The sequence below is a fragment of the Pseudomonas pharyngis genome (assembly GCF_021602345.1).
Taxonomy (GTDB): Bacteria; Pseudomonadota; Gammaproteobacteria; order Pseudomonadales; family Pseudomonadaceae; genus Aquipseudomonas; species Aquipseudomonas pharyngis.
The window spans coordinates 113,966-169,589 of sequence record NZ_BQID01000009.1 but is presented as its reverse complement, the minus strand read 5'-3'; the positions used below and the strand labels follow the sequence as shown (position 1 = coordinate 169,589).

At 61.3% G+C, this 55,624-nt stretch carries 55 protein-coding genes (2 of these 55 cut by a window edge); 31 read left to right on the top strand and 24 right to left on the bottom strand.

The features are described from left to right. Positions 1-295, bottom strand: partial view of an Lrp/AsnC family transcriptional regulator gene (locus L6D74_RS19490; RefSeq protein ID WP_007909658.1) — the 5' portion only. Its footprint begins 185 nt before the window's first position; the window shows 295 of its 480 coding nt (coding positions 1-295); the start codon lies at positions 293-295; the stop codon falls past the left edge of the window. Between the two features lie 455 nt (positions 296-750). Between L6D74_RS19490 and L6D74_RS19485 the strand changes: the two genes are divergently transcribed. Further along, on the top strand, positions 751-1,800 hold the full coding sequence (locus L6D74_RS19485) for a DUF6515 family protein (RefSeq protein ID WP_236190094.1): 1,050 nt from the start codon (positions 751-753) through the stop codon (positions 1,798-1,800). On the opposite strand, the gene L6D74_RS19480 is transcribed toward L6D74_RS19485, so the two are convergent. Then, entirely contained in the window at positions 1,794-2,690 is an 897-nt protein-coding gene (locus L6D74_RS19480) for a cation diffusion facilitator family transporter (RefSeq protein ID WP_134333476.1), read from the bottom strand. The genes L6D74_RS19485 and L6D74_RS19480 overlap by 7 nt on opposite strands. Positions 2,691-2,705: 15 nt before the next feature. Continuing rightward, the gene (locus tag L6D74_RS19475; RefSeq protein ID WP_039771823.1) at positions 2,706-3,125 is read right to left on the bottom strand and encodes a hypothetical protein; all 420 of its coding nucleotides are present in this window, start codon (positions 3,123-3,125) and stop codon (positions 2,706-2,708) included. 108 nt (positions 3,126-3,233) lie between these two features. Here L6D74_RS19475 and hrpB point away from each other — a divergent pair, with 108 nt between their 5' ends. Next, on the top strand, positions 3,234-5,753 hold the full coding sequence (gene hrpB, locus L6D74_RS19470; RefSeq protein ID WP_236190093.1) for an ATP-dependent helicase HrpB: 2,520 nt from the start codon (positions 3,234-3,236) through the stop codon (positions 5,751-5,753). A gap of 92 nt (positions 5,754-5,845) precedes the next feature. After that, positions 5,846-6,994 (top strand): ATP-binding protein, encoded by a 1,149-nt coding sequence (locus L6D74_RS19465; protein ID WP_236190092.1) that lies wholly within the window; start codon positions 5,846-5,848, stop codon positions 6,992-6,994. 93 nt (positions 6,995-7,087) lie between these two features. Here L6D74_RS19465 and L6D74_RS19460 read toward each other — a convergent pair whose 3' ends face one another. Then, a complete protein-coding gene (locus tag L6D74_RS19460; RefSeq protein ID WP_007958716.1) occupies positions 7,088-8,002 on the bottom strand; it encodes a LysR family transcriptional regulator in 915 nt (304 codons plus the stop codon). A gap of 239 nt (positions 8,003-8,241) precedes the next feature. Here L6D74_RS19460 and L6D74_RS19455 point away from each other — a divergent pair, with 239 nt between their 5' ends. The 5 genes from L6D74_RS19455 to L6D74_RS19435 all read left to right on the top strand — a co-directional run bounded on the left by L6D74_RS19455 (position 8,242) and on the right by L6D74_RS19435 (position 14,143). Further along, positions 8,242-9,735 (top strand): aldehyde dehydrogenase, encoded by a 1,494-nt coding sequence (locus L6D74_RS19455; protein ID WP_236190091.1) that lies wholly within the window; start codon positions 8,242-8,244, stop codon positions 9,733-9,735. A 32-nt stretch (positions 9,736-9,767) separates the two neighbouring features. Continuing rightward, positions 9,768-11,138 (top strand): aspartate aminotransferase family protein, encoded by a 1,371-nt coding sequence (locus L6D74_RS19450; RefSeq protein WP_039771816.1) that lies wholly within the window; start codon positions 9,768-9,770, stop codon positions 11,136-11,138. Between the two features lie 389 nt (positions 11,139-11,527). Then, positions 11,528-12,505, top strand: a complete 978-nt coding sequence (locus L6D74_RS19445; protein WP_236190090.1) for an ABC transporter substrate-binding protein — start codon at positions 11,528-11,530, stop codon at positions 12,503-12,505. Between the two features lie 10 nt (positions 12,506-12,515). Continuing rightward, a complete protein-coding gene (locus tag L6D74_RS19440; protein ID WP_007958721.1) occupies positions 12,516-13,319 on the top strand; it encodes an ABC transporter permease in 804 nt (267 codons plus the stop codon). Next, entirely contained in the window at positions 13,307-14,143 is an 837-nt protein-coding gene (locus tag L6D74_RS19435) for an ABC transporter ATP-binding protein (RefSeq protein WP_236190088.1), read from the top strand. Before L6D74_RS19440 ends, L6D74_RS19435 begins: the two co-directional genes overlap by 13 nt. 2 nt (positions 14,144-14,145) lie before the next feature. Here the strand turns inward: L6D74_RS19435 and L6D74_RS19430 are convergent, their stop codons facing one another. Beyond that, positions 14,146-15,222: an endonuclease/exonuclease/phosphatase family protein gene (locus L6D74_RS19430; protein WP_236190086.1), complete on the bottom strand. Its 1,077-nt coding sequence runs from the start codon at positions 15,220-15,222 to the stop codon at positions 14,146-14,148. A gap of 74 nt (positions 15,223-15,296) precedes the next feature. Next, positions 15,297-15,971 (bottom strand): YciC family protein, encoded by a 675-nt coding sequence (locus L6D74_RS19425; protein WP_218190803.1) that lies wholly within the window; start codon positions 15,969-15,971, stop codon positions 15,297-15,299. A 178-nt stretch (positions 15,972-16,149) separates the two neighbouring features. Here L6D74_RS19425 and L6D74_RS19420 point away from each other — a divergent pair, with 178 nt between their 5' ends. The 3 genes from L6D74_RS19420 to L6D74_RS19410 all read left to right on the top strand — a co-directional run bounded on the left by L6D74_RS19420 (position 16,150) and on the right by L6D74_RS19410 (position 18,172). Next, positions 16,150-16,908, top strand: coding sequence for a DUF2076 domain-containing protein (locus L6D74_RS19420; protein ID WP_236190084.1), 759 nt, complete (start codon positions 16,150-16,152; stop codon positions 16,906-16,908). Positions 16,909-17,045: 137 nt separating this feature from the next. Beyond that, positions 17,046-17,525, top strand: a complete 480-nt coding sequence (locus tag L6D74_RS19415; protein ID WP_007958730.1) for an NYN domain-containing protein — start codon at positions 17,046-17,048, stop codon at positions 17,523-17,525. A gap of 41 nt (positions 17,526-17,566) precedes the next feature. After that, positions 17,567-18,172 carry a 3'-5' exonuclease gene (locus L6D74_RS19410; RefSeq protein ID WP_236190083.1) on the top strand — a complete coding sequence of 202 codons (606 nt, stop codon included), beginning with the start codon at positions 17,567-17,569 and terminating at the stop codon, positions 18,170-18,172. Between the two features lie 88 nt (positions 18,173-18,260). Here the strand turns inward: L6D74_RS19410 and L6D74_RS19405 are convergent, their stop codons facing one another. Next, complete coding sequence (locus L6D74_RS19405; RefSeq protein WP_309295711.1) at positions 18,261-19,154, bottom strand: hypothetical protein; 894 nt, start codon at positions 19,152-19,154, stop codon at positions 18,261-18,263. A 564-nt stretch (positions 19,155-19,718) separates the two neighbouring features. Between L6D74_RS19405 and L6D74_RS19400 the strand changes: the two genes are divergently transcribed. Continuing rightward, on the top strand, positions 19,719-20,231 hold the full coding sequence (locus tag L6D74_RS19400) for a BRO-N domain-containing protein (RefSeq protein ID WP_236190081.1): 513 nt from the start codon (positions 19,719-19,721) through the stop codon (positions 20,229-20,231). Between the two features lie 104 nt (positions 20,232-20,335). On the opposite strand, the gene L6D74_RS19395 is transcribed toward L6D74_RS19400, so the two are convergent. After that, entirely contained in the window at positions 20,336-20,788 is a 453-nt protein-coding gene (locus L6D74_RS19395; protein ID WP_179693647.1) for an Lrp/AsnC family transcriptional regulator, read from the bottom strand. A 163-nt stretch (positions 20,789-20,951) separates the two neighbouring features. On the opposite strand from L6D74_RS19395, the gene yedA reads away from it, so the two are divergent. Beyond that, positions 20,952-21,902, top strand: a complete 951-nt coding sequence (gene yedA, locus L6D74_RS19390; RefSeq protein ID WP_039771798.1) for a drug/metabolite exporter YedA — start codon at positions 20,952-20,954, stop codon at positions 21,900-21,902. 52 nt (positions 21,903-21,954) lie between these two features. Then, the gene (locus L6D74_RS19385; RefSeq protein ID WP_236190080.1) at positions 21,955-23,295 is read left to right on the top strand and encodes an RNA helicase RhlE1; all 1,341 of its coding nucleotides are present in this window, start codon (positions 21,955-21,957) and stop codon (positions 23,293-23,295) included. A 257-nt stretch (positions 23,296-23,552) separates the two neighbouring features. Here the strand turns inward: L6D74_RS19385 and L6D74_RS19380 are convergent, their stop codons facing one another. Together L6D74_RS19380 and L6D74_RS19375 are read right to left on the bottom strand one after the other, a co-directional pair. Further along, a complete protein-coding gene (locus L6D74_RS19380; protein WP_236190079.1) occupies positions 23,553-24,794 on the bottom strand; it encodes a TIGR03862 family flavoprotein in 1,242 nt (413 codons plus the stop codon). 175 nt (positions 24,795-24,969) lie between these two features. Further along, positions 24,970-25,890: a histone deacetylase family protein gene (locus tag L6D74_RS19375; RefSeq protein WP_011336057.1), complete on the bottom strand. Its 921-nt coding sequence runs from the start codon at positions 25,888-25,890 to the stop codon at positions 24,970-24,972. 82 nt (positions 25,891-25,972) lie between these two features. Between L6D74_RS19375 and L6D74_RS19370 the strand changes: the two genes are divergently transcribed. From L6D74_RS19370 to L6D74_RS19360, 3 genes are all read left to right on the top strand, one after another. Further along, positions 25,973-26,542 (top strand): GNAT family N-acetyltransferase, encoded by a 570-nt coding sequence (locus tag L6D74_RS19370; protein WP_064599611.1) that lies wholly within the window; start codon positions 25,973-25,975, stop codon positions 26,540-26,542. 106 nt (positions 26,543-26,648) lie between these two features. After that, entirely contained in the window at positions 26,649-27,518 is an 870-nt protein-coding gene (gene tesB / locus L6D74_RS19365) for an acyl-CoA thioesterase II (RefSeq protein ID WP_039771793.1), read from the top strand. After that, positions 27,515-28,108, top strand: coding sequence for an HAD family hydrolase (locus tag L6D74_RS19360; protein WP_236190078.1), 594 nt, complete (start codon positions 27,515-27,517; stop codon positions 28,106-28,108). The genes tesB and L6D74_RS19360 overlap by 4 nt, the downstream gene beginning before the upstream one ends. A 115-nt stretch (positions 28,109-28,223) precedes the next feature. Here the strand turns inward: L6D74_RS19360 and L6D74_RS19355 are convergent, their stop codons facing one another. The 4 genes from L6D74_RS19355 to L6D74_RS19340 form a co-directional block, all read right to left on the bottom strand. Then, positions 28,224-29,174, bottom strand: coding sequence for an alpha/beta fold hydrolase (locus L6D74_RS19355; protein ID WP_236190077.1), 951 nt, complete (start codon positions 29,172-29,174; stop codon positions 28,224-28,226). Next, a complete protein-coding gene (gene ypfJ / locus L6D74_RS19350) occupies positions 29,175-30,062 on the bottom strand; it encodes a KPN_02809 family neutral zinc metallopeptidase (RefSeq protein WP_039771788.1) in 888 nt (295 codons plus the stop codon). Positions 30,063-30,252: 190 nt separating this feature from the next. After that, a complete protein-coding gene (locus tag L6D74_RS19345) occupies positions 30,253-31,086 on the bottom strand; it encodes an aldo/keto reductase (RefSeq protein WP_236190076.1) in 834 nt (277 codons plus the stop codon). After that, on the bottom strand, positions 31,070-32,806 hold the full coding sequence (locus L6D74_RS19340; protein WP_236190075.1) for an FAD-dependent oxidoreductase: 1,737 nt from the start codon (positions 32,804-32,806) through the stop codon (positions 31,070-31,072). Before L6D74_RS19340 ends, L6D74_RS19345 begins: the two co-directional genes overlap by 17 nt. A 177-nt stretch (positions 32,807-32,983) precedes the next feature. Here L6D74_RS19340 and L6D74_RS19335 point away from each other — a divergent pair, with 177 nt between their 5' ends. The 4 genes from L6D74_RS19335 to L6D74_RS19320 all read left to right on the top strand — a co-directional run bounded on the left by L6D74_RS19335 (position 32,984) and on the right by L6D74_RS19320 (position 36,701). Beyond that, complete coding sequence (locus L6D74_RS19335; RefSeq protein WP_039771781.1) at positions 32,984-33,760, top strand: IclR family transcriptional regulator; 777 nt, start codon at positions 32,984-32,986, stop codon at positions 33,758-33,760. A 116-nt stretch (positions 33,761-33,876) separates the two neighbouring features. Beyond that, complete coding sequence (locus L6D74_RS19330; protein ID WP_236190074.1) at positions 33,877-34,938, top strand: Gfo/Idh/MocA family protein; 1,062 nt, start codon at positions 33,877-33,879, stop codon at positions 34,936-34,938. Between the two features lie 2 nt (positions 34,939-34,940). Then, the gene (locus L6D74_RS19325) at positions 34,941-35,756 is read left to right on the top strand and encodes a sugar phosphate isomerase/epimerase family protein (protein ID WP_236190073.1); all 816 of its coding nucleotides are present in this window, start codon (positions 34,941-34,943) and stop codon (positions 35,754-35,756) included. A 66-nt stretch (positions 35,757-35,822) separates the two neighbouring features. Next, the gene (locus tag L6D74_RS19320; protein ID WP_039771776.1) at positions 35,823-36,701 is read left to right on the top strand and encodes a DMT family transporter; all 879 of its coding nucleotides are present in this window, start codon (positions 35,823-35,825) and stop codon (positions 36,699-36,701) included. 59 nt (positions 36,702-36,760) lie between these two features. Here the strand turns inward: L6D74_RS19320 and L6D74_RS19315 are convergent, their stop codons facing one another. Continuing rightward, the gene (locus L6D74_RS19315) at positions 36,761-38,098 is read right to left on the bottom strand and encodes an MFS transporter (protein ID WP_064599596.1); all 1,338 of its coding nucleotides are present in this window, start codon (positions 38,096-38,098) and stop codon (positions 36,761-36,763) included. A gap of 273 nt (positions 38,099-38,371) precedes the next feature. Here L6D74_RS19315 and quiC point away from each other — a divergent pair, with 273 nt between their 5' ends. Both quiC and L6D74_RS19305 read left to right on the top strand, forming a co-directional pair. Further along, positions 38,372-40,273, top strand: a complete 1,902-nt coding sequence (gene quiC, locus L6D74_RS19310; protein ID WP_236190072.1) for a 3-dehydroshikimate dehydratase QuiC — start codon at positions 38,372-38,374, stop codon at positions 40,271-40,273. A 102-nt stretch (positions 40,274-40,375) separates the two neighbouring features. Further along, positions 40,376-41,053 (top strand): TetR/AcrR family transcriptional regulator, encoded by a 678-nt coding sequence (locus L6D74_RS19305; RefSeq protein WP_236190071.1) that lies wholly within the window; start codon positions 40,376-40,378, stop codon positions 41,051-41,053. Between the two features lie 33 nt (positions 41,054-41,086). Here L6D74_RS19305 and L6D74_RS19300 read toward each other — a convergent pair whose 3' ends face one another. The 3 genes from L6D74_RS19300 to L6D74_RS19290 form a co-directional block, all read right to left on the bottom strand. Next, positions 41,087-41,941, bottom strand: a complete 855-nt coding sequence (locus tag L6D74_RS19300; protein WP_236190070.1) for a shikimate dehydrogenase — start codon at positions 41,939-41,941, stop codon at positions 41,087-41,089. After that, the gene (aroQ, locus tag L6D74_RS19295) at positions 41,938-42,387 is read right to left on the bottom strand and encodes a type II 3-dehydroquinate dehydratase (protein ID WP_039771771.1); all 450 of its coding nucleotides are present in this window, start codon (positions 42,385-42,387) and stop codon (positions 41,938-41,940) included. The genes L6D74_RS19300 and aroQ overlap by 4 nt, the downstream gene beginning before the upstream one ends. A gap of 140 nt (positions 42,388-42,527) precedes the next feature. Continuing rightward, positions 42,528-43,439 (bottom strand): LysR family transcriptional regulator, encoded by a 912-nt coding sequence (locus L6D74_RS19290; protein ID WP_085612592.1) that lies wholly within the window; start codon positions 43,437-43,439, stop codon positions 42,528-42,530. Positions 43,440-43,643: 204 nt separating this feature from the next. Here L6D74_RS19290 and L6D74_RS19285 point away from each other — a divergent pair, with 204 nt between their 5' ends. After that, complete coding sequence (locus L6D74_RS19285; protein ID WP_039771768.1) at positions 43,644-44,072, top strand: hypothetical protein; 429 nt, start codon at positions 43,644-43,646, stop codon at positions 44,070-44,072. Further along, positions 44,069-44,515, top strand: a complete 447-nt coding sequence (locus tag L6D74_RS19280) for a hypothetical protein (protein WP_221398142.1) — start codon at positions 44,069-44,071, stop codon at positions 44,513-44,515. Before L6D74_RS19285 ends, L6D74_RS19280 begins: the two co-directional genes overlap by 4 nt. Positions 44,516-44,569: 54 nt before the next feature. Here L6D74_RS19280 and trmA read toward each other — a convergent pair whose 3' ends face one another. Together trmA and L6D74_RS19270 are read right to left on the bottom strand one after the other, a co-directional pair. Further along, positions 44,570-45,649 (bottom strand): tRNA (uridine(54)-C5)-methyltransferase TrmA, encoded by a 1,080-nt coding sequence (gene trmA / locus L6D74_RS19275; RefSeq protein ID WP_236190069.1) that lies wholly within the window; start codon positions 45,647-45,649, stop codon positions 44,570-44,572. Further along, positions 45,646-46,941: an NCS2 family permease gene (locus tag L6D74_RS19270; protein ID WP_064599583.1), complete on the bottom strand. Its 1,296-nt coding sequence runs from the start codon at positions 46,939-46,941 to the stop codon at positions 45,646-45,648. Before L6D74_RS19270 ends, trmA begins: the two co-directional genes overlap by 4 nt. 220 nt (positions 46,942-47,161) lie before the next feature. On the opposite strand from L6D74_RS19270, the gene L6D74_RS19265 reads away from it, so the two are divergent. Next, entirely contained in the window at positions 47,162-47,611 is a 450-nt protein-coding gene (locus L6D74_RS19265) for a DUF4879 domain-containing protein (protein WP_236190068.1), read from the top strand. Positions 47,612-47,678: 67 nt separating this feature from the next. Beyond that, positions 47,679-48,230 carry a DJ-1 family glyoxalase III gene (locus L6D74_RS19260; protein ID WP_236190067.1) on the top strand — a complete coding sequence of 184 codons (552 nt, stop codon included), beginning with the start codon at positions 47,679-47,681 and terminating at the stop codon, positions 48,228-48,230. Between the two features lie 5 nt (positions 48,231-48,235). Here the strand turns inward: L6D74_RS19260 and L6D74_RS19255 are convergent, their stop codons facing one another. Then, positions 48,236-48,523 (bottom strand): HigA family addiction module antitoxin, encoded by a 288-nt coding sequence (locus L6D74_RS19255; protein ID WP_045121630.1) that lies wholly within the window; start codon positions 48,521-48,523, stop codon positions 48,236-48,238. 120 nt (positions 48,524-48,643) lie between these two features. Then, a complete protein-coding gene (locus L6D74_RS19250; RefSeq protein WP_085648722.1) occupies positions 48,644-49,882 on the bottom strand; it encodes an MFS transporter in 1,239 nt (412 codons plus the stop codon). A gap of 400 nt (positions 49,883-50,282) precedes the next feature. Between L6D74_RS19250 and L6D74_RS19245 the strand changes: the two genes are divergently transcribed. The 3 genes from L6D74_RS19245 to L6D74_RS19235 are packed head-to-tail and all read left to right on the top strand — an operon-like array spanning position 50,283 to position 52,955. Further along, positions 50,283-51,719, top strand: a complete 1,437-nt coding sequence (locus L6D74_RS19245; protein WP_236190065.1) for a cytochrome ubiquinol oxidase subunit I — start codon at positions 50,283-50,285, stop codon at positions 51,717-51,719. A 3-nt stretch (positions 51,720-51,722) separates the two neighbouring features. Beyond that, entirely contained in the window at positions 51,723-52,730 is a 1,008-nt protein-coding gene (gene cydB / locus L6D74_RS19240) for a cytochrome d ubiquinol oxidase subunit II (RefSeq protein WP_039771762.1), read from the top strand. 57 nt (positions 52,731-52,787) lie between these two features. Further along, the gene (locus L6D74_RS19235) at positions 52,788-52,955 is read left to right on the top strand and encodes a DUF2474 domain-containing protein (protein ID WP_007950992.1); all 168 of its coding nucleotides are present in this window, start codon (positions 52,788-52,790) and stop codon (positions 52,953-52,955) included. A 69-nt stretch (positions 52,956-53,024) separates the two neighbouring features. On the opposite strand, the gene L6D74_RS19230 is transcribed toward L6D74_RS19235, so the two are convergent. Together L6D74_RS19230 and L6D74_RS19225 are read right to left on the bottom strand one after the other, a co-directional pair. Beyond that, positions 53,025-54,149, bottom strand: a complete 1,125-nt coding sequence (locus tag L6D74_RS19230; protein ID WP_236190064.1) for a methyltransferase — start codon at positions 54,147-54,149, stop codon at positions 53,025-53,027. A 151-nt stretch (positions 54,150-54,300) separates the two neighbouring features. Continuing rightward, positions 54,301-55,023: a LuxR C-terminal-related transcriptional regulator gene (locus L6D74_RS19225; protein WP_085648724.1), complete on the bottom strand. Its 723-nt coding sequence runs from the start codon at positions 55,021-55,023 to the stop codon at positions 54,301-54,303. Between the two features lie 306 nt (positions 55,024-55,329). Between L6D74_RS19225 and L6D74_RS19220 the strand changes: the two genes are divergently transcribed. Then, positions 55,330-55,624: the 5' portion of a ferredoxin--NADP reductase gene (locus L6D74_RS19220; protein ID WP_064599565.1), read on the top strand. It continues 482 nt past the right edge of the window; only the first 295 of its 777 coding nucleotides appear in the window; the start codon lies at positions 55,330-55,332; its stop codon lies off the right edge, out of view.

Sequence of the window (55,624 nt, the reverse complement as noted above, 5' to 3'; positions counted from 1 at the left end):
TGCATTCCAGCACTTGCGGCAAAGTGCGGATTGCGGCTTCGAAGTTCTCGAAACGCTCCGGCGTGTGCCGGTCCATGCCGATCAGCACGTAGGCGGTCAGGCTCAGGCCGAGCATCTTGCGATCGAGCAGGGCAACCTGACGGGAGATGTAGCCGTCATCCTCCAGTTGCTTGACCCGGCGCGAGCACGGGGAGGGCGACAGACCGATGCGCTCGGCCAGTTCCTGGTTGGAGATGCGGGCGTCGCGCTGCAATTCCGCCAAAATACTCAGGTCGTAACGGTCGAGTTTGCTCATCAAACGGTCCCTTGTCTTAACTATTGCGGCGGATTATCTATCCAGGGTTAAAAATTGCGCAAGTGATGTTTATTTGAGCAATCTTCGCAATCATCTGTCGCGGCTCCGGGCCTATTCTTATCACCAGAATCACTGCTCGGTAACACAGTCCACTGCGGCCCGCCCAATCCGGCCCGCCGCGGCCGCCACCCCCACAGGGGTTGTGCCGGCCCCCGAGCTGCACACTGTCCAGAAGACGGCGTGAGGTGAGCCGACGTCAAAAGCGTCGAGCCAGGACGAAGTTCTCTAGAAGGGAGGCCGACGGGTCTCCCTTTTTTCTTGCCCGCGATTTGGCCCATCTCGCTCAATAAATAAATGACGTGACTGATAACCTGTAGCAGAACCCGGTGTGTCTATTCCCGGTCTTAACTACACGCCCTCTTAATTTCAGGCCCTGGTCCGCAGTGAGGAATTCCATGAAGTCGCGCATCTGGCGTCTGGCCAGTGTTGGTTTGCTGTGTGTGAGTGTCGGTGCGCAAGCGCTGGCGGATGAGCCGCAGAATCGCGGCCCCGACGGCGGCGGACGCGGGCCGGAGCATCAGGGTAACAATCAGGGCCATGGCGGCGGCAATCAGCAGCGCGGCCAAGACAATCCGCAGCGGCAGAACAACGACATCATCCGTGGCGACAACAGCCGCCAGTTCGAGCACAACGGCCAGCAGAACCGCGGCCAACCGAACAATGGCCAGTGGCAGAACCAGAACCAGTCACGTCCGGCCTACAACCCCAACCCGGTGCGCCAGCCGCCACCGCCGCCGCAACTGCCGGCCAATGACCTGCCGATCCAGCCGCGCCCCGACACCGTGCGCCAGACCCAGGAACCTCGTCAGGGTTACTACCGCGACGAGCGCCCGCAGAACGGTTATCACCAGAACTGGCAGACCGGCAACCGCCCCAACGACAACCGCTGGCCGGGTCGCCCCGACGGGCATGGCAACGGCTGGGGCCCCGGTCCGCAATACCGGCCGGGTCATGTAATCGATCGTTTCCCGGATCGCGACTACCGTGTGCCGTATCGCGGCCAGGACTATTTCTACTCCGGCGGCTATTGGTATCGCCCGCAAGGCCCGCGCTACATCGTGGTTCAGCCGCCGCGCGGGATTCGCATCCAGTACTTGCCGGATTACGCTCGTGAGGTGTGGATCGGCGGTTCGTTGCTGTTCCTCGCCGCCGGTTCGTACTACGCCTATCAGGAAGCGACGCAGGATTACGTGGTGGTCGAACCGCCGGTGCAGCAGCCACCGCAGCCGACCGGCAATGGCTATGACGTGGAGGCCTATCCGGCCAACGGCCAGTCACCGGAGCAGGTTCAGCGCGACGGCTACGAGTGTTATCAGTACGCGGTGCAGCAGAGCGGCTTCAATCCGCGCACCGCGACTTACCAGCCGGCGCCCGAAGTGGTGCAGGCCTACCGTCAGGCCCAGGGCAATTGCCTGAGCAGTCGCGGTTATCAGGTCAACTACTGAGCCCGAGCGGCTTTGACCACTTCCTGCGGGTCGGCGTGCACCAGCACTTCGGCCCGTGGGTAGGCTTTGTGAATGGCATCTGCTGCCTGATCGCTGATGCCGTGAGCCACTGACAGCGTCAGTTCCCCCGGCAGTTCCAAGTGCAACTGCACGAACCAGTGATTGCCGGAAATCCGTGTGCGTAAATCATGCGCGCCCAACACGCCCGGTACGCTGCAGGCCAGTTCGAGCATGTGCTGACTGACATCCGCCGGCAGCTCTTCATCCATCAGCACCGAAAAACTTTCCCGGGCGATCTGGATCGCGCTCCACAGAATGTAGGCCGCGATCCCCAGACCGAACCACGCATCCAGCTGATCGAAACCCAAACCGGCCAACACCAGCGCAATCAGAATGCTGCCGTTAAGCAACAGGTCCGAACGGTAATGCAGCGAGTCCGCCCGCACGGCGTTGGAGCCGGTCTGCTTGATGACCCGATGCTGCAGCATCAACAGTGCGACAGTCAGCAGCAGGGAAAATACGATCACACCAATGCTCAGCCACGGCGCGCCGAGTGGCTCGGGATGTTTCAGGCGCTCATAAGCCTGAAACGCGATCAGCACCGCACTGCCGCCAATGAACAGCGCCTGCGCCATGCCCGCCAGGGATTCGGCCTTGCCGTGCCCATAACGATGATCGTCATCCGCCGGGCGCAGTGCGTAATGCACCGCCAGCAGATTGAGCAGCGAGGTGACGCCATCGAGGGCCGAGTCGGTGAGGCCGGCGAGCATGCTCACCGAACCGCTCAGCCACCAGGCGATGGCTTTGGCGATGATCAGCGTACAGGCCACCGCCACCGAGGCGCGGGTCGCCAGCCGCAGCAGGCGGGCGTGTTCGGTGCTTGTGGTCATGGGTGCGTCAATTCCTTATGCGGCAGGTTGCAGGCCGAACATCGCCAGTTGCTGGGTGCTGCCCTTGTGCTGGATCAGGCGCGGGTCGTCCAGCGGCAGGTTGCGGCCCAGTTCCGTTTCGAGAATAGCCTGCAACTTCAGGTTATCGACCTGGCCGTCCGGGCCGATGGCTTGCTTGAGCTTGGCCGGATCGACTTGCGCCGTGTGGCCCGGTTCGAAGTAGATCGCGCCAGTGGCGAAGTCCACGGCAAACGCGATTACGCCAGGAAGGATATAGAACAGCAGGCCCACGGCATCGAGCACGGCGATCGCCGGGTCGATCTTGCCGTCGATCTGGCCGCGCCGGTCTGGGTAGAAAATCGAACCGCACGCGGTGATCTGAGTGAGCAGGGTGGCAACCAGTACACCGCCGATCAGGCGAAAAGGTAAGCGCATGGGAATCTCCTGAGTCATCTGTTAACGAAGCGTCATCGTGTGAAGTTAAGACCCTGACGAACGCCTGGCAGTTCGCCGTTATACTCGGCCCTCTGTTTTGGAGCCAGCATGAATTCGTTGCCGATCGATGACGTTTTACCCGCCCTGCGTGAAGCCCTCGCGACACGCCACGAAGCCGTGCTCGAAGCACCGCCCGGCGCCGGTAAAACCACCCGCGTGCCCTTGGCCCTGCTCAATGAAGCGTGGCTGAACGGGCAGACCATTCTGATGCTCGAACCGCGTCGGCTGGCCGCCCGCGCAGCGGCGGAACGGCTGGCGAGCGAGCTGGGCGAGAAGGTCGGTGAAACCGTCGGTTATCGCATCCGCCTCGACAGCAAGGTCGGCCCCAACACCCGCATCGAGGTGGTCACCGAAGGCATTCTCACCCGGCGCTTGCAGGACGACCCGGCGCTGGAAGGCGTGGGTCTGCTGATCTTCGACGAATTTCACGAACGCAGCCTCGACGCCGATCTGGCGCTGGCGCTCAGTCTGAACGGTCGCGAGCTGTTTCGAGCTGAACAACCGCTGAAGATTCTGCTGATGTCCGCCACCCTTGAAGGTGAACGTCTGGCCGGGCTGCTCGACGACGCACCGATCCTGCGCAGCGAAGGCCGGATGTTCCCGGTGACGATGCGCTGGGGCCGGCCGTTCCAGCCCGGCGAATACATCGATCAACGCGTCACGCAAACGGTGCTCGAAGCCCTGCATGATGAAACCGGCAGCCTGTTGGTGTTTCTGCCGGGGCAGGCGGAAATCCGCCGGGTTCATCAGCAGTTGGCGGACGCCATCGGTGAGCGCAGCGATGTGTTGCTCTGCCCGTTGCACGGCGAACTCGACCTGAACGCGCAACGTGCCGCCATCGACCCGGCCCCGCCGGGCCAGCGCAAAGTGGTGCTGGCCACCAACATCGCCGAGACCAGCCTGACCATTAACGGTGTGCGCGTGGTGATCGACGCCGGGCTGGCGCGGGTGCCGCGTTTCGATCCGGGCAGCGGCATGACCCGCCTCGACACTCAGCGCATCTCGAAGGCCAGTGCCACCCAGCGTGCCGGCCGGGCCGGGCGTCTGGAACCGGGCGTGTGTTATCGCCTGTGGTCGCAGGATCAGCATGAACAACTGGCGGCTTATGGCAGCGCGGAAATCCTCTCGGCGGATCTTGCGGGCCTCGCCTTGCAACTCGGGCGCTGGGGTGTGGCGCCGAGTGATCTGATCTGGCTGGACGTGCCGCCGGCCGCCGCTTATGCACAGGCTCAAGACCTGTTGCAGCGCCTCGGTGCGCTGGACGGCGAAAGCCTCAACCGCCACGGTCAGGCCATGGCTGAATTGCCGGCACATCCGCGCATCGCCCATTTGCTGTTGCGCGGTCAGGCACTGGGATTGGCAAACATGGCGTGCGACGTCGCCGCGTTGCTCGGCGAGCGCGACATTTTGCGTGGCGCCGGGGCCGATCTGCACAGTCGTCTGGCGCTGCTGTCCGGCGAAGAGCGCGCGGCTCGTGGTGCCCAGGGCGGCGTGCAGCGTGCCCGGCAACTGGCGCGGCAATATCGCGGTTACCTGCGCGACAAGGCGAGCGAACCGGTCGCCGACCCGGATCACCCACGCTGGCTCGGCGCCTTGCTGGCGCTGGCCTACCCGGATCGCGTCGCCCAGCAGCGACGGGCCGGTGGTGCCGAATATCGTCTGGCCAACGGTCGCGCGGCGCTGTTCGCCGAAGCCGACAGCCTGATGAAGGAACCGTGGATCGTCATCGCCGACCTCGGCAGCCGCCAAGGCCAGCGTGAAGAGCGGATTTATCTGGCGGCGGATTTTGATCCGGCGCTGTTCGATTCGGTGCTCGCCGAACAGGTGCACAACGTCGATCAACTGGACTGGGACGAACGCGAAGGCGTATTGCGCGCCGAGCGTCAGCGCAAGGTGGGCGAACTGATCCTCAGCCGCGAACCACTGACCGGTCTCGACGAAAACGCCCGCAGTCAGGCACTGGTCAATCTGGTGCGGCGCAAAGGTCTGGAGCTGCTGCCGTGGACTCCGGAACTGCGCCAGTGGCAGGCGCGAGTCGCGTTGCTGCGCCAGCTCGATCTGGACGCCAAGGGCGACAGCCAATGGCCGGATGTCAGCGACGCCACACTGCTGAAAACCCTCGAAGACTGGCTGATGCCTTACCTGGGCAAGGTTTCGCGCCTCAGCCATTTCGCCAACCTCGACCTGTCGAGCATCGTCCGTAATCTGCTGCCGTGGCCGCTGCCGCAACAGCTCGACGAGCAGGCGCCGCATCACCTGAGCGTGCCTTCGGGCTCGTCGATTCGCCTCGACTACAGCGAGCAGCCACCGATTCTCGCCGTGCGCTTGCAGGAGTTGTTCGGCCTCGCCGACACACCGCGCATCGCCGGCGGCCGGCAAGTGGTCAAGTTGCACCTGCTGTCGCCCGCACGGCGCCCGGTGCAGGTGACGCAGGATCTGGCCAACTTCTGGCGCAGCACTTATGCCGAGGTTAAGAAGGATTTGAAGGGACGGTATCCGAAGCATTACTGGCCGGATGATCCCCTGGTGGCTGAAGCCACTGCTCGGGCAAAACCACGGGGCACGTAACAGACGGCATTCAGGTAGGCCTTCCATCTTCCTCAATTATGCGTAATTATTTCTTTATTCATAAATTATGTATTTTGACATAAAGGCTCATAATGACCCCGGAAACCAAGGACTCGCTGCTCTTCCCTCGCACCAACCTGGCTGAAGGAATCCTGGTCACTTTCGAGTCACGCCTGCAGAACGCCGCGACGATATTCGCACCTCGGCGCAAGGGCAAAACCACCTTTCTGATCAACGATCTGATACCGATTGCCAAGGCACACGGCTTTATTGTTGCAACAGCAGACCTGTGGTTTGACAAGGCGCATCCTGAGCGGGTGATCGCGGGTGCGTTGTATGAGGCCATCCACGGCGCAGGTTTTTTGCGACGCAACTGGCTGAAGCTCATGCGACCGGGGTCTCTGGTCCAGTCGGTGGAGGCCGGTGCCAGTACCGACGGCGTAACAGTGAAGGCCGAGCTGGCGAAGGAAGGCGGACTGAACCTGATCGAGCTCTTCGAGCGCTTCCGGATACTCGGTAACGGCAAGGCGCTGCTGATCATCGACGAGGTCCAGCATCTGGCGAGCCGGAAAGAATTCGAAGACTTGACTGCTACGCTCCGTTCGCTATTGCAGCAGGCGCACGGTGAAGTCTTTGCAGTATTTACAGGGTCCTCCCAGGATGGCCTGCATCGAATGTTTCGACGTACCAAAGCTCCGTTCTATCAGTTCAGCCACGAGATCCAGTTTCCTAACCTTGGCCTGGAATTTGTCCAGCATCTGGGCCAGCGGTTCCAGGAAATCACCGGAAGGGAGTGGGAGGTAAACGCCGCTTTCGAGCGTTTCGCTGCCCGGGGATATATGCCCAAGTACATTCGCGACGTATTCCTGCTGTGCCTCACTGAGGGACTCAGCGTGCGAGATGCAGACCATCGAGCCTGGAGCACCATGACGGACGAAGGCAACTTCGAGAACCTGATCCTGGAGATGGCACCTTTGGATTTCACAGTACTTATCGGGCTGGTGAGGGGCCTTCCCATTTTTTCTACCGAAGGACGCGAGTGGATTGGCAGCGAGATGCCTGGTGGCCACGTGCCCAGCGCGGCGACGGTTCAGACTGCCTTGAAGCGCCTGCAACGCCGCGACCTGGTCGGCAACCTCGGGCATGGTGAGTGGGCGATTGAAGACATTGCCATGGAAGGTTACTTGCGTCGGAACTTCGTTGAAATTGACCCTCAACTCGGTACGGAAAACGATCAATAGGTTTTTTGGGGACTGGTGTAAGCCTTCTGGCGACAGCCTGAGGCCTATAAAAAACTGGGTACCAAAAGATCGCAGTCTGCGATCTTTTGGTTTTCATCGGCTGGCCTTCGCGGTCAGCTGCTCCCGACAATAATCGGCAAACAACTGCGCCGGTTTGGTCAACTGTCCGCGTTTGAGCCACGCGGCCACCAGACCTGACCCGGTGACGTCTTCGACGATGTCGACACACACGACTTTCTTGCCATCGTAGGTGCATTCCGAATGCGGGCGGGTGACCAGGATCGAGAAGCCGAAACCCTGGCCGACCATGCCGCGCACCATTTCGATCGACGGCGAGCTGAACTCGATGCGCGGCGACAGGCCGAGTTCTTCGAACAGGCTGACGAAGTAGGTGCGGCTCGGTTGCACGTCGAGCAGGATCATCGGCTCCAGGCACAGGTCTCGCAGCGAAACCTGTTTGAGCTGGGCGAAGCGGTGATCCGCCGGCAGCAAGGCGTAAGGCCGCTGGGCCGGCATCAGCGGTTCGGTTTCGATGGTGGCGTCGAGGTCGTGCTTGTACAGGATTGCCAGGTCGAAGGTGCCCGAGGTCAGGCCTTGCACCAGTTCCTGTTGTTCGCCGTCGCGGATGCGGATCTTCACCCCGGGATACAGCGCCGAGAAGCCGGCAATCAGTTGTGGCAAGTACAGCGGCGCGACGGTTTCGAAACAGCCGATATCGATCTGCCCGGCCACCACGTCGTTGTCGGCGAGGGCATTCTGTTCGAACTCCTTGGCCATGCGCAGCAGTTCCTGAGCCTTGCGGAAGAACCGCGCACCGCTGGGTGTCAGGGACACGCCCTGGGCGTGATGGCGGATCAGCAGTTGCACGCCGAAGCTGTCTTCCAGCCCCTTGATCGCCGTGGAAATCGCCGGTTGCGCGATGTACAGCTTGCGCGAAGCCTCGGCGACGCTGCCGCATTCGACGGTGGTGATGAAGTATTTCAACTGACGCAGGTTGTAAGCGGCCACGGTGAACCTCAAAGCGAACGGATTCCACATCCAAGCAATTTGTACGCCGCCGGCCTCCGTTCTGTCGGCGGTTTTTTTGTCCCTGAACAATAGCCCCATACGCGCGCGAAGGGGCCATCGGCTGGTTACCTTTTTTATTGTCTGCGAAGACATTTTTACTGGTTTTAGCTCGCACGGGCCTGAGCGACTATCGACTGCGCAGTGTTCGCAAAAGAATAAAAGTCCAAGGAGCAACCACCGTGTTCGAGCTTGCAGACTGGCAGCGCAAGGCCGCTGAATTGAGCTATCCGTACCAGGCCGTGATCGACGGCAAATTGCGTGCGGCGCAGTCGGGGCAGACCTTTGCCGCGATCAACCCGGCCACTGGCCAGCTGCTGGCAAACGTCGCCGCGTGTGGTGAAGAGGATGTCGACGCGGCGGTGCAGAATGCGCGGCAGGTATTCGAAGCAGGCACCTGGGCCGGGCGTTCACCGACCGAGCGCAAGCAAGTGCTACTGCGGCTGGCGGATCTGATTCTGGCCAATCGCGAAGAACTGGCGCTGCTCGATTCGCTGAACATGGGCAAACCGGTGATGGACGCTTACAACATCGACGTGCCGGGCGCCGCCGGGGTGTTCCGCTGGTACGCCGAAAGTCTCGACAAGCTCTACGATCAGGTCGCGCCAAGCGCATCGAACGTACTGGCGACCATCACCCGCGAAGCGCTGGGCGTGGTCGCGGCTGTGGTGCCGTGGAACTTCCCGCTGGACATGGCCGCGTGGAAGCTCGCCCCGGCGCTGGCGGCGGGCAACTCGGTGATTCTCAAACCCGCCGAACAATCGCCGTTCTCCGCGTTGCGTCTGGCCGAGCTGGCGCTGGAAGCCGGGCTGCCGGCCGGTGTGCTGAACGTGCTGCCGGGGCTCGGCGAACAGGCCGGCAAAGCCTTGGGCTTGCACCCGGATGTCGATTGCCTGGTGTTCACCGGCTCGACCCAGGTCGGCAAATATTTCATGCAGTACTCCGCGCAGTCGAACCTCAAACAAGTGTGGCTGGAGTGTGGCGGCAAGAGCGCCAATCTGGTGTTCGCCGACTGCAAGGATCTGGATCTGGCAGCGCAGAAAGCCGCGTTCGGGATCTTCTTCAATCAGGGCGAAGTCTGCTCGGCCAACTCGCGATTGCTGGTAGAGCGCTCGATTCATGACGAGTTCGTCGAGCGGCTGAAGGCTCAGGCCGAGCGCTGGCAACCGGGCGATCCGCTGGACCCGGCGAGTGCGGCCGGGGCAATCGTCGATACTCGTCAGACCGAAAGCATTCTGCGCTTCATCAACCAGGCCGAACGCGAAGGCGCGACCCGCGTCTGCGGCGGGCGGCAGCTGAGTTTCAACGGTTCGGACAACTTCATTCAGCCGACGATTTTCACCGGCGTGCAGCCGCACATGACCCTGTTTCGTGAAGAAGTGTTCGGCCCGGTGCTGGCGGTGATTCCGTTCGATGACGAGGCCCATGCCGTGCAACTGGCCAACGACAGCGTCTACGGTCTGGCGGCGTCGCTGTGGACCGATGATCTGCACCGCGCGCACCGGGTGGCGCGGCAATTGCGAGCCGGTACGGTGTCGGTCAACAGCGTCGATGCGCTGGACGTGACCGTGCCGTTCGGCGGCGGCAGGCAATCGGGTTTCGGCCGCGATCTGTCGCTGCACTCGTTCGACAAATACACCCAGTTGAAAACCACCTGGTTTCAACTGCGCTCATGACAGCCGCTCACAACAAGAAAGGAGATCCGGCGATGACCACCTCACGTGAAACCCGCGACTACCAGGCCGCCGATGCAGCGCACCACATTCATGCGTTCGTCGACCAGAAGGCCCTCAACGACGAAGGCCCACGGGTGATGGTGCGCGGGGAACGCCTGCACCTGTGGGACAACGACGGTCGGCGCTACCTCGACGGCATGTCCGGGCTGTGGTGCACCAACCTCGGTTACGGGCGCAAGGATCTGAACGCCGCCGCGAGCCGGCAACTGGAGCAGTTGCCGTACTACAACATGTTTTTCCACACCACCCACCCGCAGGTGATCGAGCTCTCCGAGCTGCTGTTCAGCCTGCTGCCGGGGCACTACAGCCACGCGATCTACACCAACTCCGGCTCCGAGGCCAACGAGGTGCTGATCCGCACCGTGCGCCGTTACTGGCAGGTGCTGGGCAAGCCCGAGAAGAAAATCATGATCGGCCGCTGGAACGGCTATCACGGTTCGACCCTGGCGGCGACGGCCCTCGGCGGCATGAAGTTCATGCACGAAATGGGCGGCATGATTCCCGACATCGCACACATCGACGAGCCGTACTTCTTCGCCCACGAAGGCAACCTGACCCCGGCGGAATTCGGCCTGCGGGCGGCGCAGCAACTGGAAGCGAAGATCCTCGAACTGGGCGCCGACAAGGTCGCCGGGTTCATCGCCGAACCGTTCCAGGGCGCGGGCGGGATGATCTTTCCGCCGGAAAGCTACTGGCCGGAAATCCAGCGCATCTGCCGCCAATACGACGTGCTGTTGTGCGCCGATGAAGTGATCGGCGGCTTTGGTCGCACCGGCGAATGGTTCGCCCACGAATACTTCGGTTTCGAGCCGGACACCCTGTCCATCGCCAAGGGTTTGACCTCCGGTTACATCCCGATGGGAGGCCTGATCCTGTCGAAAAAAATGGCCGACGTGCTGGTGGAACAGGGCGGTGTGTTCGCCCACGGCCTGACCTATTCCGGGCACCCGGTGGCGGCGGCGGTGGCGATTGCCAACCTCAAGGCCCTGCGCGATGAAGGCGTGGTGACGCGGGTCAAGGATGACATCGGCCCGTACCTGCAACAGTGCCTGCGCGAGGTGTTCGGCAATCACCCGTTGGTGGGCGATATCCAGGGCACCGGCATGGTCGCGGCGTTGCAACTGGCCGAAGACAAGGCCACGCGCAAGCGCTTTGCCAATGAGAACGACATCGCCTGGCGCTGCCGCACGATTGGTTTTGAGGAGGGGGTGATCATTCGCTCGACACTGGGGCGGATGATCATGGCGCCGGCGTTGATTGCCAGTCGTGAAGAGATCGATGAGCTGGTGGGCAAGACCCTGAAAGCGCTGGATCGTACGGCGCAGGAGTACGGTCGGCTCTGAGGTATTCGTAGGGCTCAAGGGCCCCATCGCGAGCAGCCTCGCTCCCACAGTGGACCAGCGTCGTACACAAAATTTGTGAGCGATACCGTCCCCGTGGGAGCGAGCCTGCTCGCGATTGCGTCAGTCGACTCACCACTGTTTTAGCTGTCTTGCACCCCCTCCGTGCACCCCCGTCCGACGCGCCCTTTCGCGGTGCGCACTACCCAGTTTTTTCATCGTTCGCGTCTAACTATTTCCTCGTTTTCCTGAGGCCAAGCCTGGGTCAACATCGATTTCGCCAGCCAAGGCATTGCCCGCCAGAGTCCAGCAGAGACCGCAGCGTGCATCCGCGCCGACGAGGCTGGCCGTACTGCCCATGACAACTAAATCAACAGCGTTGGGAGTGCTCCATGAACAAGTCCTTGTTTACCCGTCTTGCAGGTCCTCTGGCGTTTTCCGCCCTTTCCGTCACCGCCGCTCAGGCTGGCACCTTGTCGATCGGCCACACCACGTGGGTCGGTTACGGCACCCTGTACCTGGCCCAGGATCTGGGCTACTTCAAGGAGAACGGCCTGACCGTCGAATTGCCGGTGGTCGAAGAGGCTTCGATGTACATGGCCGCCCAGGCGTCCGGGCAATTGTCCGGCTCGGCGTCGACCATCGACGAAGTGCTGAAGTACCGCCCGCAGTTCTGCTTCAAGGCCGTGGCCGCGCTGGATGACAGCCATGGCGGCGATGGTGTGCTGGTCGGTAAAAACGTGAAGAGCCTGCAAGAACTCAAGGGCCAGGCCGTGGCCGTCAACGAAGGGTCGACCTCGCAGTTCTGGCTGTCGTACCTGCTGAAAAAGAACGGCATGAGCATGAGCGACATCACCGTGCAGAACATGACCGCCGATGATGCCGCCACCGCGTTCATCGCCGGTCGCGTGCCGGCCGCCGTGACCTGGGAGCCGCACCTGTCGATGGTGCGCGACAAGCAGCAGGGCAAGGTGCTGATCGACAGTAGCAGTACGCCGGGGGTGATCGTCGATGTGGTGGCGCTCAATTGCACGGTGATCGAGAAGCAGCCGGAAGACGTCAAGGCGCTGGTCGCCGGTCTCTACAAAGCGGTGCAGTTCACCAAGGACCATCCACAGAAAGCCTACGAAATCATGGCCAAGGGTGTCGGCGGTTACCTGTCCGATCCAAAGGAACTGGCCGCCGCTGCGCAAGGCGTGCGCTTCTACGATCAGGCCATGAGCGAAAAACTGCTCGGCTCGCCGGGCAAGCCGGGTGACAGCGCACCGCTGATCAAGCTGGCCAACGAAACCGCCAGCGAATTGCAGGGCAAGCCCTACAACGTCAGCAACGACGATCTGGTGGATAACCGTTTCGTCAGCCCGCTCTAGGAGACTGCTCATGTTCAAGCGCAATTCATGGCTGAGCCGTTGCATTACGCCGAAGACCGGCTTGCCGGTGCCGGTGGTGTGGAGCGCCAGCGGGCTGGCCTGGGTGTTGCTGGTCGGCCTGTGGGCCGGGTTGTCCTACGGCGGCATCGTGCCGGGGATGTTCCTGCCGACGCCCGGCGCGGTGGTGGAAGCCGCCGTGCGCCTGAGCCGTGACGGCACCTTGGGCCAGCATGTCTGGGCCAGTGTCGAAGTGGTGATGGTCGGTTTCATCGTGTCGTCGCTGGTGGCGGTGCCGCTGGGTTTGTTGATGGGCAGCTTCCGCATCGTCCAGGCGTTCCTCGAACCGCTGGTGAATTTCATCCGCTACCTGCCGGTGACCTCGTTCGTGCCGCTGTTCATCCTGTGGATCGGCATCGGTCTGGAGCAGCGGGTGTCGGTGATCATTTTCGGTGTGTTCTTCCAGCAACTGGTGATGATCGCCGACGTGTCCAAAGGCATTTCCAAGGACTTGATCAACGCCTCCTACACCCTCGGCTCGAACCGGCGTGACGCGGTGCTGCATGTGATCGCCCCGGCGTCGTTGCCCGGCGTGCTCGACACCTTGCGGGTGACCATGGGCTGGGCCTGGACCTATCTGGTGGTCGCCGAACTGGTCGCCGCTTCCAGCGGTCTCGGTTACTTGAGCCTCAAGGCCATGCGCGGCTTTCAGGTCGATGTGATTTTTCTCGCCATCGCGATCATCGGCCTGCTCGGCCTGGTCACCGATCAACTGTTCCGCTTCTTGCGTTTGAGGATTGCCGCATGGGCTCAGTAACCGCTGCCAACCGTCGTTTCATCGAGCCGGTCGCTGCACCGGCCCACGCCGCGCCAAGGTTGCAGGTGGACAATGTCAGCCTGCGTTACAGCAAACCCGGCGGCGGTACATTCACCGCGTTGGAAGAAGTGTCGTTCGAGGTGCCGGATCAGCAGTTCGCGGTACTGGTCGGGCCGTCGGGCTGCGGCAAGTCGAGCCTGCTGTACCTAACCGCCGGCCTGGCCGAGCCGACCTCCGGCGAAATCTACGTCGGCGGCCAGCAAGTGCAGGGCCCCGGCGCGGATCGCGGGATGGTGTTCCAGAGCTACACGCTGTTTCCGTGGCTGACGGTGCGGCAGAACGTCGAGTTCGGCCTCAAGCGACGGGGCATGCCGGCGGCGCGGCGCAAGGAAATCGTCGATCACTATGTGCATGAAGTCGGCTTGTCAGGATTCGCCGACAACTACGCCAAGCAGTTGTCCGGCGGCATGATGCAACGGGTGGCGATTGCCCGGGCATTGGCCAACGATCCGCAGATCCTGCTGATGGACGAACCCTTCGGCGCCCTCGACAGCCAGACCCGCCTGCAAATGCAGCAGCTGTTATTGCGGGTGTGGGGCAACAGCAAGAAAACCGTGCTGTTCGTCACTCACGACATCGACGAAGCAATTCTGCTCGGCGACCGGGTGTATGTGATGGGCGCCAGACCGGGGCGGATCAAGCAGATTCTCGATGTGCCGATCGAGCGCCCACGCACTCTGGACATGGTGATGGAGCGCTCGTTCATCGACATGAAACGGCAGATCTTCGGGCTGTTGCACGATGATCTCGAAGAGACTCATTGAGGTCAGTTGGGCGGCAGGAGGAACTTGGCAATCACCGGCAAATGATCGGAAATGCGCAAGGTATCGTCCTGCCGCACCGTGGCTTCGACCCGTTTGATCTTCGGGCTGTAGAACAGGTAATCGACCGTGCGGTCCGGGCCGTTGAGGCCGGGGTCGTTGGGGTAATGGGTCAGCCACTTGGCGCGGTCGATGCCGCTGGCTTCGTTGTTGGTCGGGATCATCGGGTACTTGTCCCACAGCACATGCAGCGCACTGTCGGCGGAGTACGGCGTGCGCTGCTCGGTGGGCAGGCGCCGGTACTGGCCGAGCGGCAACAGGTTGAAGTCACCGCCGATCAGCCACGGCGTGCCGTGGCTTTCGTGTTTGTCGAGAACCTTGGCCACCGCGGTCACCTGCGCCTGCAAGGTGTCGTCCGGCTGTACGGCGCGATCCAGATGGGTGTTGAACACCACCAGTTGCCCGCCATCGCTGAGCGGCAAAGTGGTGGCGAGCAGCGCATCTTTCGGCTGGAACTGACGGCTGATGAGGTTCGCCGGCTGCACCGGCAATTGCAGGCGCTCGGCGTGTTCGATGCGGTAGCGGCTGAGGGTCGCGAGTTGCCGGCCGACGCTGCCGAAGATGTGCGGTTCCGGGACGAAATCGGCCTTCCAGTCAAAGGCGTGGGCGCTGCACGGGTAGAGGTCGGTCAGGCGTTCCTGCAACAGTTTGAGCTGGTTCTGATAGTCGCTGGCCTTGGCGCCGTCATCCAGTTCCTGCAACAGCACCACGTCGGGCTGTTCGTCGCGGATCACCCGCGCCACTTCATCGAGGCTGAACGCCATGTCTTCCGGGGTCGGGGCTTCGTCGTCGCCTTGCGCCAGGTCATTCCAGAACACGTAGCGCTTGCCGGCCAGGTATTGCACGTTCCAGGTCATGACCTTCAGGGCCTGGCCGGGCACCAGCGTTGGCGGTTGCCCGGAGCAGCTGACCGACAGGGTTTCCCGGGCGTCGGGGCGCCAGGTCAGGCTGTAGATCAGCGTGCCGATCAGGGCGAGGGCGAGCAGTACGGGCAACAGGATGTAGCGCAGTAGACGGGTCATGGCTCGGCTTATAGCGATACGGAAGTGGTCCCGAGCATACCCGAGACCCATCGATCAGCCCAAGCTCGGTGCAGTCAGACTAATCCGTCACGTTTGTCGGGCAATTCGCTGATCAGCATGAACAGGCGGAACAGCACCACGCTGGTGAACAGTTGCAGGAAGCTGTGACCGCTGTCGATCAGCACCGCAATCAACGGATTCTGCGGATCGGGATAGACCTGCAGGGTCAGGCCCTTGAGCAGCCACAGCGGCCCCATTACACACAGGATGCACACCAGAATCCGCAGAAAATGCCCGCGGCTCAGGCGCAGGCTTTCCTTCATCGCCTGCAACGGGCCGTAACCGCGCAGCACCAGCAGGTATTCGCCGAAGGCCAGGGTGACCATCAGCCACAGGCCTGGCAGGAAATACAGCGACAGCCCGAGCAGGATCAACAGCGTGTTCAGCGCAGTCAGCAGGGCAAAGCGCGGCCAAAGACGAGCGGCCATCGCCAGCAGATCGCGGGTTTGCGGGGATTCGCCGCGGGTGCGGGCATCGAGGAAAAGAATCAGCGCGGCGGTGTACAGCGGATACACCAGCAGGCCGACGATCACGCTGATGGCCGAGTAGCCGTCCGGATCGCTGGCATGGTCGACCACCTGTTGCAGCACGGCTTCGACAATCACCAGCGGCAGGCACAACTGGACGATCCGGCCCAGATTGCGTTTGAAAAAATACAGGGAGTCGCGCAGCACATCGAAGGCATTCATCAGTCGGTATCGCAGGTCAAAAACAGTGGCCCACTTTAACCGATGATCCGTTTCGCTGCGCAAACGTAAACGTTCGGTAAAGGTCATTGAAACATTCTGTTGCTGCCTCCATTACAGAGGTGCGCCTTCTCCGACGTGGAGGAGGGCAACGTTATCCCCGGCAATCTACGAGGTCGCCATGAACAGCGAAGAACAAACCCTGATCGATGGACTGTTTTCCCGGCTGCAACAGGCCGAAACGGAGGCAGCCCCGCGCGACGCCCAGGCCGAGGCGCGGATCAAGGAACACCTGACGCGCCAGCCGGCCGCAGGTTATTTCATGACCCAGGCGATTCTGGTGCAGGAGGCTGCCCTCAAGAGCCTCGACGAACAGAACAAACAACTGACTCAGCAGGTCAAGCAATTGCAGGCCGAACTGCAATCGGCCAAGGCGCAGAGCGCGCCGCCGGCCTCCAGCGGCGGTGGCTTCCTGTCGAGCATCTTCGGTGGCAGCAGCTCGCGCCCGGCACCGCCCCAAAGCGCCCCGGCCTCCACCGGCGGTTGGCGTGAACCGGCACCGCAGCAGAATTTTGGTGCACCCGCGCCGCAACAGAACTTCGGCGCGCCACCACCGGGTTATGGCCAGCAACAAGCGGCCCCGGCGGCCGGCAGCAGCTTCCTTGGCGGCGCCCTGAAAACCGCCGCCGGTGTGGCGGGTGGCGTGATGCTGGCACAAGGCATCAGCAGCCTGTTCCATCACAACCAGCAGCCGGAAGAAATCGTCGAAGTCATCAAGGAAGAGCCGGCCCAGGTCAACGACCAGAGCAACAACGGCTGGGGCGATGACCAGCGCATGGCCAACAACGATTCCTACGGTAATGACCAGGGCGGCTTTGCCGACACCGACTACAGCGACGACAACTCATCGTTCTTCGATGACGACGATTCCTTCGTCTGATTCACCATTCGTCCGGGGCGCATGATCGCCCCGGGCCGATTATTCGCGGAACCTTCCTTCGGACTGGCATACTGAGCGCCTTTTTCGGGCCTGGTGCCTGATCCGGCTCATGCGCGTCAGCGCTCACAGGAACTCCGGTGAAAAAAATCGCAGTGTTCGCCGATGTGCAGAACCTCTACTACACCGTGCGTCAGGCCTATGGTTGCCACTTCAACTACGCGGCGCTGTGGGCGGATGTCAGCCAGCACGGGCAGATCGTCGAGGCCTACGCCTATGCGATCGACCGGGGTGACAGCAAACAGCAGCAGTTCCAGCAGATCCTGCGCAACCTCGGTTTCACCGTGAAACTCAAACCCTACATCCAGCGCAGCGACGGCTCGGCCAAGGGCGACTGGGACGTGGGCATCACCCTCGACATCATGGACGCCGCCGACCACGTCGACGAAATCGTCCTGGCCTCAGGTGATGGCGATTTCGACATGCTGCTGGAACGCATCATCAACAAACACGGCGTGCAAGCGGTGGCCTACGGCGTTCCCGGCCTGACCGCCAACTCGCTGATCCGCGCCGCCAGCCGTTATGTGCCGATCGAAGGCGCGCTGCTGTTGAAAAATTGAGCGCAAGCTCAAGACTTGATTTGGACGGAGTACCACCCGGTTTGGAACGCATTGCAGTCATCGACTTTGAAACCACCGGCATCTCGCCCAGCAGCAGCTGCCGGGCCACGGAAATCGCCGTGGTCATGCTGGAAAACGGCCGCATCGTCGAGCGTTACCAGAGCCTGATGAACGCCGGCGTCCGTGTCCCGGCCTTCATCGAACAACTCACCGGCATCAGCAACGCCATGCTGCGCACCGCGCCGTCGGCGGAACGAGTGATGAACGAAGTCAACGAATTCGTCGGCTGCACGCCGCTGCTGGCGCACAACGCCGCGTTCGACCAGAAGTTCTGGGACTTTGAACTGGGGCGGATCAAACGCACCCGTTTGCAGAACTTTGCCTGCTCGCTGCTGCTGGCCCGACGTCTGATGCCGGCGGCGCCGAACCACAAGCTCGGTACGCTCACCACCTTCGCTCAACTGCCGCATACCGGCCAGGCGCACCGGGCGATGGCGGATGCGGAGATGGCGGCGAACCTGATGGCGCATTTGGCTGAAGAGTTGCGGCGCAAGCATGGGGTGCGGGAGCTATCGCACGACCTGCTGTGCAAATTGCAGAAAGTCCCGGCCGCTAAAGTCGGCGAGCACCTCCAGCGCTATCGCTGACTTCAGGTCTCAGGGACCGCAGCCTGAGACAGATCCTGGTTTGACGACTATCACGTAAGAGCTGTCGAAAGGCTGCGAATTTTCTGCGTCAGGCCAGACTGGCAAATTGTTGACTGTCGACTTTGCTCACCGGCATGAAGCCCGTTGTTTTCTTGAAGTTCATGGTGTGCACAAAGTTCTTCATCGAGTCTGAAGGGTCGATGCTTTGCATGTTGAGCTTGAACAGCGTGTCGCGAGAAATAGCGACACTGAGGATAGGTTGATCTTCCAGATGGCCAGTTGCGGAGTTAAGAAGTGAGTCAACGGCAGTCACGATGACCATGCGCTCTGGAAGGATACTGAGCAATTCCTGGCCTACTCGCAGAACGCAGCTACACACATAGTCTTGCAGCAGTTCATTGAACTTGCTGATCGGCATCTTTTTAACGGAGAGTTTCCCACTCTGCAGCAGTGACTTGATCTCTTGGGGAATCACTTTCTCACCATGAACCGAAAGCGTGCATTCAAAGATGCCGGTTTCTCCAACCGAGAAAGTGATGGAGGTGCCGAGGTGTGAGATATCCGTGAAAGGGTTCACTTGCATGACGGCATCAATCTTGGATTGGCCGTTACCGGCGAGCACTCCCGTCGCAAGATCGTAGTCTTCCTGCCATTCGCGGTGCTGCGCTTCCCACTCTTTTAATTCTTCAGCCAGTTTCTGCCTGTCTTTGGCGACTGCTACGGGAATGGCTTCCTCAAGTTTTCTGCGCTTTCTGGCTTCCAGTTTCAATGTGCGAGCAATGAAGCCCGGTTTGTAGCTGGAGTGTTTCTCTCTGGCATGGATTTCATGCGTATTGAGCTCTACGGGTTTGATCGGTGCCGGTTGGCTAACGAACTCACCCCAGTTGATCTGTTCACCACAGTCCTTGTGCACTGAAAGCAACAGTTCAATGTGGTTTTCGTAGACTTCAACTTCATGCGCAGCCTGCTCGCGAGCCTCCATTCTCGCGAACTCTTTCTGTCGTACTTCCAGTTCACGTTGGCGTCGTTTCGAATTTCGTTCGGCTCTTCGCGCTGACGCTTGCATCGAGCGTAGGGTTCCCTTCCAAGTCATCGCTGAGTTCCTCTCTTTTTTTTATTGAATTCTGTTTTTTCGAGCGCCGAAGATCGACCTTTTGCAGGACATTATCGGTCGCATCTGGCGGTGTCCATAGACCACGGAAATCTCGTGTACATAGGCTGTTTAGCCGTGTGTAGCGTTTGTCGAAGTGTCCTACCGAATGTTAGGGATAATCTGTCTTGAGCTCCAACAAGCCCACCGATAACCTCTGTTCGTCGCTGCCAATTCAGCGACCGGGACTGCAAGCCCGCCGATAGTTTGTTAGGAGACCACTGGCAAACCTATAATCGCGTCGCTTCAATTAGCGACCACGATTAATGGTAGCTGTGTGCGGGAGACCTTCGGGTCTGCCGAGGTCTCCTACTCGGTCTTGCAGACCCGTGCACAGCTGCCACCCATCATCTGCAAGTGATGCTGGCAGCTCCGATATTCAAAAGGAGATTTGTCATGGTCAAGGTTGTCCCCACGCACGCTGAAGGTTTCGGTTCAGCAATCACCCGTGAAACGCCAATTCACCCCCAGTCGTTCATTCGCCATCACATTCAATTGAGGGCCACTCTGCAGCATGCGGAAGCCTGGTTCTGCGCCCGAGACGTTGGTCGTCTAATGGGGATGGAAATCAACGCGCGACAAGTGCTCAAGCTGGATGAGGACCAGCGGCAGATGATGTATCTGTCCGGAGACGACGGTGCTCAAGAGACGTTGATGCTGAGCGAGTCCGGGGTTTACGCAATGCTGGTCTATCACTACTGCCCGGAAAACCGTCATCTGCGTCGTTGGCTGACGCATCAGGTAGTGCCAATGCTTCATCAGGAATCGAAGTCAGTTTCTGGCCCTCATGTACGTTTGATGAGTTTTGCGGGCGAAACGTTGAAGCTCCTCCACTGGCGAAACGAGCCGTGGGTGCGCATGCGAGATATGCCGTATCTGGTGACACAGGAAGGGCGGGGCTACTGTTGAGGGCTTTCCACTGATTCAGCGATCAGAGATTGATTGCTGATCTGGTCAGTTGTCTGCGGGAGCGAGCCGACTCGCTCCCACAGCAGATTCGGGCACACCTGTATTTACTTGCCGTTGCCCTCGATATGCCCCAGCGGCACCCGCTTCTCTATCGCACTCGACAACACGATCGACGTCTTGCTGAACCCGAATTTCGCCACCCGGTTGATCAAATCTTCCAGCTCCGGCATCGAACCCACCGCGGCCTTCATGATCACGCACGGATCGCCCGTCACTCGAAAGCACTCGGTCAGTTGCGGAATTTTCACCAGTTCGTCGTAGACCTTTTGACTGCCGTTCTGGTGGAGGCGCAATTCGATCACGCACTGGATCGGCAAGCCGATTTTCGACAGGTCGATGTTCGCCTGATACCCGGTGATTACTCCGGCTGCCTCGAGTTTGGCCACGCGTTCGGCGACGGCGGGGGCTGAGAGGTTCACTTTGCGGGCGAGGTCGGCGTAGGACGCGCGACCGTTTTCGAGCAGGGCGCTGAGCAGCATGCGGTCGTATTTGTCCAAGGTCGGACTCCTGAAAATGCCAGACTTTCGAAATCGCGGTTTTGGCCGTCGATCTCCGTGTTATCAAAAGTGTACCGGCGCTATAAACAGGTTTTGTAACTTATTTTTAGCGGTTGGCCTTTCTAGAATAACCCATCCCCTGAGTCTGACTTTCGAGCTGCCCATGTCTGCCTTGCGCCGTTTTTCCCTGCCCTTGATCGCTGCGTTTTTTGCGTTGTACGTGATTTGGGGATCGACCTATCTGGTGATCCGCATCGGCGTCGAGTACTGGCCGCCGCTGATGCTCGGTGGCGTGCGCTTCGTGATTGCCGGCACTCTGATGTACGCGTTCCTGCGCTGGCGCGGTGCACCGGCGCCGACCTGGGCGCAGTGGAAGGCGGCGGGGATCATCGGGATTCTGTTGCTCAGCTTTGGCAACGGCGCGGTGACTTTGGCCGAGCACAGCGGCGTGGCGTCGGGTGTTGCTGCGCTGGCGGTAGCGACGGTGCCGCTGTTTACCTTGCTCTGCGGTTATTTCTGGGGCGCGCGCAACACTCGCCTGGAGTGGGCCGGGGTGGTGATGGGGATTATCGGTATCGCGATGCTCAACATGGGCTCCAACCTGCAATCGAGCCCGCTGGGCGCGGCGTTGCTGATTTTCGCGGCGGCGAGCTGGGCGTTCGGTTCGGTGTGGAGCAAGCACCTGCCGCTGCCTCAGGGCGCAATGGCCAGTGCCGTGGAAATGCTGGTCGGCGGCGTGGTGCTGTTGATCGGCAGCGCGGCCAGCGGTGAACACCTGCAGGCCATGCCGCCGCTGGAAGGCTGGCTGGCGCTGGCGTACCTGATCTTCTTCGGCTCGATCATCGCGTTCAACGCTTACATGTATCTGTTGAAAAACGTTCGTCCGGCGGCAGCCACCAGTTATGCCTACGTCAACCCGGCGGTGGCGGTGTTGCTGGGGATCGTGTTTGTCGGCGAGACCATCGGCATCGAAGAAGCGCTGGCAATGCTGGTGATCATCGGCGCGGTGGTGCTGATCAGTCTGCCGCAGTGGCGGCGTCCGGCGCGGTCGCCGGTGGTCAGCGAGCCGGCTGCCGCAGCGAAGGTCATAGCGACGGAGCAGCGTGCGAATTAGGGTAAACTGCGCGCCATCGCACACTTGCTCTGATTTTTCCTACGGTACTCCCATGACTTTCGCCACCCTTGGCCTGATCGAACCCTTGCTGCGCTCCCTCGAGAAGCTCGGCTACCAGACCCCGACGCCGGTGCAGGCGCAAGCCATTCCGGCCGTGCTGGCCGGTCGCGACCTGATGGCTGCGGCCCAGACCGGCACCGGCAAGACCGCCGGTTTCGCTTTGCCGCTGCTGCAACTGCTGGCGATGGAAGGGCCGAAAGTCACCGCCAACTCGGTGCGCGCGCTGATTCTGGTGCCGACCCGCGAGCTGGCCGAGCAAGTCCACGAAGCCGTGCGCCAGTACGCCGAAAACCTGCCATTGCGCACTTATGCGGTGTACGGCGGCGTCAGCATCAACCCGCAGATGATGAAGCTGCGCGGCGGTGTCGATCTGTTGGTCGCGACCCCGGGCCGTCTGCTCGACCTGTTCCGCCAGAACGCGCTGAAATTCAACCAGCTGCAAACCCTGGTACTGGACGAAGCCGACCGCATGCTCGACCTGGGCTTTTCCGAAGAGCTGGCGAACATTTATCGCGCGCTGCCGAAGAAGCGGCAGACGCTGCTGTTCTCCGCGACTTTCTCCGATGACATCCGCCTGCTGGCCGGGCAGATGCTCAACGATCCGCAGAGCATCGAAGTCAGCCCGCGCAACGTCGCCGCCAACACCGTCAAGCAGTGGGTGGTGACGGTGGACAAGAAGCGCAAGCCGGAACTGTTCGTGCACCTGCTGCGCAAGAACAAGTGGAAGCAGGTGCTGGTGTTCGCCAAGACCCGTAATGGTGTGGACGCGTTGGTCGAGAAACTTCAGGGCCTGGGCGTGAACGCCGACGGAATCCACGGCGACAAGCCGCAGGCGACCCGGCAGCGGGCGCTGGACCGCTTCAAACTGAGCGAAGTGCAGATTCTGGTGGCCACCGACGTGGCGGCCCGTGGTCTGGATATCGAAGACCTGCCGCTGGTGGTCAACTTTGATCTGCCGATCGTGGCCGAGGATTACATTCACCGTATCGGCCGGACTGGCCGCGCGGGTTCGACCGGTGAGGCGATTTCGCTGGTGTGCGCCGATGAAGTGAACATGTTGTCGGCGATTGAAATGCTGACCCGCAGCACGTTGAAGCGTGAGGTTGAGCCGGATTTCGTGCCCGAGCACCGCGTGCCGGACACCGATGCCAGTGGGCAGGTGATCAAGAAGCCGAAGAAACCGAAGAAGCCGAAAGCTTCCGGTGGTGGCGGTGGCAAGCGCAATCTGGGCAAGTGGGTGGACAGCGGGGATACCCCGGCGCCTGAGGTGGCGATCAAGCCTGTGCGAAAGGTGCCGGTGTTCAATACCGGGCCGCGCAAGCGTAAGCCTTAAAGATTGCCTTGAAGATCAAAAGCCCCTCACCCTAACCCTCCCGAAACGTCGGACCGCCCGGAGGGAGAGGGGACTGACGGGGTTGTTTTTGCGAGTTACGCCGACCTGAAATATCGAGTCGAACTCAGGTTATGAAAAGCACCTGATCGATGAATCCATAATCGACTCGGTCTTTCAGGTCGATGTATGACGCCAGACACCTCGGTCGGCTCCCTCTCCTGGGGGAGAGGGCTGGGGTGAGGGTGAAGGGGGACGACTCAAATCTCGCGTCGTAACCAGTCCAACATCCCCAACCCTGCCGCCCGGCCACTGGCAAAACACGCTGTCAGCAGATACCCGCCCGTCGGCGCTTCCCAATCCAGCATTTCCCCCGCACAAAACACCCCCGGCAACGCCTTGAGCATCAAGCGCTCATCCATCGCCTCGAACGTCACTCCGCCCGCGCTGCTGATTGCCTCATCCAGCGGACGGGTTTTCACCAGTGTCAGCGGCAAGGTCTTGATCGCCCGGGCCAACAACGCCGGATCGGCAAACGTCGCGGCGTCAGTGAGCTCTCGGAGCAGCGCCGCTTTCACCCCATCAATCCCGACCTGACTGTGCAGGTGCTTGGCCATCGAGCGCGATCCCCGTGGTTTGCTCAACGCCGCCTGCAATTTATCCACAGGTCTGCCGGGCAGCAGGTCGATGTGAATGGTCGCCGCACCGTGCACATTGATCGCCTCACGAATCGGCGCTGACAGCGCGTAGATCAGACTGCCCTCGATGCCGGTCGCGGTGATCACGCATTCACCCAGACGCGGAACATCGTCGTTCAAACCGATGGCGATATTTTTCAGCGGCGCGCCGGCGAATTTGCTGACCATCACTTCGCTCCAGGCCTGCACCTCGAAGCCGCAATTGCTCGGCTGCAACGGCGCCAGTCCTACACCGCGTTGCTCCAGCGGCAGCATCCACGCGCCGTCGGAGCCCAGTCGCGACCAACTGCCGCCGCCGAGGGCGAGCAGGGTGGCGTCGGGGGTGAGGGTTTTCTCGCCTTCCGGGCTGTCGATGCGCAGTGCGCCGTTTTCGTCCCAGCCGAGCCAGCGGTGGCGGGTGTGGATAACCAAGCCGCTGTCGCGCAGGCGCTTGAGCCAGGCGCGCAGCAATGGCGCGGCTTTCATGTCGGTGGGGAACACCCGGCCGGAGCTGCCGACGAAGGTTTCGATCCCCAGTTCGTGAATCCAGCGGCACAGTGCATCGGCGTCGAACGCGCGCAGCAGCGGGGCGATGTTCGCGGCGCGTTCGGCGTAGCGCGAGAGGAACGCCGGGTAGGCTTCGGAATGGGTGATGTTCATGCCGCCGACCCCGGCCAGCAGGAACTTGCGGCCCACCGAGGGCATGCCGTCGTACAGATCGACGCGGACTCCGGCCTGGCTCAGCACTTCGGCGGCCATCAGGCCGGCGGGGCCACCGCCGATGATGGCGACGTGAGCGGGAAGGGCGGCAGAGGTCTGGGTCATGGCAGCGGCAATAGCGTGGCGGAATAAGCCGCGCATTCTAGCAGCAGCGACCATCTTCAGGCCTGATCAAAAAACAATCAGCGCGCTGCAAGCCATGTTCAGCGTGGGCTGTAGTCCCTTTCGCTCAGGTTATCCACAGGCCGTTCCACAGCCATTGTGGGTAACGCAGCACAACTCAATGACAACCGGATGACTGCCAGACGCGCTGCGCACTGTGATGCAGGATGCCGTGGCGGCGGGCGAGGGCGTGGCGATCCTTGCTGTAACCGCCGCCGATCACCCCGACCACCGGGATGTCGCGGCCCAGGCAGTGGCGCATCACGCTTTCGTCGCGGGCGGCGACGCCTTCGTCGGTCAATTGCAGATAACCGAGGGCGTCGTCCTTGTGCACGTCGACGCCGGCGTCGTAGAGCACCAGATCCGGCTGATACAGCGGCAGCAGATAGTTGAGCGCGTCGTCGACAACCTTCAAGTAGTCGGCGTCGCCCATGCCGTTGGGCAGCGGAATGTCCCAGTCGCTTTCGGCCTTGCGTGCAGGAAAGTTCTTTTCACAGTGCAGGGAAACGGTGATCGCTTCCGGGGTGTTGTGCAGAATCCGCGCAGTGCCGTCGCCCTGATGCACGTCGCAGTCGAAGATCAGCACCCGGTTCACCCGACCGCTTTGCAGCAAATAGTGACTGATGATTGCCAGGTCATTGAAGATGCAGAACCCGGCGGGGTAGTCGTAGTGGGCGTGATGGGTGCCGCCGGCGAGGTGACAGGCCAGGCCATGTTCCAGGGCTTTTTCCGCTGCCAGAATCGAACCGCCGACCGCCCGCACCGTGCGTCGCGCCAGCGCTTCATTCCACGGCAGACCGAGGCGCCGCTGGTCTTCGCGGGACAACTCGCCGCTCATGTAGCGTTCGATATAACTGCGGTCATGGGCCAGGGCGAGAATGTCGGCAGGGCACAGCTCGGGGCGCAGCAGGTCTTCGTCGCGGGTCAGGCCGCTGTCCACCAGGTGATCGCGCAGCAGGCGGAACTTGTCCATGGGGAAGCGGTGATCCGCCGGAAATTCCGGGCTGTAGTCTTCGTGGTAGATCAGCGGCAACGGCATGGTGGACTATTCATAAAGGCTGCAGGAAAGAGTGCAAAGCCTAACAGCGATGTAGACTGACGGCATCAAGCGGAGGGGCGGGATGGAACCGATACTGGAGCTGCAAAGCGCAAGGCTGCTGATGCGCCAATGGCAGGACGAGGATTTGCCGGCGTTCGCGGCCATGTGCGCCGACCCGCAGGTGATGCGCTACTTCCCCGCGCCTTTGAGTCGGCTGGAAAGCGCCGCGTTGATCGGCCGGGTGCGTGGGCATTTTGCCGAACACGGTTACGGCCTGTGGGCGCTGGAGCGCAAGGACACTGGCGAATTCATCGGTTTTACCGGGCTCGGCGTGGTCGGCTTCGATGCGCCGTTCACCCCGGCGGTGGAAATCGGCTGGCGGCTGGCCAAGGAACATTGGGGCCTGGGTTATGCCAGCGAAGCGGCGTGGACCGCGCTGCGTTGCGGCTTTGACCGTTTGTCCCTGAAGGAGATCGTGTCCTTCACCGCGCAGAGCAATCTGCCGTCGGAAAAAGTCATGCAGGCGATCGGCATGCATCACGATCCAGCCGACGATTTCGATCACCCGAAACTGGCTGTCGACCATCCGTTAAGTCGACATGTGTTGTACCGCATCACCCGGGAGCAATGGCTGCAGACCTTGCATGGCTAAGCCGACACGGACGTTTACAATGGCGCGATCAGTGGCTCGCGCCAGAATCTGAATTGGCCGCCGCAGCCAGGGCTGCGCGGCATAGCGTTGTGTGAGGAGAGTCTGAATGAGCCAAGTGTTGGAAGATCTGGTGGATCTGCTGACCCTCGAACCGATCGAGGAAAACCTGTTCCGTGGTCGCAGTCAGGATCTGGGCTTTCGCCAGTTGTTCGGCGGCCAGGTGCTCGGCCAGTCGCTGTCGGCGGCCAGTCAGACCGTTGAAGAAGCGCGCCATGTGCATTCGATGCACGGTTATTTTCTGCGTCCGGGCGATGCCAAGTTGCCGGTGGTGTATTCGGTTGACCGCGTGCGCGACGGCGGCAGTTTCAGCACCCGCCGCGTGACCGCGATCCAGAAGGGCCACCCGATTTTCACTTGCAGCGCTTCGTTCCAGTACGACGAAGAAGGTTTCGAGCACCAGAGCCAGATGCCCCAGGTGGTCGGCCCGGAAAACCTGCCGTCGGAGCTGGAACTGACCCAGCAACGCGCGCACCTGATCCCGGAACACATGCGCGAAAAGCTGCTGTGCCCGAAGCCGATCGAAGTGCGCCCGGTCACTGAAAAAGACCCGTACAACCCGCAACCGGCGGATCCGATCAAGTACGTGTGGTTTCGCGCCGACGGCGCGTTGGCCGACATCCCGGCGCTGCACAAATACCTGCTGGCCTACGCTTCGGACTTCGGTCTGCTGACCACCTCGATGTTGCCGCACGGCAAATCGGTCTGGCAGAAAGACATGCAGGTCGCCAGCCTCGACCACGCGTTGTGGTTCCACAATGACTTGCGCGCCGATGACTGGTTGCTTTACGCCATGGACAGTCCGTGGGCCGGTAACTCTCGCGGTTTCTCCCGTGGCAGCGTGTTCAACCGCGCCGGGCAACTGGTGGCGTCGGTGACCCAGGAAGGCCTGATCCGTCATCGCAAGGACTGGGCATGAGTCTGGCGGATGTGCGGCACTGGGTGTTCGACATGGACGGCACCCTGACCGTCGCGGTGCATGATTTCGCGGCGATTCGCGTGGCGCTGTCGATCCCGCCGGAGGACGACATCCTCACCCACCTCGCGGCATTGCCCGCCGAGGAAGCGGCGGCGAAACATGCGTGGCTGCTGGAGCATGAGCGCGATCTGGCGCTCGGCTCGACCCCGGCGGTCGGCGCGGTGGAGCTGGTGCGCGACCTGCACGCCCGAGGCTATCGCCTCGGCATCCTGACCCGCAATGCGCGGGAGCTTGCCCATGTGACGCTGGAAGCCATCGGCCTGGCCGACTGCTTCGCGGTGGAGGATGTGCTGGGCCGCGATGAAGCACAGCCAAAACCGCATCCGGGCGGTTTGCTGAAACTGGCCGAGGCCTGGCAAGTGCCGGCGAACGAGATGGTGATGGTCGGTGATTACCGGTTTGATCTTGATTGCGGCCGGGCGGCGGGCGCACGCACGGTGCTGGTGAACCTGCCGGACAATCCATGGCCGGAGTTGACCGACTGGCATGCGAAGGATTGTGTCGAGTTGCGGCGGATGTTGTTCGCCTGATTTATCGGTTGTCGGAGCGGGCCCCATCGCGAGCAGGCTCGCTCCCACCGGGGAATGCATTTCAAATGTGGGAGCCAGCCTGCTGGCGATGGCGTCGGCCCACTTAACACAAGACTTATTCGAATATCGCTTTCTGGCCTTCCGGCGAGGTCAGCATGCCGTCGCCGTTATGCCCGACGCCGGGTACTTCGATCAGGCGCTGATTCACCCCTTCAGGGTGACGACGCAGCAAGTAACCGAAAAACAGCTTCCCGCGCTCCAGTCGATAAGCCCCCTGGGCTTTGGCGGCGCAGCTCTTGTCCAGCGCCGGGTGTTGCGGGTCGGTGTCCTGCTGGCCCAGCAGATAAATCACCTCGCGTTTGACGTAACGGCCTTCAAGCTGCGCGGGCGTTTGCCCACCCGCGTAGATCGGCGGGTCCACCAGACCGTACTTCCAGCGGTTGAAACCCGGGCACTTCGCATGATCGAAAGCTACCGGGCGTTGCTCATTGAAGTAGGCGTACGACGACGGGTTGGCCACCACATAACGCAAGCGAATGCCCTCGGTCTTGAGCGCCGGTTGTTCCTGGGCCAGCAGCGCGTAACGCTGCACCACCTGCGCGCCGCCGGAGTGGCCGAAGATCACGATCTGCTTCACGTCCGGAAACTGCTTGCGATCGCTCAGCCGCCCGACGATTTCGTCCAGTGCGGCGTAGGAACTCAGCGGGTTCGGCCCTGTGGATAACCCGCCGCCCATCCAGTCGTTGCCTTGCCAGCGCAGTACGCTGGCGGGTAACGAGTAGAGCGCCACATCGCTTTCGTTGAGAAACTGCGGGGCGATCACCAGGGTGTTGGCGGTTTGCCCGGCCAGTTCCGCCGCGACTTCGCCGCTTTTGCGATAGGTCTCGGCGTTGCGCAGACGGCCATGAATGACGATCAGCACGCGCTCGATTTTCGCCGGCGCCGGGCCGATGCCTACCGCCATTTCGCCGGCCTGCAATTGCAGGCGCCCGGGACTGATTGCGTCGACGCCGGCCGCTTGGGCGGTGCCGCCGATGAACAGTAAAGCCAACAGCCATTTATGCATTTACAGGTTTTTCGCCGCAAAGGTATCGCACTGGCCGACCTGGCCCTGGGCGAATCCGGTTTTGAACCAGCGCACCCTTTGCGCCGACGTACCGTGGGTAAACGAGTCCGGCACCACACGGCCCTGACCCTGTTGTTGCAGGCGATCATCACCGATGGCGTTCGCCGCGTTCAAGGCTTCTTCGATATCGCCCGGTTCCAGCCAGTTCAGACGCTTCTGCGCGTTGTAGGCCCAGACCCCGGCCAGACAATCGGCTTGCAGTTCCTGACGCACCAGCAGGCCGCCGTCGCCTTCCATCTGCCGGCCTTGCTGGCGGGCTGTCTGAATTTTCGCCGAGACGCCGAGAAGCGTCTGCACATGGTGTCCGACTTCATGAGCGATCACGTAGGCTTGGGCGAAGTCGCCGGCAGCCTTGAAGCGTTGGGCCATTTCCTGGAAGAACGCCATGTCCAGATAGACTTTCTGGTCCGCCGGGCAATAGAACGGGCCGGTGGCCGAGGTCGCCAGACCGCAGGCGGAATTGACCCGGTTGCTGAACAGCACCAGGGTCGGATCCTTATATTGCCGGCCGGCCTGCTGGAAGATCGCGCCCCAGGTGTCTTCGGTGTCGCCGAGAATCGAGCGCACGAACTCGGCCTGTTCATCGTTGGCCGGCGGTGCCTGACGGGTTTGCGAAGTCGGGGCCGATTGTTCGGTCATCTGCCCGGTGAGCTGGCCGAGGATCTGTAGCGGGTCCTGGCCGGTGATCCAGCCGATGCCGACGATCAGCAGGATCGCCCCAAGACTCAGGCCCTTGCCACCGCCGAAGCGCATGCCGCCGCCACCACCCATGTCATCGCCACGGGCATCGACGACGTTGTCACTGCGTCGGCCTTTTTTCCATAGCATGTGGGAATCCTCTATCTGTAGGTGGTGATGAGTGTTGCTGGTGTGTGAGTGTGGCGCCAGTCCGGTCGTCCGTCTATTCGCACACACACACAAAGGCCCGGCCTCGGGGTGACGAGGTCGGGCCTGTTATTGACGAGCGCGAGCGCCGGGAATTCAATCCGCCGGCGGTTTTCTTTCGCCGGGTCGGGTGTCAGCGGTCGAAGGCATCCCACACCGGCGCGAAGTCCGGGCTGACCTGACGTTCGCGCTTGGACAACGCGGCGATCAACGCTCGGTCGTCGTCATCCAGTTCGACATTCAGCGAGGTCAGGTTGGCCAGTTGATTGGTCTTGCTGCTGGCCTTGGGAATCGCCGCCACGTTGTCCTGATCCAGCAGCCATTTCAGCGCCACCTGAGTCGGCAGCACGCCGTGTTTTTCGGCGATCTGCTGAATCTGTGGAATCTCCGAGACCTTGTTACGCGCCAGTGGCGTGTAGGCCGTCAGCGCCAGATCGTGTTGACGGGCGTAGTCGAGCAAGGCGTTTTGTCCGAGCAGGACGTGGTACTCGACCTGAATGGCTGACAGAGGAATGCCGTATTCCTCGACGACTTTGCGCAGCAGCGGCAGCGGAAAATTCGCCACGCCGATGTTGCGAGCCAGCCCCTGTTCCTTGAAGGATGCGAGGGTTTCAAGGGTGCGCGGCAGGTCCCAGTCAGTGCTCGGCCAATGGATCATGAACAGATCAACGTACTCGCTGCGCAAGGCCTTGAGGCTGCGATCCAGCGAGTGACGCATGGCGTCCGGTTGCAACTGATCCCACCAGACCTTGGTGGTGACGTGGATCTGCTCGCGGGGTGTCGGCGTATTTGCCAGCGCCTGTCCGACTGCGTCTTCGTTGTTGTAGGCCGCTGCCGTGTCGATGTGGCGGTAACCGAGTTCCAGGGCTTGCTCCACGGCGCGGGTGCATTCGTCGCCGAGCATCGGCCAGGTGCCGAGGCCGAGTTTTGGCAGGTTCAGTCCTTGTCTGTTAACGATGTGCTGCATGGTCGATCTCCTGTTCGAAAGCCGTGACGCCCGCCATGTGCCGGGCTGCGATGTAACCGAAAGTCAGGGCCGGGCCGAGGTTGATCCCGCCCGCCGGATAATGCCCGCCCATGATGCTGGCCATGTCGCCACCGGCGGCGTAGAGCCCGGCGATGGGCCTGTCTTCGGCGTCGAGCACTTGCGCATGCGGGTTGACCTTGAGCCCGGCGAAGGTGCCGAAGCAGCCCGGCTGCACCTTCACCGCGTAGAACGGGCCTTGTTCGATGGGCGCCACGCACGGGTTGGGCTGTTGCGCGGGATCGCCCTGTTTGCGGTTGTACGGGGTCGAGCCGCGACCGAACAGCGGGTCTTCGCCGTGCCGGGCATGGTGGTTGTAATCATCGACGGTGGCGCGTAAACCCTTCGCGTCGATGCCGCATGCGCCGGCCAATTCCTCCAGGGTATCGCCGGTTTTCAGATAGCCGCTGCGGATAAAACCTGACACCGGCACCGGAAACGGCCGAGACATGCCTAGCCCGTAACGGCGCTGGAACGCGCGGGTGCAGATCAGCCAGGACGCGACCTCTTCGCCCTCGGGGGCGGCGGCGACCATGGCGCTGACGTAGTCGTAATAGCCGTTGGCTTCGTTGACGAAGCGCTGGCCGTTGCGCAGCACGCCAATGACGCCCGGTTTACCGCGCTCGATGATGTGTGGGAAATGGCCGATGCTGCCGTCGGAATGTGGCACCTGCGAGACCGGTGCCCACGCCACGGGCGAGGCCACATCGGTGTTGACCCGGCCCCCAGCGGTTTCGCCCAGTCGCAGACCGTCGCCATTGACTGCCAGCGGAGGCAGTGCCCAATGTTCATGACCGCTGGGCGTGCGAGGGAACAAGGCTTTGCGTCGCTCGATGTCGTTGGCAAATCCGCCAGCGGCGAGCACCACGGCTTTGCGGGCATGGACAGTGATCGGGCCTTTTGTGGTGTTCACGCGAGCGCCGGTGATGCGTGATTCGTCGCGCAGCAGTTCCGTCACTGGCGCCGATTCCCACAGCAGCACGCCGAGGTCTTCGGCGGATTTCGCCAGCCGCGCCACCAGCGCCACGCCGTTGACCAGTTGCATCGCTCGGCCGTGCAGCGCCAGGTCCAGCAGGTGGCGAGTGAAACGCCGGGTCACGTGCCAGGCCGCCGACAACGAGCGAGTCAGATTGAGAAACGCCGACAGGTCCGCGCCGGCCATGATCGGCATGCCCATGAACGATGTTTCCCGCATCGTTGTGCGAAGACGCTTGAGCAGGCGCCCGACCTTTCGTCCGTCGTAGGGAGCGGCAATCACCGAGCGTCCGCCGGTGCCGGCGCCCGGTGTTTCGCCGTGGATGTCGGCGATGGCGTTGCCGTCGGCGAATTGCAAGGCGGTGTGTTGTTCGAAGAACGCCACCATGCGCGGGCCGGCTTCAAGGAAGGCGTCGATCATGGCCGGGTCGTAGTGCTCGCCGAGTTCGTGGCGCAGATAGGTGCGCGGCAATTCCACGTCTTCCACGATCCCGGCGCGCCGGGCCAGCGGATTGCACGGCACCCACGCCCAGCCACCGGACCACGCGGTGGCGCCGCCGAACACCGGATCCTTTTCCACCACGATGACCTTCAAGCCATGCCAGGCGGCGGTGACGGCGGCCGACAAACCGGCGGCGCCGGAGCCGACCACCAGAACGTCGCAGTGGATATCGGGAAGGGCAGGCATCAGGAAACGCTCCAGCAATCAATTATTTTTAGAATCAGGTTCCAGAAAATAACCAGTGCTGGCGAAGCAGATCAACCGACTGACGCGCAAAGTGGGCGGTTATCGGACGCCAGGTTCCAGATTTCGCATTCCTCGGGATGTCTTCTAGAATCGGCGAAATTTCACCGAGAGCGCACCATGGCCGGCAGTCAAATCGAACGGGTTTTCAGCGTGCTGGAAAGCCTCACCAGTGATCCGCGCGGGCTGCCGATGCAGACCCTGGCCGAGCAACTGGACATTCCGAAGAGCGCGACGCACCGCCTGCTCGCCGAGCTGATCCGCTTGGGTTATGTGCGGCAGAACCCGGAGACGTTGCGTTATCACCTGTCGACCAAACTGGTGGCGATGGGCTTTCAATACCTGTCGAGCAGCGGTGCCGACATCGTGCAGCCGGTGCTTGATCGCCTGGCCCAGGAAACCGGTGAGTTGGTACGCCTCGGGGTGATCGACGGCGAGCGTCAGACCTGGATCGCCAAGGCCCAGGGCGCTCGTAGCGGTCTGCGTTACGACCCGGACATGGGCCGCGATGCGCCGCTGTTCTACACCGCGTCGGGCCATGCGTGGCTGGCGTGCATGAGCGACGCCGAGGCGTTGTCGCTGGTCGAGCGCCAGGGCGCGGAGGTGCCGGCGGATATCGGGCCCAATGCGCCGCGCTCCAATATTGAACTGCTCGAACGCCTGCGCGTGGCCCGGGAACAGGGCTATGCCTGTGTGGAAGAAAGCTCGGCGGTCGGCACTTCGGCGATTGCTGCCGTGGTGAAACATCCCGCCGATGGTCGGGTGATTGGCGTGCTCAGCATTGCTGGGCCAAGCGCACGGATGTCGGCGGCGCGATTGCATGAACTGGCTCCGTTGCTGCTGACGTTCACCGAGGAGTTGTCGGCGGCCAGCCTGGCCTCGGAGTTGTTCGTTTAAGCAAAGCTGTGCGCTGTTCGCCCACTTTTCAACCGAGTGGGTGTGAGAATCTGGAACCGGGTTCTAAATTGTTGATGGAGTGAGTTTTCCTACAACAATCACAAGAGGATCGCACCTTGAACCCGCCCCTTCGAATCGCCCTGATCGGCGCCGGCAACATGGGCCAGCAACATTACCGGCACTTGAAGAATCTCACTGAGGCCACGTTATGCGCCGTGGGCGACCCCGGCCCTCAGGCACCGGCCCTGGCGGCGGAGTGGGGTGTGGCGCATTTCGCCGATCACCGTCAGATGCTGGAGCAGAACCGGCCAGACGCAGTGATCGTTGCCAATCCCAATAATCAGCACGTCAGCACCGCGCTGGATTGCTTGGCCGCTGGCGTTCCGGTGTTGCTGGAAAAGCCGGTGGGCGTAAACCTGGATGAAGCGCGGGAATTGGTGGCGGCGGTGAAGCGCAGTGGCGTACCGGTGCTGGTCGGCCATCATCGGCGGCACAATCCGTTGATCGTGCGTGCTCATGAGCTGGTCAAGGGTGGGGCGTTGGGACGGCTGACGCTGGTGACTGCGTTGTTCCAGCTGCGCAAGCCCGACCAGTATTTCGAAACGGTGTGGCGGCGCGAGGCAGGTGCCGGAATGCTGTTGACCAATCTGATTCACGACCTCGATCTGCTGCGTCACCTGTGTGGTGAAGTGCGTTCGGTGCAGGCGATCACCGACCATTCGGTGCGCGGTTTTGCCAATGAAGACAGCGCGGCGATTCTGCTGCAATTCGATGGCGGAGCGCTCGGCACCCTGACCGGTTCCGATGCGGTGGCGGCTCCATGGAGCTGGGAGTTGAACTCCGGTGAGAACCCGGTCTATCCACGTCAGGCGGATCAGCCGTGCTATTTACTGGCGGGAACGGCCGGGGCCTTGAGCATTCCGCAACTCAAGCGCTGGCATTACCGCGCCGAGCAGGTGGACGCCGGTTGGCATGAGCCGTTGCTGTCCGTTGATGAACCGTTCACACCGGACGAAGCCCTCCGGTTGCAGTTGCAGCATTTCGTCCGCGTGGTACGGCGGGAAGTCGAACCATTGGTGAGTGCCGCCGACGCCGCCCGCACGCTGGCGCTGGTCGAGGCCATCCGTGAAGCGGCGGCCAGCGGTCGCGCCACCGAACCCGCGCAGATCGAGGCCTGAACATGAACGAACGAATTCTGTCCCTGGCCAGCCTGACCGTGCTGGAGTTGTCGCCACCCGAGATGGTCGAGGTCGCGGCCCGTGCCGGTTACAGCCATGTCGGCCTGCGTCTGGAGCCGGCGACGCCCGAGGAATATCACTTTCCGCTGGTAGCCGATGGCGATTTGCGGCGTCAGACACTGGCGCGTTTGCGTGACACCGGAATCGGCGTGCTCGACGTGGAAATCCTTCGATTGAAGCCGCAGACAGTGGTGGCGGATTTCGAGCCACTGCTCAGCGTTGGCGCGGAGTTCGGTGCCAGTGAATTGCTGGTCGCCGGTAACGATCCCGACGAACAGCGGCTCACCGATAATTTTGCGGCACTCTGCGATCTGGCGGCGCGCTACGGTTTGCACCCGCATCTGGAGTTCATGCCCTGGACCGATGCACGCAATCTTGAGCAGGCGTTGCGCATCGTCGCCAAGGCCGGGCGCGAAAACGGTGCGGTGCTGGTCGATGCGTTTCACTTCGACCGTTCCGGATCGCGGCTGGAAGATCTGGATGGCGTGCCGCCCTCACGGCTGCGCTATGCACAGTTGTGCGATGTTGCCGGGCCGAGGCCGACGGACATGGCCGAGATCTTGCGTCAGGCCCGCAATGAACGACGGTTTCCCGGCGAGGGCGATTGTGACTTGAGCGGCTTGTTGCGCAGTCTTCCGGCTAACCTTCCCCTGAGTCTGGAAATTCCCACGGTCAAATTGCTGGAGCAAGGCGTGAGTGGATTGCAGCGGGCGCAAATGGCGATCGACCGGACACGGGAATTGTTGGCCCGGCTTTAAGTCTGCTTCAAGGGGCGAGGGCGCACGCGACCTCGTCACCGTTTATTTTTCATTCAGAGAGAGCCCATGACCGTCAGCACTCCGCTTTCCGGCGTCAACCAACCCTTCAAGGGGATCTTGCTGATTGTCGTGGCGACGTTCCTGTTCTCCAGCCACGACGCGCTGTCGAAATACCTTTCGGGTTTTTATCCGATCGTCATGGTGGTGTGGGCGCGGTATCTGGTGCACACGCTGCTGATGGCGGGGATTTTCCTGCCGCAGTCCGGGCTGCGTGTGCTGCGCACCAAACGCCCGTTGTGGCAATTGGCGCGGGCGTTGTGCCTGTTGGGGACCAGCCTGTTTTTCACCACGGCGTTGCTGTACATCCCGTTGGCCGAAGCCACGGCGGTCAACTTTCTTGCGCCGGTGCTGGTGACGGCGCTGTCGGTGCCGTTGCTCAAGGAACGGGTGACGCGCGGTCAGTGGATCGCGGTGGTGTGCGGGTTCATCGGGGTGCTGATCATCGTCCATCCGGGCGGTGATTTGTTCACCCCGGCGATTTTGTTGCCGTTCTGCTCGGCGCTGTTTTTCTGCTTCTATCAATTGCTCACCCGCAAGCTCGCTGAAGTCGACAGCCCGACCACCAGCAACTTTTTCGCCGGGCTGTGCAACACGCTGGTGATGAGTGCGCTGGTGCCGTTCTTCTGGCAGGTGCCGAGCCTGGGGCATGCGTTGTTGATGCTGGCGCTGGGCAGTTGCGGAATGACCGCGCACCTGTTTCTGACCCAGGCTTTCCGCCATGCCGCACCAGCATTGCTGGCGCCGTTCGGTTATTGCCAGATCGTGTTCGCGGGGTTATTGGGCTGGTTGCTGTTTGCGCACACGCCGACCCTGATGACGGTGATCGGGATCGCAGTGATCTGTTGCAGCGGGCTGGCGGCAGCGTGGCAGCAGAGCCGGCGCTGAAAGCAAACCGGCCTGAAATCAGGCCGGTCGGTGCAGGAAGGTTATTCAGTATTGAAAGGTTACTCAGTGACGGTAGGTATCTTGCGCGGTGCCATGAAGTACATCCAGGTCAGCGCGATGAAGTACATCGCCGGGATCAGGGTGAACAGCACGGTGTAGTTGTTGTTGGTGACGGTCAGGATGTGGCCGACGATCTGGGTCATGAACATCCCGCCAATCGCTGCGCACATGCCGCCGAAACCGAACACCGTGCTCATCATGTGCTTGGGCGTGTAGTCCATCACCAGGCTCCAGATGTTGGCGGTCCAGGCCTGGTGCGCGCCGATGGCCAGGGAGATGGCAGCGACGGCAATCCACAGGTTGGCGGAACCGGCGGCCATGACCACGCCGATGATGCAGCAGGCGAACAGGAACATCGACAGCAGCCGCGCCTTGATTGAGTTCATGCCGCGACCGATCAGGAACGAAGACAGAATCCCGCCGCCCACGCTGCCGAAGTCAGCGGTGACGTAGATGATGATCAGCGGAATGCCCATCTGGGTGACGTTGATGCCCAGGTTGTATTGCTGATTGAGAAACGGCGGCAGCCAGTACAGGTAGAACCAGAACACCGGCGCGGTCAGCGAGTAGGCGAGGGCGAAGGCCCAGGTGCCGCGCATGCGCAGGATTTTCGAGAACGGCACGCGGGCCTGTTCCGGTTCGACTTCTTTCTGGATGTATTCCAGCTCTGACTGCTTAACGTTTGGGTGATCTTCCGGGTTGAAATACTTCAGGCCCCAGAACAGCAGCCAGATCCCGCCCAGTGCCGACATGCACAGGAACGCAGCCTGCCAGCCCCACACGTGAAGGATCAGCGGCAGCAGCATCGGGGTGAACATCGCACCGACGTTGGTACCGGCGTTGAAGATGCCGGTGGCCACGGCGCGCTCGCCGGCCGGGAACCACAGGCGTGTGGTCTTCACGCAGGCCGGGTAGTTGGCCGCTTCAGTCAGACCGAGGATGAATCGGCAGACCATGAAGCCCACCGCCGAGGTCGCCAGACCGTGGGCGCCGGTGGCCAGGCTCCAGAGCAGGACCGCGCAGAAGAACACGCGCTTGACGCCGACCCGATCGATCAGCCGTCCTTGCAGCACGAAACCGATCGCGTAGCCGACCTGAAACCAGAAGTTGATGTTGGCGTAGTCCATCGCCGTCCAGCTCATTTCCTTGGCGAGGATCGGCTGCATGACGCCGAGGGCGGCGCGGTCGATGTAATTGAGGGTGGTGGCGAAAAACACCAGCGCCAGCATGCCCCAGCGGGTCTTGCCGACGGCCATGGCGCCGCGGATCTTGTCGCCGATGCCACCCGTGGCAGTGCTCATGGCCGGAGCCATGCGGGAAGTCTGTGAAGGAATCATGTGTTCCACCCGTTTTTGGATTTGTTATTTGGTGTGCTTTTCTTGTGCACGCTGCGACCGGTGGTTCAGTTCCGGACTCAAGGTGAGACGGATGTTGGGCAGTGGACGAAAAATCGTCAATTCGCCAAACCGGCATTCTGTTCGATAATCGCACGCAAAACTAACCGGGTAGTACAGTTTAAATTGCTCAATGAAAAACCGGGACCAATAATTCGCTCACCCTATAAAAGCGGCGCAATTTCCGTAGCCGACGTCTCCACCGGGAGTTGAAACATGCAGCGATCCATTGCCACCGTCTCCTTGAGCGGAACCCTGCCGGAAAAACTCGAAGCCATTGCCGCCGCCGGGTTCGACGGGGTGGAGATTTTCGAGAACGATCTTCTGTATTACGACGGCAGCCCCCGGGAAATCCGGCAGATGTGCGCCGACCTCGGGATTGCAATCACCCTGTTTCAGCCGTTCCGCGATTTCGAAGGCTGCCGCCGTGATCGTCTGGAGCGCAATCTGGAGCGGGCCGAGCGCAAGTTCGACCTGATGCAGGAACTGGGCACCGACCTGGTGCTGGTCTGCAGCAATGCCTCCCCCGACAGTCTCGGCGAGCAGCAGATCCTCATCGACGACCTGCGCCTGCTGGCCGAGCGCGCTGGTGCCCGTGGCCTGCGCATCGGTTATGAAGCGCTGGCCTGGGGCCGTCACGTCAATACTTATCAACAGGTCTGGGACATCGTGCGTCAGGCCGATCACCCGGCCCTCGGCGTGTTGCTCGACAGCTTCCACACCTTGTCGCTCAAGGGCGATCCACGGGCGATTGCCGAGATTCCCGGCGACAAGATTTTCTTCGTACAGATGGCCGACGCGCCGATCCTGGCGATGGACGTGCTGGAGTGGAGCCGGCATTTCCGCTGCTTCCCGGGGCAGGGTGAATTCGATCTTCCGGGCTTCCTAGCGCCGATCATCCAGAGCGGCTACACCGGGCCGCTGTCGCTGGAAATCTTCAACGACGGCTTCCGCGCCGCGCCGCCTCGGGCCAATGCCGCTGACGGTCTGCGTTCGCTGCTGTACCTGGAGGAGAAAACCCGCCAGCGTCTGGAGCAGGAAATCCGTCCTGTGGATAACCGCGACATCCTCTTCGAAACGCCGAAGGCCAGCGAATACAACGGCATCGAGTTTCTTGAGTTCGCCGTGGATGAAAGCCTGGGCGCCAAGCTGTCGAACTGGCTGGAACGGCTGGGTTTCGTCAAGGCCGGACAGCATCGCTCCAAGAGCGTCAGCCTGTTGCGTCAGGGTGATATCAACCTGATCCTCAACTCTGAACCCTATTCGTTCGGCCACAGTTTTTTCGAGGCCCACGGCCCGTCGCTGTGCGCCACCGCCGTGCGGGTCAAGGACAGCGCCAGCGCGCTGGCCCGCGCCGTCGCCTATAAAGGTCAGCCGTATCGCGGATTGGTCGGCCCCAATGAACTGGAACTGGCGGCGGTGCGTGCACCGGACGGCAGCCTGATTTATCTGGTGGATCAGGAGGCGGATGTCTACGGCACCGACTTCAATCTGCTGCCGGACGCGGTGGCGCGCGGCGGTCTCAAGCGCATCGACCACATGGCCATGGCGCTGCCGGCAGACAGCCTCGACAGCTGGGTGTTGTTCTACAAGAGCCTGCTGGATTTCGAGGCTGACGATGAAGTGGTGCTGCCCGATCCGTACGGGCTGGTGAAGAGCCGCGCCCTGCGTAGCCGCGACAGTTCGATCCGTCTGCCGCTGAACATTTCCGAGAACCGCAACACCGCGATCTCACACGCGCTGTCGAGTTATCGCGGTTCCGGGGTGCATCACATCGCCTTCGATTGCGACGATATCTTCGCCGAAGTCAGCCGGGCGAAAGAGGCAGGCGTGCCGCTGCTGGACATCCCGCTGAACTATTACGATGACCTCGCGGCGCGTTTCGATTTCGATGACGAATTCCTCAGCGAACTGGCGTACTACAACGTGCTGTACGACCGCGATGCGCAGGGCGGCGAGTTGTTTCACGTCTATACCGAGCCGTTCGAGGGGCGCTTCTTCTTCGAGATCATCCAGCGCAAGAACGGTTACGCCGGTTATGGCGCCGCCAACGTCGCGGTGCGGCTGGCGGCGATGGCCAAATCACGCAGTGGCGCGGTTCGCCAGGCGAAGTTGTAGGAAATTCGTAAACGCGGGATTAAACACCGGTCGCGCGGCTTCCTTCACTGGGTCGCGCGGCCCATAATCGCCAGCCTGTGCAGTGATGGCCGTGAGCCCGCAATGACAATGACTTCAGAACTTCCCGCAGCTCCCGTTCTACCCGCGGTAGAGCCGCGCAAGAGTCGCAAGAACAACCCGGAAAAGACCCGCGAGAATATCCTGCAGGAGGCGATCGTCGAGTTCGTCCAGCAGGGGCTGTCCGGCGCTCGCGTCGATGCGATCGCCGAGCGTATCCACACCTCCAAACGCATGATCTATTACTACTTCGGCAGCAAGGAGCAGTTGTACGTCGAGGTGCTGGAGAAGCTCTACGGCGATATCCGCAGCACCGAAAACCGCCTGCACCTGGCTGAATTGCCGCCGGTGGAAGCGATCCGGCGTCTGGTGGAATTCACCTTCGATCACCACGATCGCAACGTCGATTTCGTGCGGATCGTCAGCATCGAAAACATCCACAACGCCGAGTACGTGAAGCGTTCCGATGCGATCAAGGCGATGAACAACACCATCCTCGATTCTCTGGGCGAGATTCTGCGTCGCGGTGCTGAAGAAGGCGTGTTCCGCGCCGGGCTCGACGCGCTGGACGTGCATCTGTTGATCAGTTCGTTCTGCTTCTATCGCGTATCGAACCGCCATACCTTCGGTGAGATCTTCCAGATCGACCTGCCGGACGAAAGCATCAAGCAACGTCATCGCGAGATGATTTGTGAGTCGGTACTGCGCTACTTGAAGGCGTGACCGAAGTCGAGGGGGCCGGGCCCCCTCACGGTTTTAGCCATTCATGCTTTGAAAATGCGCGAGCATTCGCTGCGCATCCGGCACCGTGCCGCTGAACAGCTCAAACGCCTTCACTGCCTGAAACACCGCCATGTTGCCGCCATCCAGGGTTCGGCAACCCAGGGCGCGGGCGTTGCGCAGCAGTTCGGTTTCCAGCGGGAAATACACAATCTCCGCCACCCACAACTCGGGCCGCAGCAGCGCCGCCGGCACGGGCATGCCGGGCAATTTGGCCATACCCATCGGCGTAGTGTTTACCAGACCATCGGCCTGACTCAGCGTGCTCCCCAGATCATGTCCGGCCACGGCCCGACCGGCACCGAAATGCTGATTGAGGTTGTTGGCCAGGCTTTCGGCGCGCTCCACGTCCACATCAAAAATGCTCAGTTGCCGTACGCCTTCGCTCAACAAGGCGTGGGCCACTGCCGCACCGGCGCCACCAGCGCCCATCTGGACCACACGTTCGCGGGCAACGTCTGGCAGGCCGCGACGAAAACCTTCGGCAAAACCCAGGCAATCGGTGTTGTGGCCGACGCGTTTGCCGTCCTTCAGCACCACCGTGTTCACGGCGCCGATGCCTCGGGCTTCCGGGGATAGTTCATCGAGCAGCGGAATGATTGCCTGCTTGCACGGGAAGGTGATGTTCAGGCCGGTGTAGTTCATTCGCTCGGCGGCCAGCAGCAGGTCGGGCAGGGCGTTGCTGTCCAGTTGCAGTTGATCGAGGTCGATCAGCCGGTACAGGTAGCGCAGGCCCTGTTCGTCGCCTTCGTGTTCGTGCAGCGCCGGGGTGCGGGAGGCCTGGATGCCGGCGCCGATCAGCCCGGCGAGTATCACGTTGTTACGATTCATGCGGTTCGCCCCTTCAGCCGTTGGCTGAAATGTTCCAGGGCCAGGCGATAGCCGTGGCTGCCGAAGCCGCACATTACGGCGGTGGCGATGGCCGAGACGAACGAGTGATGACGGAACGGCTCGCGGGCATGGACGTTGGACAGGTGTACTTCGATCACCGGCAATTCGCTGGCAACGAGGGCGTCGCGGATCGCTACCGAAGTGTGGGTCCAGGCGGCCGGGTTGATGACGATGCCGGCGCAGCGCTGGCGGGCGCCGTGAATCCAGTCGAGCAGTTCGCCTTCGTGGTTGGTCTGGCGAAACTCCACGGCCAGGCCGAACTCTTCGGCGGCGCGCCCGCACAGGGCAGAGATGTCGGCCAGGGTTTCGTGACCGTAGGTTGCCGGTTCACGGGTACCGAGCAGGTTCAGGTTCGGGCCGTTGAGCACCAGAACGATAGGGGGCATGGGGGCAAACTCCACTTATTGTTTTTGGCTTGGGCCGAGGGTTTCGACCTGTGGAGTTAAATTGTACTAGATGGTTACTTTAATCAATTGCTCTGCATCGACAGTCCGGTTTTGTGTGCGGTGATCGCACACAGGTGAAATCAATGCGGCAACTGCTCGACCAGAAAATCAATGAAAGCCCTGACGCGCAGCGGCATGTGGCGATTCTGCGGGTACAGCAAAGTGAACGGCCGCGAGCGTCCGCTGTAGGGCTGGAGCACTTCCACCAACGAGCCGTCGGCCAGTTCTTTTTCGACAATGAAGCGATACGTCTGGAACAACCCGGCGCCATGTTTGGCCAGGGTCACGCCACCGAGCACGTCATCGGAGCAGCAGAAGTTGCCCTCGGCGAGGATTTCCCGTGGCGCGTCTTCCTCATAGAACAGCCAAGTGATCCGCCGCCCGCTGCTGGGCAATTCGTACTGAATACACTCGTGTTGTTCGAGGTCTTCGAGGGTCTGCGGCGTGCCGGCGCGTTTGAGGTAGTCGGGGCTGGCGACCATCACCAGCGCTGCGTCCTCCAGATGGCGGGCGATCAGGCCGGAGTCGGGGATTGCCCGCACGCGGATCGCCATGTCGTAACCCTCGCCGACGAAGTCGATGTTGCGGTTGCTGATGTGCATGTCGACCTTCACCTGCGGGAAGCGCGCACGAAACGCGGGCAACAGCGGCAGGATCCGGTGATGGGCGTAGGTTGTAGGAATACTGATACGCAGGGTGCCGGACGGTTCCTGCTGCTGGCCCATGACTTCCCGTTGCGCCTCGACCAGTTGCGCCAGCGCCTGCCTGCACTCTTCGTAGTAGCGCCGGCCGCTGTCGGTCAGTTTCACGCTGCGGGTGGTACGCGCGAACAGCCGCACGCCCAGGCGTTCCTCCATGCGGGATACCGAGCGGCTCACCGCTGCCGGCGTCACCGAAGCCGCCTGCGCCGCGCCGGTGAAACTGCCGCACTCGGCGGCCAGGCAAAACAGCTCGATGCTGCCCAGCTGAAGATCGTCGAAGTGTCGCTGCATGATTGATTACACCGGGGAATGAGTCTTCGTATGTAGCAAATGCGCGGCCGCTGCGAAAGAACTGCTTACCATTTTGCGCGGGGCTTTCCTGAATCCCGCACTAGGCTCGAAAACGTAATGACCATTTGAGACAGCAATGCCGATGGTCGGAATTGTCAGGGAATGGCAGTTTTCGAAACTCTTTAACCTAACGGATGGGTTAGCATGAAAGTGTGCAGTTACAAGGGATTGTCGGTGGTGATCATGCTGCGAGACGAACATTGTCCGCCCCATGCGCACGTTGATTCAGGTGCATGGAGTGCCCGTTTCAAATTCAGCTTCTGGCACAACGGCGTGGAGTTATGGGATGTGGTGCCCCTGTCACGTCGGCCACCGATTGCAGTGCTCGAGGGGCTGCGTCAATCGCTGCGTGAAACTGTTCATCTGCGGCGGGCCCGTCGAATCTGGTGGACTCGATTGCAGACGGCGTGTCTCGATAATCAATGGTGGGACGGGGACTCGAACGAAGTGGCCGTCATGCGCGAAGTCACCGGAGCAACCTTCAGAATCGGATCGGCGTATTACGAACCAGAAGAAAACAAAACCCTGCTGGCCCTGGTTGGTGCTCAGGAAGGTGTGGAGATCGAACTATGAAAACAGTAAAAGCCGGTTTGCATGCTGATCGACCGGTAACAGAAAAGCGTCTCGATGAAGCTGTTGAGCGGGGAGGGCTGCGCCGACGCAGCAGCCTTCAAGCCGTGTCGGTGGCCTTTCAGAAACCCTGCCTGGTGATTCACTTCGAGGACGACAGCGGCGTGCTGCTGCCAGTGAATCTCTACCGCGAATTCGATGACTTCGAACCGGAAGACTTCAGCGGATTGCACGTCGGCTTCGCTGGCACCGCGCTGTGCCACGACGGCAAGGACCTGCAGGTTTCCATCGCCGGGATGATCTCCGCCAGTCAGCCACTGATGGCCATGGCTGCCTCGGTGATCGCTTCGCGCAATGGCCGCCAGAGCAGCACTGCGAAAGCTGAAGCTGCACGGGCCAACGGCAGGAAGGGCGGGCGTCCGCGCAAGATCGATCCCGTGCCATGAAAGGCACAAAAAAGCCGTCGATGAGGACGGCTTTCTTGTTTCTGGCACTTGCGATCAACGTCGGGTCAGCAGCACGCCGGATTCCATGTGGTGGGTCCACGGAAACTGGTCGAACAGCGCGCAGCGGGTGATGCGGTGCGTGTCGTGCAGTTGGGCGATGTTTGCCGCCAGCGTTTCCGGGTTGCAGGAGATGTACAGGATGTTGTCGAAGCGACGGGTCAGCTCGCAGGTGTCCGGGTCCATGCCGGCCCGTGGCGGGTCGACGAACACGCTGCCGAACTCGTAGCTTTTCAGGTCGATACCGTGCAGGCGACGGAACGGGCGAACTTCGTTCAGTGCTTCAGTCAGCTCTTCGGCGGACAGGCGCACCAGCGTGACGTTATCCACAGCGTTTTCGGCCAGGTTGCTCAACGCGGCGTTGACCGAGGTCTTGCTGATTTCGGTGGCCAGCACTTTGCGCACGCGAGTCGCCAGCGGCAGGGTGAAGTTGCCGTTGCCGCAGTACAGCTCCAGCAGATCGTCGCTGCGATCACCCAGTGCTTCGTATGCCCAGTTGAGCATCTTCTGGTTCACGGTGCCGTTGGGCTGGGTGAACGCGCCTTCCGGCTGGCGATAGCTGAACGTGCGACCACCGACGTCAAGTTTCTCGACCACGTAATCGAGGCCGAGCACTTCGCGCTTGCCCTTGGAACGACCGATGATGCTGACGCCCAGATCCGCCGCCAGTTGGGTCGCCGCCGCGTGCCAGTGTTCGTCCAGCGGACGGTGATAGCACAGGGTGATCATCGCGTCGCCGGCCAGGGTGGTCAGAAACTCGACCTGGAACAGCTTGTGGCTCAGCGCCGCGCTGGCCTGCCAGGCCGCTTTCAATTGCGGCATCAACTGGTTGATGCGCAGGCTGGCGATCGGGAACTCTTCGATCAGGATCGGCGTGCGTTTGTCGTCCTGGGAAAACATCGCGTAATGCCGCTCGCCGGCCTCGCGCCACAGGCGGAATTCGGCGCGCAGGCGGAAGTTCTGCAAAGGCGAGTCGAACACCGTTGGCTCCGGTGCATCGAACGGGGCCAGCAGGTCACGCAGGCGCGTGACCTTGTCTTCGAGTTGTGCGGCGTAAGCCTGGGAATCAAAAGTCATGCGTTGAACCAACCCAGCTTGATCACGAACAGAATCGACAGGATCACCAGCGCCGGGTTCAGCTCACGGGCGCGGCCGGACAGCAGTTTGATCGCAGTCCAGGCGATGAAGCCGAAGGCGATGCCGTTGGCGATGGAATAGGTGAAAGGCATCGCCAGGGCGGTGACCACGACCGGCGCGGCGACGGTGATGTCTTCCCAGTCTATTTCCGCCAGGCCCGAAGTCATCAGCACGGCGACGAACAGCAGCGCTGGTGCGGTGGCGAACGCCGGTACGCTGGCAGCCAGTGGCGAGAAGAACAGCGCCAGCAGGAACAGGATCGCGACGACGATGGCGGTCAGGCCGGTGCGGCCGCCGGCACTCACGCCCGCAGCGGATTCGATGTAGCTGGTGGTGGTCGAGGTGCCCAGCAGCGAACCGGCCATGGCCGCGGTGCTGTCAGCGATCAGTGCACGGCCCATTTTCGGCATGTGGCCGTCCTTGCCCATCAGGCCGGCGCGCTTGGCGACGCCGATCAGGGTGCCGGAGTTGTCGAACAGGTCGACGAACAGGAAAGCGAAGATCACGCTGACCAGACCGATGTCCAGCGCGCCCTTGATGTCCAGTTGCAGGAAGGTCGGGGCCAGCGAAGGTGGCATCGAGGTCACGCCGCCGAACGGGGTGAAGCCCATCACGATCGAAACGATGGTCACCGCCAGGATGCCGATCAGCACCGCGCCGCGCACTTTCAGGGCTTCAAGGGCGACGATCAGGGCGAAACCGAGGGTGGCGAGAATCGGGGCCGGTTGCTTCAGGTCGCCGAGGCCGACCATGGTTGCCGGGTTGCTGACCACAATGCCGGCGTTGTGCAGGGCGATCAGCGCCAGGAACAGGCCGATACCGGCGGCAATCGCCGAGCGCAGTGGCAGCGGGATGCTGTTGATGATCCATTCACGGATGCGGAAGATCGACAGCAGGAAGAAGCACACGGCCGAAATGAACACCGCGCCCAGCGCCACTTGCCAGGTGTGGCCCATGTGCAGCACGACGGTGTAGGTAAAGAAGGCGTTCAGCCCCATGCCCGGCGCGAGGGCGATCGGGTAGTTGGCGATCAGGCCCATGACCGTGGAGCCGATGGCGGCTGCCAGACACGTGGCGACGAACACCGCACCTTTGTCCATGCCGGTCTCGCCGAGGATGCTCGGGTTGACGAACAGAATGTAGGCCATGGCCAGGAAGGTCGTGACGCCCGCGAGAATCTCGGTCCGCACGTTGGTGTTGTGTGCCTTGAGTTGAAACAGCCTTTCCAGCATGTCTGCTCCCCGTGGCGCGCGTGGCGCCGTGAATGTATCGACCTCAACAGCAAAGCACAGACCGTCGCAAGCGCCTGGAAAATTGTGGTGGGTCGGAAAAAGCCGCGCATCATACCAGCAGCGTGAGGAAGATGGCGGATGTTGGTGTCGATCGTCGGCGAAGTTTTGCACCACGACTAACTACGCCATACTGCGCGCTGTTTTTTCGGGGATGGATCGCATGAACAAGGGTTGGATGAAGACCGCTGGACTGATGGCCTTGCTGCTGGCCGGTGTACCGACGGCACTCGCGGCGTCGGCACCGCGATTGAGCGAGGTGAAAGTCATCAAGGTTCAGTCGGCGTCCTGCGGGCTTGAAGACATTACCGATGGCCAGGTGCAGACCCGTTGCGATCACAACGCGCCGGGCATCAAGGTCTATGTGCTGGAAATCGGTTACGGCCAGAGTCAGCCTCAGGCAGCGCTGGACGGTTTCGAAGTGAATGGCACCCGGAGCCCGGTCTGTGCTTTCGATAACGGCAACCTGACCGAGTGCACGCCAGGCGCGAAGACCGTCGGTTCGCTGTACACCTTCGATCTGGCGACTCGTCAGGAAGGCACCTTTACCTTCAGCAACACCTCGATCAACGCCCCGCGCAACACGTTGTCGACCCAGCTTTACATCAAGTAACGGCTGTCGCCGAACAGGGCAGGACAAAGCTGACTACGCTTTAAGGATCACCCAGCGGATGGCGCCCATGACCTTTAGAGCCCTGATTACCCTCGCCGAGGGCATCGATGATCTGCAATGCGTGACCCTGATCGACGTGCTGCGCCGCGCCGGCATCGAAGTAGTGGCGGCCAGCATCGAGGGCCGGCGCATGCTGACCTGCGCCCGAGGCACGCGATTGACCGCCGACGGCATGCTCATTGATGTGCTGGCCCAGACCTTCGACCTGATTGTCCTGCCCGGCGGCGCTGTCGGCGCGCAACACCTGGCGGCTCATCAGCCCTTGCAACAATTACTCAAGGACCAAGCCAGCGCCGGACGCCTGTTCGCCGCCATCGCCGAAGCCCCGGCGGTCGCCCTGCAAAGCTTCGGTGTATTACGTCAACGCCGGATGACCTGCCTGCCCCTCAGCAGTCATAACCTTTCCGGTTGCACCTTTGTTGATCAACCCGTAGTGGTCGACGGTAATTGCATCACCGCCCAAGGCTCCGGCGCCGCGCTGGCATTTGCGCTGACACTGGTCGAGCAACTGGCGGGCAAGGCCGTCAGATTGAAGGTAGCGGGGGAGTTGCTGGCCTGAGAAGGTCAGGCGTGAGCAGCGATTGGTTGAATGGCTGGCTGCTCACGGTGCTCGGCTTGCCAAAGGTCGTAATCGGTTTGAACGCCTAGCCACATGCGAGCCTTGCCAATCCCCGCGCGTTCCAGTCGTACGGCCAGATCCGGGCTGATCGGCGCATGTCCGTGCAAAACGCGAGATAGATGAGGACGAGCGAATCCCAGATGCCGAGCCAATTCGGTAACGCTGATGCCAAGTTCCGGCAATACGTCCATCAGCAGTGTTTCACCGGGGTGTGGCGGGTTGTGCATGGGCATAGGATTTGATCATGCGGCGAGTGTAAGGCGATACATTACACTCAATGCGGTATCTATGTACCGCATCTTTTCGAGCTGATTGTGTTTGGCGGGTTAGCTGCGTAGGTGGCAGCGGTGTAGCTAGGCCTTCACCTCTTCCACCGGCACATGCATCCGGTCGCGGTTGGCCAGGGTCGGGAACAGTTTGATCCAGGTTCCGGTCACCACAAGCGTGCCGATGCCGCCCATCACCACCGCCGGCACGGTGCCGAACCAGTGGGCGGTGAGGCCGGATTCGAATTCGCCCAGCTGGTTGGAGGCACCGATGAACAGGCCGTTCACCGCGCTGACCCGGCCGCGCATTTCGTCCGGGGTTTCCAGCTGCACGAACGAGGCACGGATCACCATGCTGATCATGTCTGCCGCGCCGAGCACCACCAGCACCGCCAGCGAGAACCAGAACGAGGTCGACAGACCGAAGGCGATTGTGGCCACGCCGAACACGCCGACGGCAGTAAACATCACCCGACCGACGTTTCGCTCAACGGCAAACCGCGCCAGGAACAGCGACATCATCAACGCCCCGACCGCCGGCGCCGAACGCAGCAGTCCGAGGCCCCACGGCCCGGTCAGCAGGATGTCCTTGGCAAACACCGGCAACAGCGCCGTGGCGCCACCCAGCAACACGGCGAACAGATCCAGCGAAATCGCCCCGAGAATGTCCGGGCGGCTGCGGATAAAGCGAATCCCCGCCAGCAACGAGTCCAGCGTCGCCTTGCCTTTGTTCAGCGGGGTTTGCCGGGCCGGCAGGTTGAGCATCAGCGTGCAGGCGATGACATACAGAATGACCGTCGGGCCATAGACCCACACGCTGCCGAAGGCATAAAGAAGACCGCCGAGCGCCGGGGCGACGATGGTGGCCGATTGCTGCGCCGATTGCGCAGCGGCAACCGCCCGTGGAAACAGCGCGCTGGGCACGATGCTCGGCAGCAGCGCCTGGGTGGTCGGCATTTCGAAGGAGCGTGCGGCGCCCAGCAGGAACGCCAGGATAAAGATCATTTCCCGGGTGACATGGTCAGTGGCGCTGCCGATGGCCAGTGCCAGGGCGATCAGGGCCTGCAGCGACTGGCAGATCGCCGCGACCTTGCGCCGGTCGTAGCGATCGGCAACGTGGCCGGTGTGCAACATGAACAATACGCGTGGCGCGAATTCCACCAACCCGACCAGACCCAGGTCGAGCACATTGCCGGTCAGTTGATAGAGGTTCCAGCCGATCGCCACGGTGAGCATCTGAAAACCGCTGGCGGTGAAGATCCGGGCCAACCAGAACGCAACAAAGGGACGGTGGTGACGTAACAGCAAGGGCTCTTGGCTGGGCATTTGCGGGCCGGTCTTGATCGAGGGGAACCGCGAGATTATCACCAGTCTGTAACAGGAAGTTGCTATGACAGAAAATTTAGTTAGCCAGACATCGATTTTTCCCCGTCGTGGCGCGAGCTCCGGCCACGGATGTATTTCAGAGCGTTGTCAGGTCTGTGAGGCAACTTGTCACGCGGCAAAAGACCACGCGGTTCTCCGTCGGAAATGGGACTACTCTTTTAACGTTGATTGATCCAGATCAAGACCCATCGCGGAACTGATCCGGGACCCGTCGGCAGACTCCCTGCGTCGCGATGCCTGTAAAAAGAAGAACGAATTCGAGTTCGCCGCACTCCATACCCGTGGGGGCAGTGGTTCAAGGCCGCCAGTCCTGGAACCGTTATCTGATAGAGGAAAGCTTATGTTCGGTTTAGAGGCCCTGGATCTCGCCCGAATTCAGTTCGCGTTCACCATCTCATTCCACATCCTGTTCCCGGCGATCACCATCGGTCTTGCGAGCTATCTCGCGGTGCTGGAAGGCCTGTGGCTGAAAACCGGCAATGACACCTACCGTGACCTCTACCATTTCTGGTCGAAGATCTTTGCCGTGAACTTCGGCATGGGCGTGGTCTCGGGGCTGGTCATGGCCTACCAGTTCGGCACCAACTGGAGCCGCTTCTCGGACTTCGCCGGTTCAGTCACCGGCCCGTTGCTGACGTATGAAGTGCTCACGGCGTTCTTCCTCGAAGCCGGTTTCCTCGGGGTGATGCTGTTCGGCTGGAACAAGGTCGGGCGCGGCCTGCACTTTTTCTCCACGGTGATGGTGGCCATCGGCACGCTGATTTCCACGTTCTGGATTCTCGCCTCCAACAGTTGGATGCAGACCCCGCAGGGCTTCGAGATCGTCAACGGTCAGGTCATTCCAACCGACTGGCTGGCAATCATCTTCAACCCGTCATTCCCCTATCGCCTGATGCACATGGCGACGGCGGCGTTCGTCGCGACGGCTTTCTTCGTCGGCTCGTCGGCAGCCTGGCACTTGCTGCGCGGCAAGGACAATCCGGCGATCCGCACCATGCTGTCGATGGCGATGTGGATGGCGCTGATCGTTGCGCCGATCCAGGCAGTCATCGGCGACTTCCATGGCCTCAATACCCTTGAGCACCAACCGGCGAAGATCGCCGCGATCGAAGGTCACTGGGAAAACGTCGGCGACGAAGCGACACCGCTGATCCTGTTCGGCTGGCCGGACATGAAGGAAGAAAAGACCAAGTTTGCTGTCGAGATTCCATACCTCGGCAGCCTGATCCTGACCCACTCGCTGGACAAGCAAGTCCCGGCGCTCAAGGAGTTCCCGCCAGAAGACCGGCCGAACTCGACCATCGTGTTCTGGTCGTTCCGGATCATGGTCGGTCTCGGCTTCCTGATGATCTTCACCGGTCTGTGGAGTTTGTGGCTGCGCAAGCGTGACTCGCTCTACACCTCGCGGCCGTTTCTGTACCTGGCGCTGTGGATGGGGCCGTCCGGCCTGATCGCGATCCTGGCGGGCTGGTTCACCACTGAAATCGGTCGTCAGCCATGGGTGGTCTACGGGCTGATGCGCACGGCCGATGCGTCTTCCAACCACAGTTTCATGCAGATGAGCATCACGCTGATCATGTTCGTGGTGGTGTATTTCGCGCTGTTCGGTGCGGGGCTGGGCTACATGATGCGCCTGGTGCGCAAAGGACCGAAGACCGACGAAGGCAAGGAAACCAACGAAGGTGGTCCTGGCCAGAAACGTACGCCGGCCCGTCCGTTGTCCGCTGCCGACGACGATGGCGCCGAACACGACCGCAGCCTGACCAAGGAGATTTGAATCATGGGTATTGATCTTCCGCTGATCTGGGCCGTGATCATCATCTTCGGCATCATGATGTACGTGGTCATGGACGGTTTCGACCTTGGGATCGGGATTCTCTTTCCGTTCATCCCCGGCAAGACCGACCGCGACGTGATGATGAACACCGTTGCCCCCGTGTGGGACGGCAATGAAACCTGGCTTGTACTGGGCGGCGCGGCGTTGTTCGGCGCGTTCCCGCTGGCTTATTCGGTCGTGCTGTCGGCGCTGTACCTGCCGCTGATCTTCATGCTGATCGGGCTGATTTTTCGCGGCGTGGCGTTCGAGTTCCGCTTCAAGGCCAAGGACGACAAGCGTCACCTGTGGGACAAGGCGTTCATCGGTGGTTCGGTAGCGGCGACATTCTTCCAGGGCGTGGCGCTCGGTGCGTTCATCGACGGCTTGCCCGTGGTCAACCGGCAATATGCCGGCGGTTCACTGGACTGGCTGACGCCGTTCACGCTGTTCTGCGGCGCCGCGCTTGTTGTGGCGTATGCGCTGCTCGGTTGCACCTGGCTGATCATGAAGACCGAAGGCAAGCTTCAGGAGCAGATGCATGACCTGGCGCGCCCGCTGGCCTTCGTGTTGCTGGCGGTGATCGGCATCGTCAGCCTGTGGACGCCGCTCTCTCACCCGGAAATCGCCGAGCGCTGGTTCAGCCTGCCCAATCTGTTCTGGTTCCTGCCGGTGCCGATTCTGGTGTTGGTGACGCTGTACGCACTGATCCGTGCGGTGGCGCGAAACGCCAACTACATGCCGTTCCTGCTAACCCTGGTGCTGATCTTCCTCGGCTACAGCGGTCTGGGCATCAGCCTGTGGCCGAACATCGTGCCGCCGTCGATCTCGATCTGGGACGCCGCCGCGCCGCCGCAAAGCCAGGGCTTCATGCTGGTGGGCACGCTGTTCATCATCCCGTTCATCCTGGGTTACACCTTCTGGAGCTATTACGTGTTCCGCGGCAAGGTCACCCACGAAGACGGTTATCACTAATGGTGATCACGATGGCGCCGAGCGCGGCGCCATCTCCCGCAACCGGAGGATGCAAGCATGACCGGCAAACATTCCCTGCACGATATTGAAGAAGCCGAAAAAAAGCCGCTGTGGCAGCGGCTCGGCTGGTTGGCCATGATCTGGGTCGGCAGCGTCGGTGCTCTGTTCATCGTCGCCAGCCTGATGCGCATGTTCATGAACGCCGCAGGTCTGACCACGCACTGAGACTTCCCATCCCGCTGCCTTGCGGCACGGATTTTTGACCCTCCGACCGGAGGGTTTTTTTTGCCCGGATTATTTGCGCGCCTTGAGGATCACGAATTTCGGAGTCGCGGCGACTTGCTCGACACCCCGGAACAGTCGCGCCAGTTTGCTGTGATAACCCAGGTGACGGTTGCCGACGATGTACAGCGCGCCACCGACCACCAGCGCTTCGCGGGCCTGCTGGAACATGCGCCAGGCGAGGAAATCGCCGACCACCTGTTGCTGGTGGAACGGCGGGTTGCACAGGACTACGTCCAGCGATTGCGCTTCCTGACCGGCCAGACCGTCGCCGGCGCGTACGATCACGTCACGTTCACCGAACGCCGCGCGCCAGTTCTCGGCTGCCGATTGCACGGCCATGAACGATTCGTCCACCAGCGTGTAATGCGCTTCAGGATTTTGCAGGGCGCTGGCGATGGCCAGTACGCCGTTACCGCAGCCGAGGTCGGCGACTCGTGCCGAGCCGAGGTTTTTCGGCAGGTGCGCAAGGAAGGCACGGGTGCCGATGTCCAGCCCTTCGCGGCAGAACACGTTGGCGTGGTTGAGCAGTTCGATGGCCGGCTCGTCGAGGTGATAGCGGGTCGGGTAGGGCGAGACGGCCGGTGTCTTGGGCTCGGGCGTGGCGATCAGCAGTCGGGCCTTCTTCACTGCCAGCGAAGCCTGAACCGGCCCGATGTAGCGTTCCAGCAGATCACCGGCGGCACGCGGCAAATGCTTGACCATCGCCGCTGCCACTACCTGAGCGCCCGGTGCCAATTGGCCTTGCAGGCGAATCAGTTGTTCTTCCAGCAGCGCCAGAGTTTTCGGGACGCGAATCAGCACCCGGTCGAACGGCCCGACCAATGGCGCGCTGGCGGGAATACCGCGCACAGCATCGAACGCCTTGCTGTTGCGCAGCAGGTTTTTTTCCAGCCCCTGAAACGCCAGGAATGAATCACCGCTGGTGCTGACCTGCAGTTTGCCCGAGAGGCTGATGGCCAGCGCGCCGAAACTGTCGTTGAGCACCAATACTCGGGTATCCGCCGGCAGATTCTGTTCGGCCAGATGATTGAGCAGGTATTCATCGGCTGCGTCGAAGGCTTGCAGCGGTTCCTTCTGCTGTTCGGGCTGGCGGATCAGATCGAGCTGGGCGAAGGGCGTATCGAGCAAAGGCATGGGGCGGGGACTCTGGGTAATCGACGGGTGTCCCGCGGCCCAGGAGTAGTGCGGCGGAACCGTCCGAGTGGACAGCGGCGCAAAAGATCGCGTCATCACTCAGGAAGGTTGCAAATGGTACGTTTTTTTTATTGGCAATACTCGTCTGATTTCAGCAAGGGTGATTGGGAATGAACCCGGCCCTGGTGGCGGCGATGACGGCTGACATCTTGTTGCAGGCGTTGAACTTAACAATCAGGTTTTTGATGTGATAGTGCACGGTCCGTTCGGCCACATTCAGAATCTGACCGATTTCCCAGGCGGTCTTGCCCAAGGCGCACAGCCTCACGATTTCGAGCTCTCGGGTAGACAATCGTACGGGCGGTGATTTGGCCTGTGCTGGCGGGAGGGCGCGAACGATCATTTCACTCAAATGCTGCGTGATGAAGTGCATCACACCGTATTGTTCGTAGAGCTCCAATGCAGAGATTTCGCAGTAGGTTCGCGCCAGACTGATTGTGCAGCACAGGTCGTTCTCTTCGTCGAGATACGACTGTGACCAGCCATGTTCCATCCCGTGGTTCTGAAGTGCACTCCACATTTTCGGTGTCTTGGAAAATGCTTTCCTGGTCCAGAGAAACGGCAACATTGATTGATGGCAAAAAGCCGCAATCGGGTCGCTTTCACAGCACTGTTTTTCGTATTCGTCGTTCCACGCCTCTGTGAAGTTATTGATATAAAACGGTTTGAATGACTGGGAGTCAGGTCGCGAAATTGTAATGCCGCAGAATTGAAAACCGATGTTGTTGGCAAAATTTCTCAAGATCGGGAATGCGTTTTCAATATTCTTCGCGCGCGTAAGCTGTTCTATTTGATACTCCTTCCACCTTTCCATTTCGAGAGTTCTCCATCTCTTCCTATTTCGTGAGAATGCTGGATTGGATCCAAGGCGCCGACACGGATGGAAGTGTAGGAGGATTCCCACAAATCTGTTGGATTGTTTTGCTCTTGAGCGATGCTTGAAACGGGAATATCAGATGACGATTTATATGCGGAGGATCATTTAAAGAATTGCATCGCTTGAATGTTATCTACTACTCCTTCTCAGGGTGATGGCACATTGAAATAGCATTACAAACCGTCGGTGTTCCAATGAGGATTAATGCGTAACAATTCATTCATTTGTTGATGGAGTGACCCAATGACCGCCAGCAGCGAAAAATTCAGCCGCCAGACATTGCTCGATGTACAGTCGCTGACCCCCAGTCTGTTCACCCTGCGTACCACACGGGATGCCGGTTTTCGCTTCCGAGCCGGACAATTCGCCCGGATTGGCGTGACCCGTGAGGATGGCAGCACGGTGTGGCGCGCCTACTCGATGGTGTCTTCGCCGTTCGACGAATTTCTCGAGTTCTTTTCCATTGTGGTGCCGGGGGGCGAGTTCACCAGCGAACTGAGCCGCCTGAAGGTGGGGGACAGCTTGCTGATCGAGCGCC

Bases quoted from the DNA above. Each gene is read 5' to 3' on its own strand.
- L6D74_RS19485 (WP_236190094.1), top strand. From the start codon at position 751: ATGAAGTCGCGCATCTGGCGTCTGGCCAGTGTTGGTTTGCTGTGTGTG.
- L6D74_RS19480 (WP_134333476.1), bottom strand. From the start codon at position 2,690: ATGACCACAAGCACCGAACACGCCCGCCTGCTGCGGCTGGCGACCCGC.
- L6D74_RS19475 (WP_039771823.1), bottom strand. From the start codon at position 3,125: ATGCGCTTACCTTTTCGCCTGATCGGCGGTGTACTGGTTGCCACCCTG.
- hrpB (WP_236190093.1), top strand. From the start codon at position 3,234: ATGAATTCGTTGCCGATCGATGACGTTTTACCCGCCCTGCGTGAAGCC.
- L6D74_RS19465 (WP_236190092.1), top strand. From the start codon at position 5,846: ATGACCCCGGAAACCAAGGACTCGCTGCTCTTCCCTCGCACCAACCTG.
- L6D74_RS19450 (WP_039771816.1), top strand. From the start codon at position 9,768: ATGACCACCTCACGTGAAACCCGCGACTACCAGGCCGCCGATGCAGCG.
- L6D74_RS19445 (WP_236190090.1), top strand. From the start codon at position 11,528: ATGAACAAGTCCTTGTTTACCCGTCTTGCAGGTCCTCTGGCGTTTTCC.
- L6D74_RS19440 (WP_007958721.1), top strand. From the start codon at position 12,516: ATGTTCAAGCGCAATTCATGGCTGAGCCGTTGCATTACGCCGAAGACC.
- L6D74_RS19435 (WP_236190088.1), top strand. From the start codon at position 13,307: ATGGGCTCAGTAACCGCTGCCAACCGTCGTTTCATCGAGCCGGTCGCT.
- L6D74_RS19430 (WP_236190086.1), bottom strand. From the start codon at position 15,222: ATGACCCGTCTACTGCGCTACATCCTGTTGCCCGTACTGCTCGCCCTC.
- L6D74_RS19425 (WP_218190803.1), bottom strand. From the start codon at position 15,971: ATGAATGCCTTCGATGTGCTGCGCGACTCCCTGTATTTTTTCAAACGC.
- L6D74_RS19420 (WP_236190084.1), top strand. From the start codon at position 16,150: ATGAACAGCGAAGAACAAACCCTGATCGATGGACTGTTTTCCCGGCTG.
- L6D74_RS19405 (WP_309295711.1), bottom strand. From the start codon at position 19,154: ATGGAGGCTCGCGAGCAGGCTGCGCATGAAGTTGAAGTCTACGAAAAC.
- L6D74_RS19400 (WP_236190081.1), top strand. From the start codon at position 19,719: ATGGTCAAGGTTGTCCCCACGCACGCTGAAGGTTTCGGTTCAGCAATC.
- yedA (WP_039771798.1), top strand. From the start codon at position 20,952: ATGTCTGCCTTGCGCCGTTTTTCCCTGCCCTTGATCGCTGCGTTTTTT.
- L6D74_RS19385 (WP_236190080.1), top strand. From the start codon at position 21,955: ATGACTTTCGCCACCCTTGGCCTGATCGAACCCTTGCTGCGCTCCCTC.
- L6D74_RS19380 (WP_236190079.1), bottom strand. From the start codon at position 24,794: ATGACCCAGACCTCTGCCGCCCTTCCCGCTCACGTCGCCATCATCGGC.
- L6D74_RS19375 (WP_011336057.1), bottom strand. From the start codon at position 25,890: ATGCCGTTGCCGCTGATCTACCACGAAGACTACAGCCCGGAATTTCCG.
- L6D74_RS19370 (WP_064599611.1), top strand. From the start codon at position 25,973: ATGGAACCGATACTGGAGCTGCAAAGCGCAAGGCTGCTGATGCGCCAA.
- tesB (WP_039771793.1), top strand. From the start codon at position 26,649: ATGAGCCAAGTGTTGGAAGATCTGGTGGATCTGCTGACCCTCGAACCG.
- L6D74_RS19360 (WP_236190078.1), top strand. From the start codon at position 27,515: ATGAGTCTGGCGGATGTGCGGCACTGGGTGTTCGACATGGACGGCACC.
- L6D74_RS19355 (WP_236190077.1), bottom strand. From the start codon at position 29,174: ATGCATAAATGGCTGTTGGCTTTACTGTTCATCGGCGGCACCGCCCAA.
- ypfJ (WP_039771788.1), bottom strand. From the start codon at position 30,062: ATGCTATGGAAAAAAGGCCGACGCAGTGACAACGTCGTCGATGCCCGT.
- L6D74_RS19345 (WP_236190076.1), bottom strand. From the start codon at position 31,086: ATGCAGCACATCGTTAACAGACAAGGACTGAACCTGCCAAAACTCGGC.
- L6D74_RS19340 (WP_236190075.1), bottom strand. From the start codon at position 32,806: ATGCCTGCCCTTCCCGATATCCACTGCGACGTTCTGGTGGTCGGCTCC.
- L6D74_RS19335 (WP_039771781.1), top strand. From the start codon at position 32,984: ATGGCCGGCAGTCAAATCGAACGGGTTTTCAGCGTGCTGGAAAGCCTC.
- L6D74_RS19325 (WP_236190073.1), top strand. From the start codon at position 34,941: ATGAACGAACGAATTCTGTCCCTGGCCAGCCTGACCGTGCTGGAGTTG.
- L6D74_RS19320 (WP_039771776.1), top strand. From the start codon at position 35,823: ATGACCGTCAGCACTCCGCTTTCCGGCGTCAACCAACCCTTCAAGGGG.
- L6D74_RS19315 (WP_064599596.1), bottom strand. From the start codon at position 38,098: ATGATTCCTTCACAGACTTCCCGCATGGCTCCGGCCATGAGCACTGCC.
- quiC (WP_236190072.1), top strand. From the start codon at position 38,372: ATGCAGCGATCCATTGCCACCGTCTCCTTGAGCGGAACCCTGCCGGAA.
- L6D74_RS19305 (WP_236190071.1), top strand. From the start codon at position 40,376: ATGACAATGACTTCAGAACTTCCCGCAGCTCCCGTTCTACCCGCGGTA.
- L6D74_RS19300 (WP_236190070.1), bottom strand. From the start codon at position 41,941: ATGAATCGTAACAACGTGATACTCGCCGGGCTGATCGGCGCCGGCATC.
- aroQ (WP_039771771.1), bottom strand. From the start codon at position 42,387: ATGCCCCCTATCGTTCTGGTGCTCAACGGCCCGAACCTGAACCTGCTC.
- L6D74_RS19290 (WP_085612592.1), bottom strand. From the start codon at position 43,439: ATGCAGCGACACTTCGACGATCTTCAGCTGGGCAGCATCGAGCTGTTT.
- L6D74_RS19285 (WP_039771768.1), top strand. From the start codon at position 43,644: ATGAAAGTGTGCAGTTACAAGGGATTGTCGGTGGTGATCATGCTGCGA.
- L6D74_RS19280 (WP_221398142.1), top strand. From the start codon at position 44,069: ATGAAAACAGTAAAAGCCGGTTTGCATGCTGATCGACCGGTAACAGAA.
- trmA (WP_236190069.1), bottom strand. From the start codon at position 45,649: ATGACTTTTGATTCCCAGGCTTACGCCGCACAACTCGAAGACAAGGTC.
- L6D74_RS19270 (WP_064599583.1), bottom strand. From the start codon at position 46,941: ATGCTGGAAAGGCTGTTTCAACTCAAGGCACACAACACCAACGTGCGG.
- L6D74_RS19265 (WP_236190068.1), top strand. From the start codon at position 47,162: ATGAACAAGGGTTGGATGAAGACCGCTGGACTGATGGCCTTGCTGCTG.
- L6D74_RS19260 (WP_236190067.1), top strand. From the start codon at position 47,679: ATGACCTTTAGAGCCCTGATTACCCTCGCCGAGGGCATCGATGATCTG.
- L6D74_RS19255 (WP_045121630.1), bottom strand. From the start codon at position 48,523: ATGCCCATGCACAACCCGCCACACCCCGGTGAAACACTGCTGATGGAC.
- L6D74_RS19250 (WP_085648722.1), bottom strand. From the start codon at position 49,882: ATGCCCAGCCAAGAGCCCTTGCTGTTACGTCACCACCGTCCCTTTGTT.
- L6D74_RS19245 (WP_236190065.1), top strand. From the start codon at position 50,283: ATGTTCGGTTTAGAGGCCCTGGATCTCGCCCGAATTCAGTTCGCGTTC.
- cydB (WP_039771762.1), top strand. From the start codon at position 51,723: ATGGGTATTGATCTTCCGCTGATCTGGGCCGTGATCATCATCTTCGGC.
- L6D74_RS19235 (WP_007950992.1), top strand. From the start codon at position 52,788: ATGACCGGCAAACATTCCCTGCACGATATTGAAGAAGCCGAAAAAAAG.
- L6D74_RS19230 (WP_236190064.1), bottom strand. From the start codon at position 54,149: ATGCCTTTGCTCGATACGCCCTTCGCCCAGCTCGATCTGATCCGCCAG.
- L6D74_RS19225 (WP_085648724.1), bottom strand. From the start codon at position 55,023: ATGGAAAGGTGGAAGGAGTATCAAATAGAACAGCTTACGCGCGCGAAG.